The following is a 55793-nucleotide window of genomic DNA, read 5'->3' on the forward strand; positions in this document are numbered from 1 at the left end:
CCGGTCGAGGTGGACGTGCTCGGCATGCGGCGGCTGCTCGATAACCTGCTGGAAAACGCCGTGAAATACGGCACCCGCGCCCGCGTGCGGCTGCGCACCGAGGCCGAGGATGTGGTCGCCGAGATCATCGACGAGGGGCCGGGGCTTCCCGAGGAGGAGCTGGAGCGCGTGTTCGAGCCTTTCTATCGCAGCGACGAGGCGATCGCCTCCGACAAGAAGGGATCGGGCCTGGGGCTGGCCGTCTGCCGCTCGATCGCGCGCGCCCATGGTGGCGATGTGCGCCTGATACGCGGGCCGGACGGCTTCCGCGCCGAGGTGCGCCTGCCGCAGGCGTTCGGCGGAGCGGCGATCGCCTGATCGTGCCTGCGCGCCCTCAGCCGCGGTAGCGCAGCGCCTCCAGCAACAGGCGGAAGGCCGGGGTCGGCTGACGACGGCTGGGATAATAGAGATGATAGCCGGGGAAGGGATCGCACCAATCCTCCAGCACGCGGATCAGCTCGCCGCTCTCCACATGCGGCTTCACCTGCCCCTCGGTGAGATAGGCGAGACCCAGCCCCGCCACCGCCGCCCTCAGCATCAGCGCGCTGTTGTTGAACACCATCTGCCCGTCCACGCGCACGTTCAGCTCGCGCCCGTCCTGTTCGAATTCCCACACATAGATGCCGCCATGCGTGGGCAGGCGCAGATTGATGCAGTTGTGGTGCGTCAGATCGTGCGGGCTCAGTGGCGCGGCGCGGCCCGCGAAATAAGCGGGTGAGCCGACCACGGCCATGCGCAGATGCGGACCGATCGGCATCGCGATCATATCCCGGGCGATGATGTCCCCCGGCCGGACGCCGGCATCGAAGCGTTCGTTGACGATGTCGGTCAGGCCGATGTCGGTGCTGATCTCCACCTTGATGTCCGGATAATCGGGCAGCAGCCGCGCGATGGCGGGCAGCAATACCGATGTCGCGGCATGCTCGGTCGCGGTGATGCGGACGGTGCCCGCAGGCTTGTCGCGCAGCGCCGTCAGCGCATCCAGCTCGGCATCGATTTCGTCGAGGCGCGGTCCGATCCCGGCGAGCAGCCGGGCGCCCGCCTCGGTCAGCGCGACGCTGCGCGTGGTGCGGGTGAGCAGCCGTACGCCCAGCCTTTCCTCCAGCGCGCGCATCGAATGGCTGAGCGCCGAGGGCGAGACGCCGAGCTGGGCGGCCGCGCGCGTGAAGGTCCCCGTCCGCGCGATCGAGACGAACGCGGCCAGCTCATGGATGCTCGCGCGGCCCATTACTGAATTTTCCTCATAACCACATGCGCGTTTGCCGCTCTAACCGGATGATCCCGGCGGGCATAGATCGGGTGCTTCGCAGGAGACACGATCATGGAATTGAAGCGTGCGGGATCGCAGCCGTCGCAAAAGGGCCCGTCGGATTTCTTCACGGGCGTCGTGAGGATCGATCCGCTCAACGCGCCGCCGGCCCCGGCGCGCCATTCCTGCGCGGCGGTGACGTTCGAGCCCGGCGCGCGCAGCCACTGGCACACCCACCCGCTCGGCCAGACGCTGATCGTGACGGCCGGCTGCGGCTGGACGCAGTGCGAGGGCGAGCCGATCGTGGAGATCCGCGCCGGCGACGTGATCTGGTGCCCGCCCGGCCACAAGCATTGGCACGGCGCCAGCCCGACGACCGCGATGACGCACATCGCCGTGCAGGAGTCGCTCGACGGCAGGAATGTCGAATGGCTCGAACCCGTGACCGATGCCCAATATGCGGAAGGACCGACCCGGTGACCGACGAACCCACCAACGCGCGCAAGGCCTTCGGCGATCTCGCGCCGCAGCTGGCCGAGATCACGGACAAGATCCTGTTCGGCACGGTCTGGGCGGACGAGAGCCTGTCGCCACGCGATCGCAGCCTCGTGACGATCACCAATCTTGCCGCGCTTTACCGGGTCAACGAACTGCCTTTCCATCTCGGCAAGGGCATCGACAATGGGCTGACGAAGGAAGAGATCGTCGCCGCGATCACGCAGACCGCTTTCTACGCGGGGTGGCCTCCGGCGATGACGGCGCTGCAAATCGCCCGGAAGGTCTTCGACGAACGCGGCTTGTGATGCGCGGCGCGGCTTTGATCGGCGCGCTGGCGGCGCTGCAGGGAGGTGCGGCCATGGCGCAGACTGGAGCGCGGATTGCGATGCCGATCGTGCGACTGGCCGAGCTGCGGATCGATCCCACCCGGCTGGATGCCTATCGAGTGCTGCTGCGCGAGGAAATCGAGACGTCGATCCGAACCGAGCCGGGCGTACTGATGCTCTATGCGGTCGCCGTCAAAGGACAGCCCGACCGCATCCGGCTGACCGAGGTCTATGCCGACCAGGCCGCCTATGAGGCGCATCTCGCCTCGCCGCACTTCCAGACATACAAGGCGGGAACGGCGGCGATGGTGCGATCGCTGGACCTGCTGGAAACGGATCCGATCGCGCTGTGCGACAAGGCCGGGCTCGCAGCCTGCGTATCGACCCCGGCTCAGCCGAAATAATAGCTGAGCTTCACCGTGATCGCCTGATCCTCGCCGTCATGCGTGAAGGCATAATCGCTGAAACGGGGCGGCAGGCGGGGGACGTGCTCCATGCGCGAAAAGCCGAAATCCTCGCGTGGCAGCGCAAAACGCTTGTCGAGCACGCCATTGTCGTTGCGATCATGGAAGGCCATCGCGGCATAGGTGCCCGGTGGCACGTCGGCGAAGCGGACGACGACCTTGCCGATCCGTGCGGGCACTTTCTGGCCGATCGCGCAGGTGCCGAGAAACTGCTTCTGCGGGCAGATCTGGACAAAGATCATGCCCTCCGTCGACCGCACATTCTCGACGGTCACCTCGATCGCGCGTGCTGTCGCGGGGGATGCCATTGCGGGTGTCAGGACGGCGACGGACAAAAGAAAGAATCGGCGCAAGCTGGGTTCCGGTGGACAGAGGCGGCCGGGCCGTAGCCGAGGTATGCGGAGCGGACAAATCGGCGCTTCCCCGCTCGTCCCAAACTCCGCTACGCCCGTCGCGTGTCCGACACCGTCCACCCCCGCATCTATACGATCCCCCCGCATCGCGCCTTCGCCGATGCTCTGGCGGCCGGGCTGCTCGCGCGGTTCGGCAAGGAGCCGCTGGGGCTGGCCCGTGGCGTGGTGCTGCTGCCCAACAACCGCGCCCGCCGTGCGATCCGCGACGCGTTCGTGCGGGCGAGCGGTGGAGCGCTGCTGCTGCCCAGGCTGGTTTCGATCGGTGATCCGGCGCTGGATGAGGCGATCGGCGCGGCGCTGGAGACGGTGGAGGCGCCGTTCATCCCGCCCGCGATCGATCCAGTCGCGCGCCAGCTGATCCTCGCCCGCCTGATCGAGGCGGCGCGGGCGAGCGCCGGCGAAGAGGTGGATGCGGGCGAGGCGATGCGCTTCGCCGCCGATCTGGGGCGCACGCTGGATCAGCTGATCGTCGAGGGGATCGATCCGGGCGCGCTGCGCGAGGCGGTGCCCGACGAACTGGCCGCGCACTGGCAGGCGAGCCTGACCGCGCTCTCCGTGGTGCTGGATCGCTGGCCGGAGGAACTGAAGCGGCGCGGGCGGATCGATCTGGCGGACCGGCGCAACCGGCTGATCGCGGCGACGGCGGCGCGGTGGCGGGTGACGCCGCCCGAGGGCTTCGTGGTGGCGGCGGGCGTCAGCGCGGCGGGCCCGGCGGTGGGAGATCTGCTGCGGACCATTTCGCGGATGGAGAAGGGGCTGGTCGTGCTGGCTGGGCTCGATCGCGCGATGCCCGACGCGGAATGGGAGGCGCTGCGCGGCGCCGAGGGCGTCGACGGGATCGAGACGCATCCGCAATTCGGCCTGTCGCGCCTGCTCGACCGGATCGGCGTGGCGCGCGAGGAGGTGCGGCTGTGGCGCCCGGCCGGAGCGGAGGGCGCGCGCTCGGTGCGCACCGTCGCGATCGGCCATGCGATGACGCCCGCCGCCTTTACCGACAAATGGCAGATTCTGAAGCCGCACCAGCGTCGTCTCTCCAACGTGCGTTCGGTGGAGCTGGCTCATCCGGCGGCCGAGGCGCAGGCGATCGCGCTGGCGCTGCGCGAGGCGCTGGAGGTGCCGGGGCGGACGGCGGCGCTGGTGACGCCCGATCGCGCGCTGGCGGTCCGCGTTGTCCAGCATCTGAAGCGCTGGGGGATCGACGCGGACGACAGCGCCGGGCGGCCGCTCGCGCTGATGGCGCCGGGCACGTTGCTGCTGGCGATCGCCGAGGCGGTGGCGGCCGATTTCGCGCCGGTGCCGCTGCTGGCCCTGCTCAAGCATCCGCTGGTGATGGCGACGGATCGCGCGCCGTGGCTGGAGGGCGTGCGTGCGCTGGATCGGGCGCTGCGGGGGCCGAGGCCGGGGCCAGGGCTGGAGGGCATCACCCGATTTCTTTCGCCCACGGGCAACTCTCAAGAACCGTTCGGGCTGAGCCTGTCGAAGCCCCGTCCTTCTTCTGACGACGGGCAAGGGGAAGGACAGCCCTTCGACAAGCTCAGGGCAAACGGGAGTCGGGATTGGGCTGAGCGCGAGAAGGCTGAAGCATTCGAGGCCTGGAAGCGGATCGAGCCTCTGCTCGCGCCCTTCTCCCGGCCTGCGCGTCCCACGCTCGCGGGGCTGATGGCGTTGGTGCGCGAGGCCGCCACCGCGCTGGCGGAGGATGCCGCGTGGAGCCGCCCCGCCGGGCGCGCCGCCGCCGATCTGGTGGCGGGATTGGAAGAGGGCGCGCATGAGGGGCCGCAGAAGATCGAGGTGGCGACCTTCCCGGCGCTGCTCCGCGCCGCGCTGGAGCAGGTGGCGGTGCGGCCGCCGCAGGGCGGGCATCCGCGTCTGTTCATCTGGGGCCTGATCGACGCCCGCCTGCAGCGCGCCGACCTGATGGTGCTGGGCGGGCTCAACGAGGGCGTTTGGCCGTCACTTCCGTCGCCCGATCCGTGGCTGGCGCCCGCGATCCGCCGCGCGCTCGGCCTGCCGGGGCTGGAGCGGCGCATCGGCGCGGAGGCTGAGGAGTTCGCCGCCGCGCTCGGCGCGCCCGAAGTGCTGCTGACGCGATCCCGCCGCGATGCGCGCGCGCCCGCCATCGCCTCGCGCTTCTGGCTGCGGCTGGACGCGATGACCGGGCGCCTGCCGCGCGCCCATGCGCTGGCCCGCTGGGGCGACGCGCTCGACAAGCCTGCGCTCTATGCGCCCGCCGAGCAGCCCGCGCCCGTCCCGCCGGTCGCGGATCGGCCGCGCCGGATCGCCGTCACCAAGCTCGACCGGCTCAAGGCGGATCCCTTCGCTTTCTATGCCGATGCGATGCTGAAGCTGCGCGCGATGGACGCGGTGGATGCCGATCCGACACCGGCGTGGCGCGGCAATGCGGTCCACGCAATCCTGGAGGAATGGCTGAAGCAGGATCAATGCGATCCGGCTCTCCTCAGGGCGCGTGCGGAAAAACTGCTGGCGGAGGCCGCAGCGCATCCGGTGCTGCGCGCCTTGTGGAGCCCGCGCCTGATGGAGGCGATCGACTGGATCGCCGAGACGACGGGCGACGATCTCGTCGCGGGACGCGTGCCCGTCAGAGCCGAGATCAAGGGCCGCATCGACGTGCAGGGCATCACGCTGGAGGGCACGGCCGACCGGATCGATCGCGATCGGGAAGGGCATCTCGCCATCGTCGACTACAAGACGGGCAAGCCGCCCTCGAAGAAAGCTGTGATCGAGGGCTATTCGATGCAGCTCGGCCTGCTCGGGCTGATCGCGCAGAAGGGCGGCTTTCCGGATGTGACGGGCGTGCCGGGCATCTTCGAATATTGGTCGCTGGCGGCGAAGGGATCGACGCTCGGTTATCGCGACAGCCCGGTGGGGCTGAACAAGAAAGGCGAGGGGATCGCGCCCGAGGAGTTCGCGCACCGCGCCGAAGAGGTGCTGGGCGAGGCGGTGCGGCGCTGGCTGACGGGCGGGGAGCCGTTCGTGGCCAAGCTCCATCCCGAATATGCGCCGTACGGGGATTATGACCAGTTGATGCGGCTCGACGAATGGTATGGCCGCGTCGCGCGGAGGAGCGAGGCATGAGCGCGCGGATAGAGCCGCTCCGCCGCCTGGCCGGCGCGCAGGCCGATGCTTCCGATCCGAAGCGGCAGGTGTGGCTGTCCGCCTCGGCCGGCACGGGCAAGACGCATGTGCTGACGGCGCGGGTGCTGCGCCTGTTGCTCTCCGGCGCGCGGCCGTCCTCGATCCTGTGCCTCACCTTCACCAAGGCGGGCGCGGCCGAGATGGCGGAGCGCATCCAGTCCCGCTTGGCCAGCTGGGTGCGGCTGGACGAGAAGAAGCTGGAAAAGGAATTGTTCGCGCTGGGCGAGCCGAACGATGCCGAAGCGATCCGCAAGGCACGCCGCCTGTTCGCGCGCGTGCTGGATGCGCCGGGCGGCGGGCTCCGCATCCAGACGATCCACGCTTTCTCGCAGACCTTGCTCGCCTCCTTCCCGACCGAGGCGGGGCTGGCGCCGGGCTTCAAGCCGCTCGACGGGCGGGCCGAGGCGGCGTTGGCACGCGAGACTCTGGCGCGACTGCTGGCGGATGCCGAGAGCGGCGGCGATCTGGGGCTGGTGCGCGACGTGCAGGTGCTGAGCCGGCGCCTCGGCGAGCAGGCGGCCGAGCGCTATCTGCGCCTGTGTGCGCGATCGCCCCGCGCGATGGCGGAGCTGGGCAGCCGCGAAGGGCTGGAGCCGCGCATCCGCACCGGGCTCGGCATCTGGCTGGGCGATATCGAGGCGCGCATCGTCGGCTATCTGGACGATGATACGTTCGACAGCAGTCTCCTGCGCGCGATCGGCGATGCCTATGCCGCGTGGGGCACGAAGACGGGGCTGGAGCGCGCGGCCGTGGCCGGGGCGTTCCTCGAGGCCGATGCCGGGGCGCGGGCGGGAATGCTGGGCGATCTGCTCCGTATCGCCGTCACCGCTGCGGGCGCGCCTTATGCCCATTCGCAGAAATTGCTCGATTGCGATCCGGCGCATGGCGACAATTGCGAGTCCCTCGCCGAGGCGATCGGCATGCTGCTGGAGCAGAGGCGCGGTGCCGAGCTGGCCGCCTTGCTGGCGGCCGGGCTGCGCGCGGGGCAATCCTATGCCGCCGCCTATGAGCGGGCGAAGCGCGCGGCGGGGGCGGTGGATTTCGACGATCTGATCCGGCTGGTGCTGGATCTGCTGGAAGAGCCCGGCGTGGGCGACTGGATCCGCTTCAAGCTGGACCGCCGCGTCGATCATTTGCTGATCGACGAGGGGCAGGATACCAATGTCGCCCAGTGGCGCATCGTGCGCGCGCTGGCGGACGATTTCTTCACCGTCGATCCGGACGAGGCGGAGCGCGAGCGCCTCCACCGCACGATCTTCTCGGTCGGCGATTTCAAGCAGGCGATCTTCGGCTTTCAGGGCACCGATCCGCAGGCCTTCGCGGCCGCGCGCGCCTTTTTCGGACGGCGGATCGAGGAGGGGGACCGGCAGCTCGATCGCCTCTCGCTCGATCGCTCCTTCCGTTCGACGCCTCCCATTCTCGCTCTGGTCGATCGGCTGAATGCCGATCTCGGCAAGGATGCGCTGGGACTGGCCGACGAACTGGAGCCGCACCAGAGCGCCAAAGACGGCAAGCTCGGCACCGTCACCCTGCTCGCGCCGATGTCGGTGGCGGGCGGCGATGCGGGCGAGGATGAGGGCGACGAGAGCTGGCTGGACGATGCCACGCGCGGCTTCGCCCAGCGGCTGGCGCAGCAGGTGAGCGAATGGCTGGCGCAGCCGCTCTGGCTGCCCGGCAAGGGGCGGGCGCTGCGGCCGGAGGATATCTTGATCCTCGTCCGCCGTCGGGGCGAACTCGCCTCGCTGATCGTGGCGCGGCTGCATGCGGAAAGCGTGCCGGTGGCGGGTGTCGATCGGCTGCGGCTGGATGCGCCGCTGGCGGTGCGCGATCTGATGGCGGCGATCCGCTTCGTGCTGCAGCCGGGCGACGATCTCAGCCTCGCCAGCCTGCTCGTCTCGCCTTTGTTCGGCCTGTCGCAGGACGATCTCTACGCGGTCGGTTTCCGGCGCGAGGGGAGCCTGTGGGCCGCGCTCCAGCGCCACCCCGATCAAGCCGCCGCGACCGAACATCTGCGCGAGCTGCTGCGCCTGACCGATTTCACCACGCCTTATGCGTTTCTCGAAACGATCCTGACGGGCGCGCTCGACGGGCGGCGCAAGCTGCTGTCGCGGCTGGGCGACGAGGCGCGCGACCCGATCGAGGAATTGCTGAACGCGGCGATGCTGTTCGAGAGCGAGGCGACGCCGACGCTGCAGCGCTTCCTCGACTGGTTCGATCGGGGCGAGGTGGAGGTGACGCGCGATCCCTCCGCCCCGCTGGATGCGGTGCGCGTGATGACGGTGCATGGCGCCAAGGGGCTGCAGGCGCCGCTGGTGATCCTGGCGGACGCGACCGGCGACCCCGCGCGCCAGCCCGCGCGCGACGTGAACTGGGCGATCGAGGAGGAGAGCGCGCCCGTGCCGATCGTGCGCCCGCGCAAGGCCGAGCGGATCGGGCCGCTGGAGGATCGCATCGCCGAGATCGAGCGGCGCGAGCGCGAGGAGCATTGGCGCCTGCTGTATGTGGCCGTCACCCGTGCCGAGGAGCATCTGGTGATCGGCGGCGCGCTGGGGCCGGCGGCGCGCGGCGTGCCGCCCGCCGAAAGCTGGTATGCGGCGATCGAGCGCGCGATGGAGGGGCTGGGCGCCGAGCCGGTCGACGATCCGCTCTGGGCGCATGCGCGCCATTATCGCGGCGATCGGCCCGCCGTGGCGCCGGTTCGCGCCGAGCGGGTGGCGCGGCCCGAACGCGCGCCGTCGCCGCTCCCGCATTGGGCGAAGCGCCCCGCGCCGCTCGAGGCGCTGCCGCCGCGCCCGCTCGCGCCGTCGTCTCTGGGCGACGATCTCGCCGCCAGCCCGCCGCCGAGCCCGGCGATGCGCGCGGCCGCCGAACGTGGGCGCCTGCTTCATGCCCTGTTCGAGCGTCTGCCGGCGCTCGCGCCCGACCAGCGCCTCGCCGCCGCCGAACGCTGGCTGACGGGGGCGGGGGGCGTCACCGATGCGGAGGCCGCGCGCACGCTGGCGACCGATGCCTGCCGCATCCTCGCCGATCCGGCGCTGGCCGAGATCTTCTCGCCCGAGGCGCTGGCCGAGGCGCCGATCGCGGCGGTGCTGGAAAGTGGCCATGTGGTGGCGGGCACGGTCGATCGCCTGCTGGTGACCGACGATCGCGTGCTGCTGCTGGATTACAAGACCGGCCGCGCCATTCCCCCGAGCGCGGAGGAGGCGCCGGTGATGCATCTGCGCCAGATGTCCGCTTATGTGGACGCGCTCGCCCGCATCTTTCCGGGGCGCACGATCGAGGCGGCCTTGCTGTATACGGCGGGGCCGCGCCTGTTTCCGCTCGCGCCCGACCTGTTGGCGCGGCACAAGCCGGACTATGCAGGGGCGCAGCAAAAGCTTGGCGCAAAGAGTTGAGGGAGCGGCCCGCCCTGCCTACATCCGGTCCAACTCACAGGAGCATACAAGATGGCGACCAAGAAGATCACCGACACGTCCTTTGAAAGCGACGTGCTGAAGGCGGACGGCCCGGTGCTGGTCGATTTCTGGGCCGAGTGGTGCGGGCCGTGCCGGATGATCGGCCCGGCGCTGGAAGAGCTGTCCGACGAGCTGGGCGAAAAGGTGACCATCACCAAGATCAACATCGACGAGAATCCCGAAACGCCCGGCAAATATGGCGTGCGCGGCATTCCGACGATGATCCTGTTCAAGGACGGTGCCCCGGCCGCGACCAAGGTGGGCGCCGCCCCCAAGAGCGCGCTCAAGGGCTGGCTCGAACAGTCGATCTAATTCGTTACGGGCGCGGCGAAACGGCATTCACGCTGTTTCGCCGCTGTCGTGCCGCGCGGGCGCGGACCATTTCTCTATTCACCTCGTTCGGTAACACCCCGCGCTCTCGTCTGTGGCATGATCGCTGCGGGGAGCGATTCGGACGATGAACAACACGGCCTTCGGGGGCACCACACTCGCCGCGCGGCTGGTGGACGCGCTCTATACGGAAGCGATGCTTCTGGCCGACGAGACGCGCGGTTATTTCGACGATGCGGGGGCCGAGGAGCGCGAGGCGCTGCCCCCCAAGCTGCGCGTGGAATTTGCGTGCGAAGCGCTGAAGGGCACCACCCGCCTGATGCAGGTGATCGGCTGGCTGCTGATGCGAAAGGCCGTGCATGCAGGCGAGCTGCCCGTGGGCGCCGGCACCTCCGAAAATCGCCGGCTGGGCGAGGCTCCGCCGCTGGACCCGGCCGTGATCGCGCGCCTGCCGCAGACGGCGCGCCGCCTGCTGGCGAGCGGCGACGACCTCTACCAGCGCGTGCGCCGCATGGACGAGGGCATCGACATGCCGCCCCCGGCCGTAACGGCGAGCCCGGCGCTGTCGCTGCTCCACAGGCTGGAACAGTCGCTTTAGGCGGTGTCGGTGCCCGTCGGTGGCGACGGGAAGGGGCTGGCGCTCGCGGCTTGGGCGGATCGATATTCAGCGATGGGAAACGGCAGCTTTCGAGACATCGTCACCCTGAATGTGTTTGGCTGATGTCCCTTCGAACATAGAGACTTCGTCATGCCGGACTTGTTCCGGCATCCACCCGTCTGCTCATACCTCGGATCGCTGTTCTCGTCGCCCAGTGGACCCCGGAGCAAACCTGTCCTGAGCCTGTCGAAGGGGCCGGGGTGACGGGTACGTGTTCTGACGAGATACCCACCAGACAAGTTCAGGGTCCATGACCCGACCGTTGAGCCTGGCCTACCCGTCAGGGTCATGGATGCTGAAACGAGTTCAGCATGACAGGCTGGAATGATGCCAGCTCAGTCTTTCACATTATCGGAATGTCGATCTGGGCATCCAGCCTCAGTAAAACGCCCCGTAGATAACGTCGACGATCCGGCGCGTGCTGATCTGCACCAGCAGCAGATCCGGCCCGTAGCGCACCCAGCGATAGCCCGGCGGGGGCGCGCCGACGCCGAGCGGCGCATAATCGTCGAAATAATAAGCCGAGGAGAAGAACAGGCCGGGCAGGAGCAGCCCGATCGACCAGCGGCGATACCGATAGCCGGCGGGGTAGCGGAACGGACGGCCGTGTATCGGGCGGAAGCCGGGCGGGCGGCCAAGGCCGGGGCGATGGACCGGCGGGCGACCCGCGCCGGGGCGTCCGGGAACGGGATGGGGAAGAGGCGTCACGCCCGGACGGCCGGGGCGCGGCGGCTGGATTGCGGGACCGCCGGGGCGATCCGGGCGACCGACATGGCCGCCGGGCCTGCCGGGCTCGGGCCTTCCGGCGCCGGGTCCCGTCGGTGGGCGACCCGGTGACGGGCGCATGCCCTGACCGCTGCCGCCGGGCCTGCTGGAGCCTGCACCCTGCTGCGGCGGGCGTCCGCCACCGCCACCCGGCTGGGGCGGACGCGGCTGGCCGTTCTGGGCCATGGCGATATCGGGGAGGATGACGAGCATGGCCGCCATCCAAAGGAGCGACTTCTTCATCGGCGATCCCCTGTTCTGTCGTCACCGGGCTAGGCCGCCCGCAGCCGGATCGCAAGACGCGCGCAGGCGCCCAAACGAACAGCGCCCGCCTCTCGGGTGAGAGGCGGGCGCCAGTCTCGTGTCAGCCCTCGATCGGGCTGAGATCAGTTGGCGCGCTGGCCCAGACCCGCGATCGTGCGATCGACGAGACCCTTGTCGCTGCCCGCATCCAGCTTCTCGCCGATGATCTGCGCGGCGGCGGCGGCGGCGGCGTTGGCGGCCTTGGCGCGCAACTCGGCGATCGCGCCCCGCTCGGCGGCGGCGATCTTGTCCTCGGCCATCTTGCTGCGGCGTGCGATCAGCGTTTCCGCATCGCTCTTCGCCTTCTCGACGATCAGCGCCGCCTCGGCATGCGCGTGCTCGACGATCGAGGCGGCCTCGCCCGCGGCGGCGGCGGCCTTCTTCGCATATTCGGCCTTCAGCGCTTCCGCTTCGGCGCGCAGCTTGGAGGCCTCGTCCAACTGGGTGCGGATGCCCGCAATCTTCTTGTCCAGCGACGCGGCGATCGCGGTGGGGACCTTCTTCCACAGGATGATCGCGATCACGACGAGCATCGACAGCGCGACCCAGCCGCCCGGCGGCAGGCCCAGCGCGGTCATCTCGCCATGTTCGATCGTCTCGGGATTGGCGAGCGTGGTGGCGTTGAGTTCGGTGCCGGCGACTTCGGCCATTCTCTGATCCTTATGCCGCCAGCGCGGACTTGACCGCGCGAGCGGCCTCGGCGCGATCCACGTTCAGGCCGGACACGCGCGCCACGATCTCCTGCGCCGCCTCGGTGGCGACGGTTTCGATCCCGGCAGCGGCGTCGGCGAGCTGCGCGGCCAGAACCGCTTCGGCTTCGGCCGCCTTGGCCTGGACGGCCGCGTCGGCCGCCTTCACCTTGGCTTCGGCATCCAGCGTCGCCTTATGCTTGGCGGCGGCCGTTTCCGCCAAGGCGGCGGCACGGCTTTCGGCCAGCTTGGCGAGATAGGCTTCCTCGGCCGCATCGGCCTCGGCCCGCGCGGCTTCCGCCGCGGCGAGATCGCCCTGGATGCGCGCGTCGCGATCCTCGATCGTCTTCTCGATCTTCGGCAGCATCCCCTTGCCGATCCCGAAATAGAGGAGCGCGAAAACGATCACGAGCCAGAAGAGCTGGGACGCGTAGATTTCGGCGATCTGATCTATCTGAGGCATCGGCTGGAAACGGCCTTACGAAAGGTGGACGACAGGAGTTTCGCCGGGGGTGCCCCCGGCGAAGACCTTACTTGACGACGAACAGGATCAGGATCGCGATGACGAACGCGATCAGGCCCAGAAGCTCGGCGGCGGCGAAGCCGATGAACAGGCGGCCCTGCTGGCCGTCAGCGGCGCCCGGATTGCGGAGCGCGCCCTCGAGGAACGAACCGAACACGTTGCCCACGCCCAGCGCGGCCATGCCGACGCCGATGGCTGCGAGACCGGCACCGATGACCTTGGCAGATGCGAGATCCATTTGATATTCCCTTCTGTGAACTATGGTTCGTTAAATAACTGAAATCAGTGAAGATTGATCGCGTCGTTGAGGTACAGCGACGTGAGCAGGGCAAAGACGTAGGCCTGGATCGCCGAAACCAGCAGCTCCAGCGCGGACACGCCGATGATCATGATGAAGGAGAGGATGCTGACGCCGTAGCCGATGCCGCCGGCATTCAGGCCCTGCACCACGAAGCTCGCGAACACGTCTAGCAGGATGTGGCCCGCCGTCATCGCCACGAACAGTCGCAGGCCCAGGCTGAACGGACGCACCAGGAAGCTCGCCAGCTCGATCACGAAGATCAAGGGGATCATCACCTTGGGCGTGCCGTGCGGCACGAACAGCGAGAAGAAGTGGAAGCCGTGCTTGGCGAAGCCCACGACCAGCACGATCGCGAAGCTGAAGAAAGCGAGGATCGCGGTGAGCGTGATGTGGCTCGTCACCGTGAACGGATGCACGCCCGGCACCACGCCCAGCGGGATCAGCCCGATCAGGTTGGCGAACAGGATGAACATGAAGAGCGAGAAGACGTAGGGCGTGAATGCCCTACCCTTCGGCCCGATATTGGCGTCCATCATGTTCGTGACGAAGCTCGTCATGCCCTCGACGGCGGCCTGCCAGCGGCCGGGGACGAGCTGACGCTTCATCCCGCCCAGCATGAACAGCCACAGGCCGGCGAGCGTGATCACCATGAACAGGGCGCTGTTCGTGAACGCGATATTGTGGCCCGCAACGGACCAGTCGGCGCCGAACAGCGGCTCGACCTTGAACTGATGCATCGGATCGATGCCGGAGCCCTCAGCGGCCACTCTCTTCAACCCCTGTTATGGGCAACAGCGCCCGGATCACTCCGCGCGCTGGCCCGAAATTCGCATGATATTCCGGAAGGCGACCGCGATCCCAAGGACCATCAGCACCAACAGGAGCCAGGGCGACGTGCCCAGCCAGCGATCGAACAGCCAGCCAATGAGCGCACCGCCTGCCGGACCCGCGATCAATTCCGTCAACACACGGCTGCCCTGGCTGTAGCCCTTGCCCGGCTTGCGATGTGCTGTGTCGGTCCTGATCTTCTCGGCATGAGCGGCCGCTTTGAGCCGCTGATCCAGCGACGAAAGCCGGATATCTCCTCCGATCGGATCCTGCCCGGTCCCGTCCTCCGCCACGGCCATCCTCCTCCATATCGTCCTGATCGGAAAAGCATGCCGCACCGGCGGGCGTTCCCGTCAGGCGCGCACCCTCTAGGAAAGGGGTTCTCCTGAGTCAACCAAGCGCTGACCTTGGGGGGACAATGTCCGCTTCGGCCTCTCCCAAATTCCCGGTTCACACCCAACTTCAGCCCAACGGGAGAAGGGGCCGTACAGAAGGTCGATTGAGAGAGTCAGGTTGTAACCGGCCAAAGGCCCGCTAGCCTCCCGTCCATGAGCGACATCGATCCCGCGCATGATACGAGCGGCCACCGCGCCCGCCTCCGCAGCCGCCTGATCGAAGGCGGGCCGGACGCGCTGCTGGATCACGAGCTGGTCGAATATCTGCTCACGTTCACCATTCGCCGCATCGACACCAAGCCGATCGCGCGGCGCCTGATCGACGAATTCGGCGGCGTCGGCCCGTTGCTGAGCGCGGATCCGGAATCGCTGGCGCACGCGAACGTCAGCGAAGCCGCGAGGGGCGCGATCCTGATCGCGCGGGCGGCGGCGCTCCGCTTGCTGAAGAGCGAGGTGAAGGACCGCCCGATCCTGGGCAGCTGGCAGGCGCTCACCGATTATCTCCACGCCGCCATGGCGCACCGCGCGACCGAATCCGCGCGCGTGCTGCATCTGGACGTGAAGAACGTGCTGATCCGCGACGAGCTGGTTTCGGAAGGCTCGGTGGACCAGGCGGCCATCTATGTGCGCGAGGTGGTGCGCCGGGCGATCGAGCTGCACGCTTCGGCGCTGATCCTCGTCCACAATCATCCGAGCGGCGATCCGTCACCCTCGAAACAGGATATCGCGCTGACCCGCGAAATCATCGCCGCCTGCCGCCCGCTGGGGATCGCCGTCCACGATCATGTGATCGTGGGCAGCAAGGGCCACGCCAGCCTGCGTTCGATGGGGCTGATGTAGACAGTCCCCAAAAGCAGGGCGGGACGGTCAGGCAGACACAATTCAGTTCGTCCTGAGCGAAGTCGAAGGACGGGCTTCAAACGTTCCCGCTTGGGGCACGTGCTTCGACTTCGCTCAGCACGAACGGGATCGGGGAGGAAGCGCGTTTCCTCCCCTCCAACCCTTACTTTTTCACGGCGCCCGGTGCCGGCTTGGCTGCGGCGGCCGTCATTTCCTTGCCGATCTGCTGCATCATGGCGCGGCGCTGCTGCACGCGCTGCACGCAGGCGTTCATCGCCGGCGCCATCATCGGCGGGGTCAGCGTCTTGGCGATCGTCATCACCTGCGCCTTGAGCTGCGCGGGCGTAAGCCGGGCGTCGACGCGCCCGAAATAATATTGTGCGGATTCGATCGCGAAGCGCTTCTTGGGCTCATCCTTTTCGGTCGTCGCGAAGGCGTTGGCCACCATCATGCAGCGCACGTCGGAGGCGGCATCCTGCGCGAAAGCGGGCGCGGCGAGCGTCGCGGCGAAGGAAAGAGCCACCGGGAACAGGAAAAGAGAGCGCATGAAAGACAGGAAAAGAGAGCGCATGAAAGAAGGCCTCATGATCGAAGGACGCCGCCAACTGCCACAAAGGCGGCCTGAACGCGACCGCCATGACGGATTCGCGCTTTTTCAACGCACCGCCGCCTTCGCCGTTGCAGCGCGAAGGCCCCCGATTACACTCCGATAGGCAAGACAGGCTGACCCACCGCCTTATTCCCGCCCATCGCGAGGCGCCGACCGGCCCTCGCGCATCCTTTCAGGAGTCCGTGACGTGAAGCGCATGACGATGTCGACCGGCCTCGCCCTGATTTCCGCCATCTTCGCCAGTGCACTCGCGGCCCCGGCCCTGGCCGCGCCCGCCCGATCGAGCGGCGATTTCGAGGAGGTCCACGCTTACTGGAGCAACGGCCAGCTCCCCGCGACCTTCCATCTCGCGATCACGATGACGGTCGATGGCGACACGGTCAGCTATCGCGGCGTCAACTCCACCGACAAGGATCACCCCCATCTCGCCACCTGGTCCGGCGTGACAGACGGCAAGCGCACTGCCTTCGACGGCGGCTATTTCGATCATATGGCGCTGATGAAGACCGGCCCCGACGAATTCATGATCGAGAAGTATCGCAACGGCGATCTCGTGGTCGGCGAATTCTGGCGCTACGACGCGGCCGGTGATGAATGGGTCCGCCACGGCGTCGTCGCGCGCGCGGCCGCCGATGGCACGTCGAAATCATATATCGAGGTCTTCAAGCGCAAGAAGTGAGGCGCGACGCAGCCCCGCCGACGGCGATCGGCATGACCCGGGCGCCCTGAACGCCTGCCCGGCTCCGCGGGCGACCACGACGGCGCGGAGGTGCCGCCGCCGCGCCACGTGTCCGGCATGCGTCTGGCGAGGCTTTTCCATTTCACCTTTGCAATCTTGTGGAAGAGCCGGCGGCTAGTAAGCGTGGCATCCATGATTTTCGCCCGCCGCATCCTCCTCCTGCTCGCGCTTTCGGCGGCCCCCGCCTGGGCGGCGAAGGGGCCGAAGATTCCCGACGACGCGCCCTATTGCGCGCCGCCGGGGACGAAGCCCGTCTTCCTCTCTCCGATGGGGGAGCCGTTCCGGGGTGTCGCGGGGCAGGCCTATCCGGCGGTGATCTGGTTCGCGGGCGCGGACGGCGATCATGACGGGAGCGTCTCGCGCGGCGAGTTCGTCCGGGATGCCGAGCGCTTCTTCAAGACGATCGATCTGGATCGTGACGGCAGGATCACGCCCGAGGAGGTGATCGCCTACGAGCGCGATGTCGCCCCCGAAATCGCGCTCTACAGCCGCTCGCGCGATTATGTGGAGGTGCCGTCGCGCGGGCGCGCGCAGCGCGGCTATGGCGGCGCGATCGGGGCGGGGCGCTATGCCTGGCTCAACGTGCCGGAGCCGGTCGTCTCGGCCGATAGCGATTTCAATCGCGTGATCGATGCGGACGAATTCCGGCAGGCGGCCTCGCGCCGCTTCGACGCGCTGGCCAAGGGGCAGGACAGGCTGACTCTTGCCGCGATGCCGCGCACGCCGATCCAGATCGCGATCGAGGGGCTCTGCCGGCCTCGCCCGACGCCCAAGAAACCCAAGAACGGGGACCATCGCGACGCCCCCGACGACCAGGATGACCATGCCCGCGGGGAGGGGCAGCCCAAATGAACGATCCGACCGCACGCCTTCTCGTCGTGGATGACGATGCCGAGCTTCGCACCCTGATCGCCGATTTCCTCGCGGCGAGTGGCTATGAGGTGACCGCCGCGGCCAACGCCGTCGAGATGGACGAGGCGCTGGCCAAGGAAACCTATGACCTGATCGTGCTGGATCTGATGATGCCCGGCGAGGATGGCCTGTCGGTGCTGCGGCGGATGCGGGGCGGCGGCGGCCCCGGCATCATCATGCTTTCCGCGATGGGCGAGGATACGGACCGGATCGTCGGGCTCGAGGTGGGCGCGGACGATTATCTGGCCAAGCCTTGCAATCCGCGCGAGCTGCTGGCGCGGGTGCGGGCGCTGCTGCGCAGGCGGGCCGAGCTGCCGGCCTCGGGCAGCGGCGCCAAGGTGCGGCGCTTCGGCGTATGGGCGCTGGATATCGTCCAGCGGCGCATCTCGCGCACCGGCATCGCGCCCGTGCAGTTGACCGACGCCGAATTCCGTACGCTCACCGCCTTTCTCGATCGGCCGCAGCGCGTGCTGACGCGCGATCAGCTGATCGAACATGCCAAGGGCCTGTCCAGCGACGTGTTCGATCGCGCGATCGACGTGACGATCAGCCGGCTGCGCAAGAAATTGGCGCCGGAGGATCCGATCCGCACCGTGCGGAACGAAGGCTATATGTTCATGCAGAAGGTCGAGGGATGATCCGTCGCCTGCGGGGGCTGCCGCTCTTCTGGCAGACCCTGATCCTGTTGTTCATGTCGGTCGCCGTCGCGCAGGCGGCGGGGGTGCTGGTGCTGATCATCTCGCCGCCGCCGCGCCCCGATTTCAACCGGATGGGCGATATCGTCGCGGCGCTGACAGGCAATGCCCCGGCGCGCGAGCGGCGCGACCATGACGATCGCGGCGATCGCGAGCGCGAATTGCATGTCCACCGCGAGGCGGCGGCGCCGAGCCCGCGCCCCGACATGGTGTCCGATCCCGCGCTCGTCCGCGCGCTGGCGGAGCGGCTGCATGTCAGCGATGCGAGCGTGCGGCTGTGGTATGAGCCGGATCGGCCGGCACGCGCGGCGCTGGGCGAGCGACGCGGTCGCCGGTCCGTCTTCATCAAGGATGGCGAGCCCTTGTTCTTCGCGCCGATCGTGGTCGGCGTGAAATCGGGCGACGGCTGGACGGTGGCCGAAACCAAGCTGCCGCCGCTGATCGCGCCGTGGCAGCGGCGGATGGCGTTGTGGTTCGCGTTGAGCTCGATCCTGCTGCTTCCGCTCGCCTGGGTGTTCGCGCGGGCCCTGACCCGGCCGATCTCCAGTCTGGCCGATGCCGCCAATCGGCTCGGCACCGATCCCACCGCGCCGCCCGTGGCGGAGGAGGAAGGGCCGGCCGAGCTGCGCGTGACGGCGCATGCGCTCAACCGGATGCAGAGCCGTATGGCGGATTATGTGGGCGAGCGGACCGCGATGATCGGCGCGATCGCGCACGATCTCCGCACGCCGCTCGCGCGCATCGCCTTCCGCATCGAGGGCGCGCCGGAGCCGACGCGTGAGAAGGTGCTGGCCGATGTCGAGCAGATGCGCGCGATGCTGGCCGCCACGATCGGGTTCGTCCGCAATCTGGATACGAGCGGTGCGCGCGTGCCGGTGGATCTTGCGGCGCTGGCGAGCGCGCTGACCGACCAGGAGGCCGATCTCGGCCGTCCGGTGAAGGCCGGTGAGACGGTGCGGGCCACCGTGCTGGGCGATCCGATCGCGCTGGAGCGGCTGTTCCAGAATCTGATCGACAACGGCATCGCCTATGGCGAGCGTGTCACCGTGTCGGTGCGGCCCGATCAGGGCATGGCGCTCGTCTCGGTCGCGGACGAGGGACCGGGCATGGAGGAGGGGCTGCTGCAGCGCGCCTTCCAGCCGTTCGTGCGCGGCGATCCCTCGCGCAATCGCGATACGGGCGGGATCGGCCTGGGCCTCACGATCGCGCGCACGATCGCGGAAAATCATGGCGGCACGCTGGCGCTGGCCAATCGCAAAGGCGGCGGGCTGGAGGCGCTGCTGCGGCTGCCCCTGGTGGCTTGAGGCCGGGAACCTGTTCCGTTCGCATTGAGCGTGTCGAAGTGCCGTTCTTTCTTGATGCTGTCGATAACCAAGAAGGACGGTGCTTCGACAGGCTCGGCACAACCGGGCTTCAGGAGTGGTTATTTCTCTGATGCCCTGCCCAGTCGCCGGTCGAGCAGCACCATCAGGTGGCCGAAGAGGAGGAATACCGCCGAGATCGTGACGACATAGGCGGACACGCCCGCCCAGCCGATCCGGCCCGGATCGATGAAGGGATAGGGATAGAAGCCGCCCGTCGCCCCCCGGATCAATGCATAGCCCAGATAGACGATCGGGAAGATCGCGATCAGCCAGGGATCGCGCGCCCGCAGCTTGCCCTTTTCGGCGAGGAACAGCCACGCCGCCACCGTCAGCAGCGGCACCGCATCGTGCAGCAGCGCATTGGTGACGAGCCGCCAGCCCGTCGGGTGGACGATCCGGCGCAGCATCAGTTCGAACACCGCGCCGACCAGCGCCATCGTCATGGCCAGCCCGGCGAGGACGAGGGGATGGCGCAGCTTCACCGATCCCAGCGCGATGCCGGTGAAGACGATCGCCGTCGTCAGGTTCGACAGGATCGTGAAGAAGATGGAGAGGCGCCAGAGCGCGGGGGCGAGGCCGTGGACGCGAAGCGCCGCCAGCACCACCTGCAGGATCAGCCCGCTCCACCCGCAGGTCGCGATGGCCGCAGCCCAGAGACGCCAGCGCCGTTCACTCATCCGCTTGGGTCCTCCCAGAAGCTTGTGGATCTGCTATTCTTTTGTTACGTCAGCGTGAAACATAATAACCCAGGCAACGGGCGATAGCCCGGATGCGTTGGGGAGAGGATGAATGAGATGGCCGAGCCGCGTCCACCGCGCAATCTGCCGCCGCTGTCGCTGCACGTGCCGGAGCCTCGCTTCCGGCCGGGTGACGCTGTGGATTTCGCCCAGTTCGATCGCGGGGCGGCGGGCGCCGTCGCCCGGCCGGATACCGCCGTCGCCGCCGCCGACATACGCGACCTGCCATATGCACTGATCCGCGTGCTGGACGATGAGGGGCGGGCCAAAGGGCCTTGGGATCCGCGTCTCGATCCCGATCGGCTGCGCGCGATGCTGCGCCATATGGCGCTCACCCGCGCGTTCGACGATCGCATGTATCGCGCCCAGCGGCAGGGCAAGACCAGCTTCTACATGAAATGCACCGGCGAGGAGGCGACCTCGGTGGGCGCGGCGCACGCGCTGGACCAGGAGGATATGTGCTTCCCCTCCTATCGCCAGCAGGGGCTGCTGATCGCGCGGGGCTGGCCGATCGGCGACATGATGTGCCAGATCTATTCGAACAGCGGCGATCGGCTGAAGGGCCGGCAGATGCCGATCATGTATTCGGCGCGCGAGGCCGGCTTCTTCTCGATCAGCGGCAATCTGGCGACGCAATATCCGCAGGCGGTGGGCTTCGCGATGGCGAGTGCGGCCAAGGGCGACAGCCGGATCGCGGCGAGCTGGGTGGGCGAGGGATCGACCGCCGAGGGCGACTTCCATTCGGCCTGCACCTTCGCCAGCGTCTATCGCGCGCCCGTCATCCTCAACATCATCAACAATCAGTGGGCGATCTCGTCCTTTTCCGGCTTCGCGGGGGCGGAGGCGACGACCTTCGCGGCGCGCGCGATCGGGTACGGCATCGCCGGGCTCCGGGTGGACGGGAACGACATCCTCGCCGTTTACGCCGCGACCTTGTGGGCGGCCGAGCGGGCACGGGGCAATTTCGGGCCGACGATCATCGAGCATTTCACCTATCGTGCCGAGGGCCATTCCACCTCGGACGATCCCAGCAAATATCGCTCCGCCGACGAGCGCGCGGCCTGGCCATTGGGCGATCCGGTCGCGCGGCTGAAGCAGCATCTGATCGGCTTGAGCGAATGGGACGAGGAACGCCACGCGGCGATGGATCGCGAGGTGGCCGAACATGTGCGCGACGAGGGGCGCAAGGCCGAGGCGCTGGGCACGCTCCACGACGGATTGAGCCAGCCTTTCACGACGATGTTCGAGGATGTGTTCGAAGAGCAGCCCTGGCACCTGAAGGAGCAATCCGAGCAGATGCAGGCCGAGCGCAAGGCGGCGGGGATATGAAGGCGAGCCCTCTGATGTCCCCGTGCGTCCTGAGCCTGTCGAAGGACGGGCTTCGGGCGGTGCCTTTTGCCTCCCGTGCTTCGACTTCGCTCAGCACGAACGGAGTGGGGGGCGACGGAGATGAGTGAGGCCATATCTCAAACCCGCACCATGAACATGATCCAGGCGATCAATTCCGCTCTGGATATCGTGATGGGTCGCGATCCCGATATCGTCGTGCTGGGCGAGGATGTCGGCTATTTCGGCGGCGTCTTCAAGGCGACCGAGGGCCTGCAGGCGCGTCACGGCAAGGCGCGCGTGTTCGATACGCCGATCAGCGAATGCGGGATCATCGGCGTGGCGGTGGGGATGGCCACCTATGGCCTGCGGCCCGTGCCCGAGATCCAGTTCGCCGATTATATCTATCCGGCGCTGGACCAGCTCGTCTCCGAGGCGGCGCGGCTGCGCTATCGATCGGCGGGGGAATATACCGCGCCGATCACGGTGCGGACGCCGTTCGGCGGCGGCATCTTCGGCGGGCAGACCCACAGCCAGAGCCCCGAGGGGATCTTCACGCATGTGGCGGGGCTGAAGACGGTGATCCCGTCCAATCCCTATGACGCCAAGGGGCTACTGATCGCGGCGATCGAGGACAATGATCCCGTGATCTTCTTCGAGCCCAAGCGCATCTACAATGGCCCGTTCGACGGCCATTATGATCGGCCCGTCACGCCCTGGTCCAAGCATCCGCAGAGCGCGGTGCCGGAGGATTATTATCGCATCCCGCTGGGGCAGGCGAAGGTGGTGCGCGAGGGTGAGGCCGTCACTCTGCTCTGCTACGGCACGATGGTGCACGTCGCGCTCGGCGTGGCCGAGGAGACGGGCGCCGACGTAGAGATCATCGATCTTCGCACGCTGGTGCCGCTGGATATCGCGACGATCGAGGAGTCGGTCCGCAAGACCGGGCGCTGTATCGTGCTGCACGAGGCGACGCGCACCGGCGGCTTCGGAGCCGAGCTGGCCGCCCTCGTGCAGGAGCGCTGTTTCTATGCGCTGGAGGCGCCTGTCGAGCGCGTGACGGGTTGGGATACGCCGTATCCCCACAGCCTGGAATGGGCCTATTTCCCCGGCCCGGTGCGGCTGACGCAGGCGCTGAAGCGCGTGATGGAGAGCTGAAAAATGGCGCGCACGACATTCCGGTTGCCGGATATCGGCGAGGGTATCGCCGAGGCGGAGATCGTCGCCTGGCATGTGAAGGTGGGCGACCGGATCGAGGAGGATGATCCGCTCTGCGACATGATGACCGACAAGGCGACGGTGGAGATGACCGCGCCGGTTTCGGGCGTCGTGGTGGAGGTGGCCGGCGCGGTCGGCGACCAGATCGCGATCGGGGCGATGCTGGCGGTGTTCGAGGGGGAGGAGATTGCGGGCGAGGCGACGGTGGTGGAGGCGCCAGCGGAGGCGAGCGCCGTGGCCTTGAGCGAACCGATCGAGCAGGATGCGATCCGTTCGGTTCGAGCAGCGTCGAGTGAAGTCGAGACGCGCCCGTCGAGAACTCCTGACCAAGACGGTGTTCTCGACAAGCTCGAACCAGACGGGCGTGGAGATCAGGCGGAGCGCCGCGTCCTGGCGTCTCCCGCTGTCCGAGCGCGGGCCAAGGATCTGGGTATCGATCTTTCACAGATCCAGGCGCAGGGCGGCCGCGTCCGTCATTCCGATCTGGATGCCTATCTTGGCTATCACGGCGCCTATCGCCCGGCGGGGGGCGCGGCCCGGCCGGATGAGGCGATCAAGGTGGTCGGGCTGCGCCGCCGGATCGCGGAGAATATGGCGGCCGCCAAGCGCGCCATCCCGCATTTCTCCTATGTCGAGGAACTGGACGTCACGAAGCTGGAGGCGCTCCGGGCGGACCTGAACGAAACGCGTGGGGACAAGCCCCGGCTGACCCTGCTGCCGCTGCTGATCGTGGCGATCTGCAAGGCGCTGCCCGATTTCCCGATGATCAACGCTCGCTATGACGATGCGGCGGGGATCGTGACGCGGCACGGCGCGGTCCATCTCGGTATCGCGACGCAGACCGATGCGGGGCTGATGGTGCCCGTGCTCCGCGACGCGCACAGCCTCAACATCTGGCAGCTGGCGGGCGAGATCGTGCGGCTGGCGGAGGCGGCGCGCAGCGGGAAGGCGAAGAGCGAGGAGCTTTCGGGATCGACGCTCACGATCACCTCGCTGGGGCCGCTCGGCGGGATCGCCACCACGCCGGTCATCAACCGGCCGGAGGTTGCGATCATCGGGCCGAACCGGATCGTGGAGCGGCCGGTGTTCCGTGATGGTCAGGTGGTGGCGGCGAAGCTGATGAATCTGTCCCTGTCGTGCGACCATCGCGTGGTCGACGGATGGGATGCGGCCAGCTTCGTGCAGGCCGTCCGGCGGCTGATCGAGACCCCGGCTCTGCTGTTCGTCGACTGAGTCAGATCAGGACGAGCAGCAGCAGCGTCAGTCCGAGAAATCCGCAGGTGCCTGTGCACCAGGAAACTAGGCAGGCGGAATCGAAATTCACGAACGTTTCCGGTGGGATAATATGCATGGCATCCTCTCCCGACTTCGTGCGAATCGGCACAGAGAGAATGACTCAAATCCCCAATATTGGAAAGAGCCCGAGACGGTCCTTTTTTTGTGTGATCCGCTAACGCGGAGTGCCGCACCAGCCCGCTCCCCCACCCGGCCTCCCAACGGCAGTATCATATGGGAGGCCGGGTGGGGGAGCGGGCTGGTGCGGCCTCTGGCTCAGCAACGCTGAACCAGTATCAAAGCCGCCGCAGCCACAATTCCTTCACCGCGTGCCGTGCGCCCTTGCGGATCACGACGTCGGCGCGGCTGCGCGAGGGTAGGATATTCTCGCACAGGTTGATCGCGTTCACGCTCGCCCAGATATCCCGTGCCGCGACCAAGGCCTGCTCGCGCGTGAGATGCGCGAAGTGATGGAAATAGGATTTGGGATCCTGGAAGGCCGTGCGCTGGAGCAGCAGGAAGCGCTCCTCATACCAGCGCTCGATATCGTCCGGATCGGCATCAATATAGATCGAAAGATCGAAGAAATCGCTGGCCGTATAGGGATAATAAGCGTCGTGGCCGGTGCCGATCTGGAGGACGTTGAGCCCCTCGAAGATCAGGATATCCGGCTGATCGACCGTCTGCACCTGTCCCGGCACGATATCATAGGCATGGTGCGAATAGACCGGAGTCTCGCCGCGTCCGGTGGAGCGCACGTCGGCGAGGAAATCGATCATCCGGCGCACGTCATAGCTTTCGGGAAAGCCCTTCCGCGACATAAGCCCACGCTCTTCCAACGTCCGCGTGGGATAGAGGAAGCCGTCCGTCGTCACGAGATCGACGGAGGGATGATCCGGCCAGCGCGAGAGCAGAGCGCGCAACACGCGCGCCATCGTGCTCTTGCCGACCGCGACGGAGCCCGCGATCGCGACGATATAGGGCCGGCGGCTGGCGGGGCGGCCGAGAAAATCGTCGGTGACGCGGGAAAGGCCGCGCGAGGCGCCGACGTGCAGATTGATCAGGCGCGTGAGCGGCAGATAGACCTGCTCCACCTCGGCCAGCGAGATGGGCTCGTTCGCGCCGCGCAGACGCGCCAGATCGCCTTCGTCCAGCGTGAGCGGCACGGCCGAGCGCAGCCGCGCCCAGGCGGCCCGATCGAAGCGCGTATGGCTGGACGTGCCGATCGGGGCGTCGGGCGCGAACGACGACCAACTCGGCCGCCGGGCGGTTCCTTCTACAGGAATGACGCCACTTCCCGCTTGGGATGCTCCACCAGATGGCGAATCAGGCGATTGGCCTTGTCGACGAGGATCACATGCGGCGTGATCGGCTCGGCCGTCAGCTCGAAGCCCATGATGATGACCTCCTCGCCCTCGCCGATCAGATGCGCGGCGGCGCCATTCATGCAGATCTCGCCCGAACCGCGTTCGCCCGCGATCACATAGGTTTCGAGGCGCGAGCCGCTGGTGTTCGAGACGACCAGCACCTTCTCGCCCGCCCACAGGCCGACCGCGTCCAGCAGATCGCTGTCGATCGTGATCGATCCGACATAGGCCAGATTCGCCTCCGTAACGGTGGCATTGTGGATCTTGGAGCGCATCACCCAACGCACGATAGACATCCTCCCGCCGCTCAACCGGCTCAGGCCGCATATAGTGCGTGAATCCGCGTTCGCGAAGATGTCGCATTTGCGAGGGGGCACCTCGCGGGCTAGAGCCGCCGCCCGAACCATGAACTTGAAGTCCCCCTCTCATCGTGAGGACAGGCTCAGCCTCTCTTCAGGGCGAGCGGACGGCTGGAGCAGGAGCCAGTTAAGATGCGGCTGACCGTCGCCGGGATCGCCCGGATGAAGGCCAAGGGCGAGCGGATCGCGATGCTCACCTGTTACGATCACGCCTCCGCGCTGATCGCGGAGCGGGCGGGGCTGCGCTTCCTGCTGGTGGGCGATTCGCTCGGGCAGGTGATGCTGGGCCACGGATCGACCATCCCGGTGACGCTGGACGACATGATCCACCACAGCGCCGCCGTGGCGCGCGGCGCGCCGGAGTCGCTGATCGTCGCGGACCTGCCGTTCCTCACCTATGCGAGCGCAGATCAGGCCGTGCTGTCCGCGCGGCGGCTGATGCAGGAAGGGCGCTGCCACGCGGTCAAGCTGGAGGGCGGGGCGCCCGTGCTGGGCGTCGTGGAGCATCTGGTGTCGCTGGGCGTGCCGGTGATGGGCCATCTGGGTTTCACCCCGCAGGCGGCCAACCAGATCGGCGTGCGGGTGCAGGCCAAGACGGCGGCACCGGCGGCGGAACTGATCCGCGACGCGCTGGCGCTGGAGCGCGCGGGCGCGTTCGCGATCGTGCTGGAACTGGTGCCGATCGAACTCGCGGCCGAAGTCTCGAAGCGGCTGACCATCCCCACGATCGGCATCGGCGCGGGGCCGGGCTGCGATGGGCAGGTGCAGGTGTGGCATGACGTGCTGGGCCTCCACGATCATCCGCCGTTCCGCCATGCGGGCCGCTATGGCGAGATCGGCAAGGCGATCGAGACGGCGCTGGCCGGATATGCGGGCGACGTGGTGAGCGGCGCCTTCCCGACCGAGGCCAATGGCGCCTCGATCGACGCGAGCGTGATCGCGGAAGCGGCGGCGCTGGTGGACGGGCAGGCGAGCGCGAGCGCGCTCGTGGACGACCGCGCATGAAGATCGCCCGCACCGTGGCGGAGGTGCGCGCGGCGCGCGCGACGCTCGGCCGGCTCGGCTTCGTGCCGACGATGGGGGCGCTGCACGACGGGCATATGAGCCTGATGGCGGCGGCGCGCGACGGCTGCGACGCGGTGGCGGCGAGCATCTTCGTGAATCCCACCCAGTTCGGCCCGAACGAGGATCTGTCTCGCTATCCGCGCCCGATCGAGGCGGACATCGCCCGGCTGGAGGCGGCGGGAGTGGAGATGTTGTTCCTGCCCACGGTGGACATCGTCTATCCCCATGGTTTCGACACGCGGATCGAGGTGGGTGCGATCGCCAACCGGCTGGAAGGCGCGGTGCGGCCCGGCCATTTTTCCGGCGTGGCAACGGTGGTGAACAAGCTTTTCAATATCGTGGCGCCCGATGTGGCGTGGTTCGGCCAGAAGGACGTGCAGCAGACGCGCGTGATCCTGCAGATGGTGCGCGATCTGGACCTGCCGGTGGAGATCAGGATCGGCGCGACCTTGCGCGAGGCGGACGGGCTCGCTCTGTCCAGCCGCAACGTCTATCTTTCGGCCGGGGACCGTGCGGAGGCGGTGGCGCTGTATCGCGGGCTTGCGGCGGCCGAGGCGGCATGGGCCGGGGGCGAGGCGCGCACGGCGACGCTCCGTAGCCTGATCGCCACCGAGATCGCGACGACCGGCGGCGTGGTCGATTATATCAGCATCGCGGATGGCGACACGCTGGAGGAACTGGACGCGGTGCCCGATGCGGGCGCGGTGATGTCGCTGGCGGTGCGCTACGGCACGACACGATTGATCGACAATCTGGTGCTGGCGCCGCGCGCCGCGCGCTAAATGCGCATTGTGAACGCGCCGATTGGCGCGCTGCGATTTCGGCGAAGCTGAAACCGGGCACGCGGCGCGGCTTCGGGCGAAAGGCGCCGGGACAGGCTGGCCGTTGTCGAAAGCAGCGGGATTGATGACTTGGTCATGACGTCAGCTCCGCGCGCCAAGTAAGGCATGTCGGGAGCTGTAGGACAGAGGGATTTTTGACATCCCCTGCGAGCAATTAGTTAATCCAAGAATCAATTACACCTTGGATATCGGTGGGCTGAAGTGCCCATCGATAGGCAGGATGGACCTCCATGTCGAAGCCAAAATCGATTGTAGGGTTTATCAAAAATCGACTTTGATCGAAATTCCTTCGAACGATAGACCCATCTTCTTCTTCAGCCCTAGCTTGCAAAAAATCAATCTTGTACAAAAAAGTAAGAAGCTCAATATCGGACGATGGTTTTCCGCTAGTGAAGCTGGCTGAGACGTGTTGTTTGATATTTTTTATTTTTACAATAATCTGATCTCTTGAGAAAAGGAAGCTATCAGAGGTCCGTCGTTGGCGTTTTGCTGGTCTGAATTGCAATAGGACATTTTGAATTTGTGGTAATTCGGATTTAAACTCGTTCACTAAGTCTTGGAGTCGTTCCTCGGAATATCGAGGGAAAGATGACTCGAGGTCGTGAGTGGTTATGATTTTGTGTCCCCGAAGGTAGGCAGCTTTCGCTGCGCCGTGAAACATTTTAATTAAATCTCGCGGCCTTGCTCTGCAAAGTGACAGCAATACCCGGTGTATAGGGGCCTTTGACCAGTGACCTTCTCCAGTGAATTTTTCTTCAATAACAAGAGACAATATATCTCGTGATATGGAGGACTGCGACATCGATTTTATTTGCTGATATGTGTCCAGTTTTCCAAATGATCGAGAAATTCTATAGGCGGCGAGGCAGAGGATTTCGTGATTGGTCCAAGTAAGTTGGATTATATTTCGTTCTATTTTGTCAGTCGATTCGTCGGATGTTCTTACGAGGTAATAAACATCTGTGCGCAATGCGATTCTGCAGCGCATATTCTCATCTGCGTTTCCAAGGTCCCGAATTGCATTAAGAAGTGCTGAAATGCTGTTAATGTCAGAATTTGACGCTTTCCACCCTCGGTCAATATCGTCTATATATACAAAAATATTCATTGTCTTTGAGAAGCGATCGAAAAGTGACTTCTCTACTTGACCGGCTATTTCTGGTTTTATAAGCGATAAAAAATCAAAGATCGTAGCTGAAAGGCCTTTTGTAAGGTTGGCTGCCCAGCCAGACATAGTCTTCTCTATAGAAGACGCTCCAAGTCGTTCTGCTGCTTTTTTTGCGATGACTCGAACAATGCCCCTTTTCCAGCCTTCAATCAATCTATTGAAGTCTTGACTCTTTATTTCATGCGCGATTTCTTCGATATCTCCCGGTTGGATGAATACAGCAAGTCGTCCGCTCTCTTCATCGTCGAGATATGCTCGTCGCAGCAGTGCGCTCTTTCCAACCCCTTTATGTCCAACAAGTATTCTTATTGGTAAATCTTCGGTGAGTTTTTCGTAAGATTTGTTTGCGACGAAGTACTCTTTAAAACGCTCCTTGCGTTCCCCTTCGGCATCTTCTGCGCCGAAGAGGTTCTCAATTTCGCGGTCTGTAAAGCCGTTCTTCGATAAAGACATCTCTTACTCCGCCGCCACGCCCGGGCCGAACAGGCCGCCGTCACCCGCATCCTCGTTCGCCACGGGCGCATCGACCTTTGCGGCCTTGCGACGGTCGAACGCGTCCCACACGTCGTTCCACTGGCCCTTGGTGGCGCCCTTCGAATATTCGGTCGCGCGCGTTTCGAAGAAGTTCGCATGCTCCACGCCGTTCAGCAGCGGGGCGAGCCAGGGGAGGGGATGCTCCTCGATCATGTAGATCGGCTTCAGGCCCAGCTGGCCCAGGCGCCAGTCGGCGATGAAGCGGACATATTTCTTGATGTCCTTGGGCGTCATGCCGTTGACCGGGCCCATCTCGAACACGAGATCGATGAACGCATCCTCGATGCGGACCGTCTTCTGGCACATGTCCAGAATGTCGTCGCGCACGGACGGCGTCATGCAGTTCCGCTCCTTGCAGAAGGCGTGGAACAGGCGGACGATGCCCTCGCAATGGAGTGTCTCGTCCCGCACGGACCAGGTGACGATCTGGCCCATGCCCTTCATCTTGTTGAAGCGCGGGAAGTTCATCAGCATCGCGAAGCTGGCGAAGAGCTGCAGCCCCTCGGTGAAGCCACCGAACATGGCGAGCGTCTTGGCGATGTCTTCGTCCGTATCGACGCCGAACGTGCTCAGATAGTCATGCTTGTCCTTCATCTCCTTATACTGGAGGAAGGCGCTATACTCGGTCTCGGGCATGCCGATCGTATCGAGCAGGTGGCTGTAGGCCGCGATATGGACCGTCTCCATGTTGGAGAAGGCGGTCAGCATCATCTTCACCTCGGTGGGCTTGAAGACGCGGCCATATTTCTCGTGGTAGCAATCCTGCACCTCGACGTCCGCCTGCGTGAAGAAGCGGAAGATCTGCGTCAGCAGGTTGCGCTCATGATCGGTGAGCTTCTGTGCCCAGTCGCGGCAATCCTCGCCCAGCGGCACCTCTTCGGGCAGCCAGTGCAGCTGCTGCTGGCGCTTCCAGAACTCATAGGCCCACGGATATTCGAAGGGCTTGTAAACGCGGCTGGCCTGAAGAAGCGGCATGACAGAAACCCTTGCGACTCGTGAGGTGAATGGTCGCCGGAACGAAACGGGAACCGGTCGATATATGGGTGAGGCTACGCCGATCCGCCACAATGTCTAGACTTGACGGGGCGCTTTTCCACAGGGGATTTTCGGGTGAATCGGGCTTGGGAGGGATGGCCGTTCCGTCATCCCGGCGCAGGCCGGGATCTCGATCGGAGGAGCGCCGCGCCCGCCTCGGGCAATCCCGGCCTGCACCGGGATGACGCTTGGGTGGGGCGCGTGGTGCGACGCTCTTCCGTTGGGTTCGAGCCTGTCGAGAACCGCGGTCAGAGAAGGGGTTCTCGACAAGCTCGAACCAAACGGGAGGAGAGGCGGAGAGGATAGGCGCGACAAAGCGAGCCTTTCGCGGGGCTTGTGGGGCAACGGCTTCGCAGGTGCAGCGTTGGCCGGATATGGCGACGTTTGCTGGAAATCCGGGGCGCGGAGGGCGCTCCTCAGGCGAAGACGCGCGGGCCGGCGGCGTGGGTGCGAAGACACGTGAGAAGGCGCCGGCCATGCACTTCCCGCTGCTGGACGCCGGGCGTGGGCTCGCGGCATTGGTGGTGGTGGCGCATCATGTCGGCAACACGTCCGGCATGGTGATCGCCAAGCACGGCCATCTGGCGGTCGACTATTTCCTGATGCTGTCGGGCTTCGTCGTGGCGATGAGCTATGAGGGGCGGCTGCGCGGCGAGGGGGGGCGTGACGCGATGGCGTTTCGCGATTTCCTGGGGATGCGCGCCAAGCGGCTCTATCCGATGATCTTCCTCGGCGCCGCGCTGGCGACGATTGCCTTCGCGCTGGCACCCAATCCGGATGTGCGCCCCGCGTGGATCGCGCTGCAATTCCTGCTGATCCCGGCCATGGCCTGCTGGGTGATCTTCCCGCTCAACGCGCCGCTCTGGTCGCTCTTCTACGAGGGGATCGCCAACGTGGCGCATGGCGGCGTGATCGCCTTCGCGCGCGATCGGACGATCGCGATCGCAGTGGGCGTGCTGGGGCTGGCCGCGATGGGGATCGCGCTGACGCATGCCGATTACAATATGGGTTTCCGGCCCGGCGAGGAATGGATCGCGCTGGTGCGGATCTTCGGCGCCTATCTGGCGGGCGTGCTGCTGTGGCGGCTGCACGCGGCCGGGCGGCTGCCGCGGATCGAGCTGCCCGCGTTCGTCGCGCCCCATGTTCCGATGGGGCTGGTGCTGGCGCCTCTGCTCGCGCCGGCGTTCGTGCCCGACAAGGCGGTGACGCTGGCGGCCCTGTTCCTGTGCTTTCCGGCGAGCCTCGTCTGCTCGCTGGTGGGGCGCGAGCGGCCGGGGAGCGTGGCGGCGTGGCTGGGTGGCATCTCCTATCCGCTCTACGCGATCCACATGCCGATCCTGCTCGGCGCGCAGGCGCTGGGGCTGGTGGAGACGCCGTTTGCGTGGCTGGTGGCAGGGCTGTTCGCCGTGGCGGCGGCGTGGGGCGTGGAGCGCTTCGTGGATGCGCCGATCCGGGGCTGGCTCAAGCAGAAAAAGCGGGGCCGTTCCGCCCGTCCGCGCGTTGTGGCCCTGCAGAGCTAGAGGAGATGCAGGCGATGTTCGAGAAGAGCCAGATCAAGGAGCATATGGAGGTCATCGGTGCCGATGGCGTGCATGTCGGCACGGTCGACCATCTCGACGGCGAGCGAATCAAGCTGACCAAGAAGGACAGCGGCGCCGGCTTCGAGGGCGGTACGCATGAGGGCCATCACCATTTTATCTCGCTGGGCCTCGTGGCCGAGGTGGAGGGCGACACGGTGCGCCTGTCCGCCAACGGCGACGTGGCCGTGACGTTCGAGGAAGAGGCGTAAACGGATCGGGTGCGGCGCCTGGTGCGTCGATGCCCGGCGTGTTGGAGGGGGCGGAGCCGGGTGGCTCCGCCCCCTTTCTCATTTCGCGGCGACGGTGGCCGCAGTGGCGGGGGTGACGCCGTAGCTGGCGAACTCTTCACGCACTTTCGGGCTGGATTTCAGGGCGGCGGCGATGTCCGCATCCGACTTCGCCTTGTCGCCCTTCCGTGCCCAGGCGACGCCACGTCCATATAACGAAGCGGCGCGTCCGGGCGTCTGGGCGATCGCCTTGTCATAGTCCGCAATGGCCTCGTCGATCCGGCCGAGACGGAGCAGAACGAAGGCGCGGCTGTCGAGGATCTGGCCAGACGTCGGCAGTTTGGCGAGCGCCGCATCGCAATCGGCGAGGGCGGAGTCCAGCGCCACACCGGCGGTCGCTTTTTCCCAGCACATATTGTTCAACGCCATCGGATGGGTGGCGAGCGTACGAGCGGCCGCGAACTCCTTCTCGGCGCGGACGGCGTCCCCCATCGCCGCATAGGTTATTCCGCGCCGGGTGAGCGGCGAAAAATCCTTGGGCGCGAGCGCGGCCGCCTGGCCATAAAGCGCAATGGCCTCCGCATAATGCTTCTCGTCCGTTTCGAGATTGCCCTTCGCGATGATGGTGTTGACCAGTTTCGGATTGAGCTTGAGCGATGCATCCAGATCGGCGCGGCGCCCGGTAAAGTCGGTCCTGTCGCGAATGTCTGAGCGATTGAGGTAGGTGTAGGCCTCCGGCTTGATCGCGAGCGCCTGATCCAGCGCGCGCATCGCATCCGTCCTGCGGCCGATATTGTCGTAGATTCTCGCCGCGGCAACGAGGGGATAGGCATCGTCGCGCGGGAGCTTCTCGAGTGTGGCGGCTTCGGCCGCGACCAGATCCGTCTTGCCCTGCGACGCATAGATGTTGGCGCGCAGAAGGCGCAGATCGACGGGCTGAAAGCCTGCGGCGAGCGCGGTTGTGGCATCAGCCAGCGCGCCCTCCTGATCGCCTGCCGCCGCCTTTGCGCGGGCCATGACGCCGCGTGCGACGAGATTGCCGGGGTTCTTCGCGAGAACGGTCGTCAGAGAGGTGATCGCCTCCTGCGTTCTACCTGCCTGAAGCGCTATTTCGGCCAGCGCGGCGGTGGGACGATCATCGTCCGGCGCGGCCGCCTGTGCGGCCTTGAGATCCTGCTCGGCACCGGCCTTGTCGCCTCGCTGCTCCCGGATCCCCGCGCGCGCCATCAGCGCGTTGGCGCTTCTGGGATCGAGGGCGACGGCGCGTTCGAACGAGGCCACCGCACCATCCTTGTCACCGCGACTGGCGAGGATCGCGCCGCGCTGGAGGAAGCCGTTCACATCGGTGGGCGTGGTGGCGAGGATCGCGTCGCGCTCCGCCTCGGTCGGGAGGTAGCCCTGAGGCTTGTAGATATAGATGGCCTGATCCGCGAGATCGCGCAGCGCCTGCTGCGCGGCGGGCGCGTCCTTGGCCGGAAATTCGGGGGTGAGGCTGCGTTCGGACTTTTCGACCGTCACCACATCGTCCGCCATCCGCGTGGTGCGGACATAGGCGACGCCCGCGACGGTCTGGTTCACGTCGTCCTTGGTCTGCGTCTTTCCTCCGGTGAAACCTTTGGGAAGCAGCACCCGCTCGGTGAGCTTCGAGTAATAGGGATAAGCGACCTGGAATGGCGCGTCCGTGTTCGGGCCGGGCTGGCGCGTGAAATCGGCGCGCCAGCCGAGCGAGGTGCCGTCGGTCTCATACCGGCCCTTGCTCCAGTCCATCTTCGCGGTGCCCTCCAGCACCAGCGTCTCCTCGCCCGTCTTGGGATCGTAGGTGGCGGTGACGTTGGTGGGATCGAGGACGTCGAAACGACCGCGCCAATATTCACGTAAAGCCCGATCGCGCGCGTCGGGGGCAAGATTGGCGAGGCCGAGACTGACGCCGAGCGCGCCATCGCCGCGTAGAATGATGCTGGCCTTGGCAGAGGCCGGTAGCGAGACGCCCTTGTGCGCGTCCAGCTCGATCGAGACGACCTCATTGGGAATGGCGAGCGGCTCCGGCATGATGCGGACGAGCGTGGCGCCGGTGGGCAGGAGCGGGAGGCCCCAGCCGAAGGACGGCGTTTCGATCCGGTCGAGGCTCGCATCCCCCGTCCGCGTGCCATCCAGCCAATAGGTCTTGCCCGCCACCTTCGCGCGGACGAGGACGTGGTTGAACAGGGCGACCATCGGCAGGCGTTGGTCCATGCCGTCGCCATAGACGGTGCTGACGGCAACCGGATCGGCCTCCACGCCCAGCTCGTGCAGGAAGCCCAGCAGCATCGCCGTCTTGGCCTTGCAGTCGCCATAGCGGCGCGACCAGGTCGTCTCGGCATCGGCGGGGGTGAGGCCGCCCACGCCCATCAGCAAGGCGACATAGCGCACGCGCTGCTGGACGAGCGCCAGCGCGGCCTCGGCGCGCGCCTTGGGATCGGCGGAAGCGGCCTTGATCTTCTCCAGTTCGTCGCGAAGCGGACCCTTGGCCGGAATGGCCGAGGCCTTCCCGTAGAGCGGAGCTTCCAGCGCGGCGGCATCGGCCCAGCCGGCGAAATCGCTGATCTCGACAAGGCGGCCGACGCGGTAGCGCAAGGGCGCGCCGGCGGGGACGGGCAACGGCTCGATATTCGACAGCGCCAGATCGACGGTGGTGAACGCGCCCTGCTTCACCGGCTTCAACGCGGGCAGGGCCGAGGTGGCGCGCACCGCCACCTTCATCGTCGAGGGCCAGCGCACGCCGATATGCGCCTGCTGGACGGGCAGCATGTTCCACGAGGCGCCGGCCTGCTCGACATGGCCGCGCAGCACGGGATCGCTCGTCTCGACCGAGAATTCGGTTTCGAGGATATCGCCCACCTCCAGCCCTTCCGGCTGGATATTGGCGGTGAGCACGCCATCAAGCGTGGCGATCTCCATATTCTGTTCGCGCCGGGCGACCGTGAAGGTCTGGCCCGAGGCGAGGACGTCGATCGCCTTGTCACCGCGGCGGATGACGAGCTTGTGGACGGTGAGGATGTCCGTCTCGGGATTCCAGGGCAGCGAGATGTTGCCCACGCCGAGGCCCTGCGGTGTCTGCACCTTCACCGCCGAATGCGAATAGGTGACGCGCTTGCCGGGCTCGAGCGAGATCTGCTGATCGGAGAGCAAGATGCGGACGGCGGCTTCGTCCGGCTTGGCGGGAGCGGGCGGGACGGCGAGCGGCTTCACCCAGGATGGCGCGGGCGCGATGACGGGCTTGTCGGCGGCATGAGCGGCCTGCGCGCCGAACGAGGCGGCGAGCAGCCAGAAGGCTTTGTGCATGTGTGTGATTTCCCCCTGGCGACGATCCTATCGCGGCCCGGGCCGCGAGCGCCAGCCCGATTGGCGGGATTTCGCCTTGGTTCGGCAACAAATTCATGGTTAAAATCGAGGGGATTTTCGGGATCCGCCGCCTGCCAGCGCCGGCCCGACACGATGCTTCGTTTGGCCATTGAGCGTCCGCCAAAATGGCGCCGGCAGCGACGGGAATGATCCGGGGTGAGCCGATGCGGCTTGCCGGCACGATCAGGATTGCAGAGCTTCGGCGCGATGGGCGTCGTTGTGCGGCTGCGGGGCTCCACTGCCCGGAACGTGGGTGTTGGGTAGCGTCGTCGCCCTTTGATGGGGTGTGTTGGCATGGCATACGGATGGGGACGACATCTTCGGGCGGTCGGTGCGTTGCTGGGCATGATCGGTGTGGCGGGCGCGGCCCAGGCCGTGCAGTACAGCGTCACCGATCTGGGGGCGCTGGGTGCTTTCGGTCTCGCGAGGGTACTGAACGACAAGGGGCAGGTGGCCGGTACCATAACCACCGCCGGCGACGGGTCGCAGGCTTTCCTCTGGTCCAATGGCGTGATGACCATATTGCCGCTGCCCGGCGATCCGGGGCCGGGACGCGTCGCCCATACGGACGTATCGGGGATCAACGCGTCCGGGGCGGTGGTCGGCACCACGGTCGGCATCGGCTCCATGGGCTATCAGGGCACGTTATGGTCGGGAGGCAGTGTGACCGGCCTCGGCACACTGCCCAACGACAATGAAAGCTATGCGGACGGGATCAACGATGCGGGCGTGATCGTGGGCGCCGTCGGCTATTTTGGCGGCCTGGAGGTCGCCACCTACGACGGGGCCTGGGCCAAATCACCGGTCCTGCCAGGAACCAGTTACACCGGCTATAATGGCCGCGGTGCGATCAACAATCGCGGCTGGTACGTCGTGAATGTCGAGCACGTCCCTCGGCCACCGGAATGCGGGTGCACCGCCGCCAGCGGAGCTTATCTTTTCAAGGATGGCGAAGTCATCAACCTCGGGCTGTTTCCCGGCCATAATTTTCTGGCGGTATCGGCGATCAACGACGATGGCATGATCACGGGCGCCGCCGACGTCGGCAACCTCGAGACGCATGCCTTTTATTACGATGACGGCGCTCTGGTGGACATGGGCGGCTTTCTGGGAGGGTATAGCAGCGCGGCGGGGATCAACAATCTCGGCCAGATCGTGGGCGCTGGCGGCAACAGCGCGTCTCACCCGTCGGCAGTCGCATTTCTCTGGGAACAGGGCGTCTATACGAATCTCAACGATCTGATCGCGCCGGACAGCGGATGGACGCTGACCGGCGCCTACGACATCAACAATGTCGGCCAGATCGTGGGGGCAGGGATGATCGACGGGGAGCGGCGCGCTTTCCTGCTGACGCCGCTTTCGGACGTGCCGGAGCCGGCCAGTTGGGCGCTGATGCTGCTGGGATTCGGCGCGGTGGGGATGGCGATGCGGCGACAGGGAGCAGTACGCGTCGCGTTCGGCTGACGCGCGAGGAAAGGGCACGCTCCCCAAATACAGACGAGCCCGAATTGACGCTGGGGAGCGTGCCACCTATCTGCCCTGCGGTTCGGATGGCCGCCGTTTCGGTGCGTGGTCGTCACTCGTGTTTCAGGGAATTCGCATGTTCGCCGGCATCGCCAAGGCCATCTTCGGGTCGTCCAACGACCGTTACGTGAAGTCGCTCCAGCCCACGCTGGCGAAGATCGCCTCCTATGAGCCCACGCTGCAGGCTCTGTCCGACGACGAGCTGGCGGGCCAGACGGTGACGTTCCGGGCGCGGCTGGCGGCGGGCGAGACGCTCGACGCGCTGCTGCCGGAAGCGTTCGCTACGGTGCGCGAGGCCTCGCGCCGCGTGATGGGCATGCGCCATTTCGACGTGCAGATGATCGGCGGCATCGTGCTCCATCGCGGCGAGATCGCCGAGATGCGGACGGGCGAGGGCAAGACGCTGGTGGCGACGCTCGCCACCTACCTCAACGCGCTGACCGGCGACGGCGTGCATGTGGTGACGGTGAACGACTATCTCGCCAGCCGCGACGCGGGCTGGATGGGGCAGGTCTATCGCTTTCTGGGCCTGACGGTGGGCGTGATCGTGCCCAACCTTTCGGACGAGCAGCGCCGCGCGGCCTATGCGGCCGACATCACCTACGGCACGAACAACGAGTTCGGCTTCGATTATCTGCGCGACAACATGAAGTATGACCGCGGCCAGATGGTGCAGCGGCCCTTCGCGTTCGCGGTGGTGGACGAAGTGGATTCGGTGCTGATCGACGAGGCGCGCACGCCTTTGATCATCTCGGGTCCGACCGAGGACAAGTCCGAGCTGTACAAGCTGATGGACGCGGTCGTGAAGCAGATCGTGCCGGGCGATTACGAGTTCGACGAGAAGGCCCGTTCGGTGATCCTGACCGAGGACGGCACCGAGCGCGTGGAGCGCGCGCTGGAAGCCGCCGGCATGCTGCAGGGCGACAATCTGTATGATTTCGAGAATACGCAGGTGGTGCACCACCTGAACCAGGCGCTGCGCGCCAATGTCGCCTTCAAGCGCGACATCGATTACATCGTGAAGGACGGGAAGGTCATCATCATCGATGAATTCACCGGCCGCATGATGGACGGCCGGCGCTGGTCCGACGGGCTCCACCAGGCGGTGGAGGCCAAGGAGGGCGCGAATATCGAGCCCGAGAACCAGACGCTCGCCTCGATCACCTTCCAGAATTATTTCCGCATGTACCCGAAGATCGGCGGCATGACGGGCACCGCCGCCACCGAGGCGCACGAATTCTACCAGATCTACAAGATCAACGTCGTCACCATCCCGACCAACCTGCCGATCCGCCGGAAGGACGACGAGGACGAATTCTACAAGAATATCGGTGACAAGTTCGCCGCGATCACACAGGCGATCCGCGACAAGCAGGCGAATGGCGGCCAGCCCGTGCTGGTCGGCACCGTGTCGATCGAGAAGTCCGAACTGCTGAGCGAATTCCTGACCAAGGAAGGCGTGAAGCACAATGTGCTGAACGCGCGCTATCACGAGCAGGAAGCGCATATCGTGGCGCAGGCGGGCCGTCTGGGTGCCGTCACGATCGCGACCAACATGGCCGGGCGCGGCACCGACATCCAGCTGGGCGGCAACCTGGAATTCCGGATGGCGGACGAGCATTCGCAGCTGGAAGCGGGCACGCCCGAATATGAGGCCGCCGCCGAGCGCATCCGGGGCGAGATCGTGCTGGAGAAGGAAGCCGTGCTGAACGCCGGCGGCCTCTTCGTGCTGGGCACCGAGCGCCACGAGAGCCGCCGCATCGACAATCAGCTGCGCGGCCGTTCGGGCCGTCAGGGCGATCCGGGCCTGAGCCGTTTCTATCTGTCGCTGGACGACGATCTGCTCCGCATCTTCGGGCCGCAGACGATGTTCGCCAAGATGATGAACAAGAATCTGGAGGATGGCGAGGCGATCGTCAGCCCCTGGATCTCGAAGGCGATCCAGAATGCGCAGGGCAAGGTGGAGGCCCGCAACTACGACATCCGCAAGCAGGTCGTCGAATATGATGACGTGATGAACGATCAGCGCAAGGTGATCTACGAGCAGCGCTCGGACATCATGGATGCGGGCGCGGTGGACGACGTGGTCGCCGACATGCGCGCCGAGACGATCACCACGATCGTCGGCTCCGCCTGCCCGCCGGGCTCCTATCCCGAGCAGTGGGACGTGCCCGCGCTGAAGGAGACGGTGAAGGACGTGCTGGGCCTCGATCTGCCGATCGAGGACTGGATGCAGGAAGAGCGCGTCGAGCCCGAACTGCTGGTGGAGCGGATCCAGTCCGCCTCCGACGTGCAGATGGAGGCCAAGGCGGGCGATATCGGCCAGGACAGCTGGCGCGATCTGGAGAAGAGCGTGCTGCTCCAGACCCTGGACCAGCATTGGAAGGACCATCTCGCGACGCTCGACGCGCTGCGCCAGGTGATCCACCTGCGCAGCTACGCGCAGAAGACGCCGATCAACGAATATAAGTCCGAGGCGTTCGCTTTGTTCGAGCGGATGCTGGAGGCGATCCGCGAGGACGTGACGCGCACGCTTTCGAACCTGACGTTCCAGATGGCGCCGTCTCCGTTCGAGAACCTACCGCCGATGCCGGACTTCATCACCACGCATATCGATCCGCTGACCGGGCTGGACGACAGCGCGGACGTGGATGCGGGAACGGCGGGTCTGATCTCCACGCGCCTGCCTCCGTTCCAGATCGCACCGCCGACGATGCCGGCGGAACTGAACAGCGATCCCAATTCGCTGGACGGCAAGATCAGCCGCAACGCTCCGTGCCCGTGTGGATCGGGGCAGAAGTACAAGCACTGCCACGGGCAGCTGTAAGGCTGGGGGACAGCATTTTCTAACCCGTTTGCACTGAGCTTGTCGAAGGCCCGTCCTTCCCCCTTAGCTTCGGCCCATGCGCTTCTGGGTCTATATGCTGCATTGTCGGGGCGGGGCGTTTTACATCGGACATACCGACGATCTGGATCGGCGCATCGCCGAGCATCAGGCGGGTGCGATTGCGGGGTTCACCGCCGAGCGTTTGCCGGTCGAACTGGTCCGGTCCGAAAATTTGGACATACGGATCGAGGCGCTTCAGGCCGAGCGCAGGCTCAAAGGGTGGAGCCGCGCCAAGAAAATGGCTCTGATCCGGGGCGATTGGGATGCTGTCGCGCGGCTCGCGCGCAGCAAGAAGGACGGGCCTTCGACAAGCTCAGGCCAAACGGAGGAGGTTTAGCTCCTCCTTTCGACGTAGCTTAGCGGAAGCCCTTGAGGGGCTTCAGCGCGTACCAGACATAGGCCACGGTCGCGACAAGAACGACGATCGCCGCCACGTCGTGATAGGGAATATCCTCGTGATTGCCGAGATAGTTGGCGACCGCGCAGCCGACGGAGGCGGCCAGATACTGCCAGATGCTGTCTTCCGGTTCGCCCTCGGTGGAGGAACGCTGGAGGAACAGGACGATGAGGCCGGCGAAGATCGCCACCGTCACCCAATCGTAAATCGTTTCCAAGGTCGCTTCCTCCCTGCTGCTGCGCGCGATGCCACGCGGCAGCGGGCCCTGACAATCCTTAGTCCGATAATTGTTGCGTACAGGCTAAGCCGGTCGCGTTAATTTACCAGCTGCGGACGCGCCCCGTGTCGACATGGACGAAGCCGTCCTTTGGATAATAGCCGACGCCGCCCGCCTGCATCGCCATCGCGGCCATCTTCAGCCGCTCCAGCGGAACGCCGGGGACGTGCAGGTCGGTTGCCTTGCCGAGCATGTGCTGGCTCTTGGTGGCCACGCCGGTATGCGCGCCGCCGCGGGCGCGCAACGCCGCGTTCGTGACGGGCGAGCGATAGCCGGAGATCAGATCGATCTTCGTGCGCGGATCGACGCCGAGCGTATCGCGGATGCGCGAGATCAGCAGCATCAGCTGCGGATCCATCTGCGTCTCCTCGTTGTTCCGCCAGTCGCGCAGGCCGAAGTTCAGCTCGGCCAGACCCTGCTTGTCCCAGCCATCCGCGCCGAAGAAACGGGCATCGACCGTATCGTTGGTGTGAATGTTGCGGAACGCGATGCGCCGCTCCGGCAAGGCCGCGAAGGCGCCCTTGGTGGCGATGGTCGAAGCTGCACCCAGTGCAAGCGCTCCGCCGAGAAGCCGGCGGCGGCCGATATTCATATCCAGCATTCAGATCCCGCTCTGGAAATTACGCCCCAGCGGCGCGTTGAACTTTTGCCCGAAAGCAAAATAGGGGATGCCACGCGTGCGTAAAACTTTGGTTTCCGTCATTTACCTTACGATTCTAACGTCTTGTCCTCTTTCCCTCGCGGGGGCCGCCCCACCGGCCGCCGCGCCCTCCCCGGAAACGTTGCGGATTCAGGTGCTTCTCGATCGGCTGGGCTTCTCGCCGGGCGTGCTGGACGGGCAGGCGGGGCTCTCGCTGGAGCGCGCGCTGAAGGGCTATCAGGCGGCGAACGACCTGCCCGAAAGCGGCAAGCCGGACGAAAAGACGCTGGCCGCGCTCGACGTGCACAAGGATGTCGCCGCGACCGTGGACGTCACGCTGGGCGACGGCGATTTCCGGGGGCCGTTCGTGGGGCCGATTCCCCGGAGCGAGGCGAAGCAGGCGGCATTACCCGCCATGGGCTATGCCGATCCGACCGAGGCGCTGGCCGAGCGCTTTCACACCACGCCGGCGCTGCTGCGCTCGCTCAACGGGGCGGACATGAAGGTGGTGCAGGGCGTGACGCTGAAGGTGCCCAACGTGCTGCCCGCCAGCACGGCCTATCCCGCCAGCTTCAAGCCCGAATGGAGCGCGACGTTGGCTTCGCTCAGCGTCTCTGCGGATCAGCCCAGGGCGGCGAAGCTGGTGGTCGACAAATCGGACGGCGTGCTGCGCGCCTATGACGAGGCGGGCAAGCTGATCGCGCAATTCCCGGTGACGACGGGCAGCCAGCATGATCCGCTGCCGATCGGCAATTGGAAGATCCAGGGGACGAGCTTCCTGCCGCCCTTCCACTTCAATCCGAAGCTGTTCTGGGACGCCAAGGCGGGCGAGCAGAAGCAGGTGCTGAAGCCGGGCCCGAACGGGCCGGTGGGCGTCGTCTGGATGGATCTGGACAAACCGCATTACGGCATCCACGGAACCCCGATGCCTGAAAATATCGGCCGCACCGAAAGCCATGGCTGCATCCGCTTGACCAACTGGGATGCGGCGCGCCTTTCGATGATGGTGAAGCCGGGCACGCCCGCTATCTTCCAGCCATGACGCGCACCGGCGCCTGGATCCTGCTGTTCATCCTCGCGGTGGTCGGCGGGGTGTGGTGGCTGGCGAGCCGGAGCGGGCCGGTGACGGAGGTGACGGCGGAACCGGCATCCGCGAAAAGCGCGTCCGCCGCCCCGGCGCGCCTGCCGCCGTCGCCTTATGCGCCGTCGCGGGCGAGCGGGCTGATCATCCCGGTTAACGGCGTCTGGCAGGCGGGGCTGACCGACACGTGGGGTGATGCGCGCGGCGACGGCACGCGCGAACATCATGCGATCGACATCATGGCGCCGAAGGGCACGGCCGTCGTCGCGGCGGCGGCGGGGACGGTGGAGAAGATCTTCGAGAGCCAGAATGGCGGCCACACCGTCTATGTGCGGAGGACCGATCCTGCGTGGGTGGATTATTACGCCCATCTCGATGCTTATGCGCCGAATTTGAAAGAAGGTCAGAAGCTGGGGCAGGGAGATCTGATCGGCGCGGTGGGATCGACCGGCGATGCGAGCGAGGAGGCTCCGCACCTCCATTACGAGATCAAGAGGATGGGGCCGGGGGACAAGTGGTGGCAGGGGACGGAGGTGAATCCCTATCCGCTGCTGGCCCGATAAAGGGCGTGGTATCGCGCGCGGTGGACCACCAGATTCGATCGATGCTTGCGCCCCGGTTGGCCGCCGCCAGCGGCGTGAGTGTCGCCCGTTCCTTCGTGTCGTGAACCGGGCTGCGCGCGGTGTCGATCGCGCCTAGCGTCGCGCTTTATCCCCGAAGCATTCGGGCGGAAATGATGACACGGGATCGCTAGACGGATCCTGCGGATTGACGATGGGGATGATGCTGCGGATCTCGTCGGGATGGAGGAAGGCGATCGAAGAGGGCGTGGCGAGCGCGATACCCTTCTCGCCTTCCATCACGATGTTTCCGCAAAAGATGCCCTGCGGTGTGACATATTCGAAATTGGCAGGGAGCCGCGGAAACAAGAGGCTGAATATCGTTCGCTCACTGAAAAAAGATGCATAGCCGCTGGATGACGCAACCAGAAGGCTGATGGGAATGAAGAGCAGCACGAAAAACAGCGATACGGACGATATGCAGGCATAACTGACCTGCCGCACGATCTGCTCGGGTGCGGGGAGGCGTCCCGTCCGGGCAAGGTCCAGAAGCTGCCGCCGCCGCCGCTGCTCTTTCGCGGAGCCGGCATGGATCAGATCGGGGTTCGCCATCAGTTCTGCTGCCAGACGGGACCGGCCGTTTAAGACGCGAAGGCCAGCCACTCCGACCAGAAAACAAACCCCGATGCTGCCGGCTAGGAAGATCGCCGCCAATACGAAGAAGCCAAGAGCGCCGGATTGGGTGCCCCGCAGCAAGATCAGGTAAAGGTTTGGCTGGATCGCGCTCAGGGGTATGCCAAAACTATCCTGAAAATATTTGTAGGAATATATTCCGGAGACATAAGCGAAGGCCGACATGGCGGCGATCAGCATGCTGGCGAGCGGCAGGACGCCGGTAATGCCTGATCGGGCAAGGCGTATTGTTTCGGCGCGGACCATCAATCCGGTGGCTGGGCCAGAAACATGACTCTCGGGATTGTCCGGCTGCTCCATTGGCAAACAATAGCAGGGCCTGGAAGCGATAGAAATGATGGTGCGTTTCTACGCCGTAACGTAGGATCACAGATCGACGGAGCGGGAGATCTGAATGCTGAGAGCGATATTGCTGGGGCTGATCCTTGCCGCCCCTGCCTCCGCGCAGGTGGAGCCTTATCCACTCGCCTTCCGCATTCAGCCCGTCGCCACGAGCGGCACGACCTTGCACGTCCGCATCGGCGGCACGGGGCCGGCGGTGGTGCTGCTCCACGGCTATGGCGAGACGGGCGACATGTGGGCGCCGCTGGCGGCCGATCTGATGCGCGATCACACCGTGATCGTGCCCGATCTGCGCGGCATGGGCCTCTCCGGCCAGCCGGCGGGCGGCTATGACAAGAAGACCGAGGGCCAGGATATCGCCGGCGTGCTGGACGCGCTGAAGATCGGCAAGGTCGATGTCGTCGCGCACGATATCGGCAACATGGTGGCCTTCGCGTTCGTGTTCGAGCATCCGGAGCGGGCGACGCGGCTGGTGCTGATGGATGCGCCGATCCCCGGCATCGGGCCGTGGGAGGAGATCCTCAAGAGCCCGCTGCTCTGGCATTTCCGCTTCGGGGGACCGGACATGGAGCGGCTGGTGGCGGGGCGCGAGCGCATCTACCTCGACCGCTTCTGGAACGAATTTTCGGCGACGCCCGCCAAGTTCAGCGAGGCATCCCGCCGGCATTATGCCGAGCTGTATGCGCGGCCGGGCGCGATGCATGCGGGCTTCGCGCAGTTCGCGGCGTTCGATCAGGACGTGATCGACGACCGCGCTTTTCTGGCGGCGAAGGGCAAATTGCCGCTGCCGGTGCTGGCGATCGGGGGCGACAAGAGCTTCGGCCCGATGATGGCGATCGTGGCGGGCGCGGCCTTCACCAACGTGACCGGGCTGGTGGTGCCGGAGTCGGGCCACTGGCTGATGGAGGAGCAGCCCGCGGCGACGGTGAAGGCGATCCGCGCGTTTCTGGACAAGCCGCTTTAGGCAATTCGATATCGGGATTTCTCGTGCGGTGATCCCGATCCCGCTCATTCTGGGAAACCGGCCGAAAAGTCGGCACCCACCCCGACCCGTTCGTGCTGAGCGCAGTCGAAGCACGGGCTGCTGGTGGCGCATTCGGAGCACGTTCTTCGACTGCGCTCAGAACGAACGGAAAATGTGAGGCGTTCGAGGGCCCCTTCGATCGGCGCTCAGGATGAGCGAAGATGGCGGATGTCGCTCCGCCTTGGGGTAAGCAGACCGGCAAAAAAAGCGGGCCGGCGAGAGGGGCGCGGCACTGGCAGGCGGGCCTTGGGGTGGCGCCCATCTTGCCCGAAACGCGCTCGGCGGCTAAGGGCGCGCGCCTGCCCCTCGTGGGCCAGCTCTTTCCAAATGCGAGACGCACATGAAGATCAGCGGCGTGGACATCCGTCCCGGCAACATCATCGAATATGAGGGCGGCATCTGGAAGGCCGTCAAGATTCAGCACACCCAGCCGGGCAAGGGTGGCGCCTACATGCAGGTCGAGATGAAGAACCTCATCGACGGCCGCAAGAACAATGTCCGCTTCCGCTCGGCCGAGACGGTGGAGCGCGTGCGCCTCGACACGAAGGACTTCCAGTTCCTGTTCGCCGACGGCGACCTGCTGACCTTCATGGACAAGGAAAGCTATGAGCAGATCACGCTTTCGCGCGACCTGCTCGGCGACTCCGCCGCCTTCCTGCAGGAGAGCGCGGACGTGGTGATGGAGCTTTACGACGAGCGCCCGATCTCGGTGCAGCTGCCCGACACGATCGAAGCGATGATCGTGGAGGCCGATGCCGTGGTGAAGGGGCAGACCGCCTCGTCCAGCTACAAGCCGGCGATCCTTGACAATGGCGTGCGCGTGATGGTGCCGCCGCATATCGCCAGCGGCACCCGCATCGTGGTGGATACCGCGACCGGAGAATATGTCCGCCGCGCGGATTGATGCCTGAACTCCCCTCCCGCTTGCGGGAGGGGCCGGGGGTGGGCATTCCACCCCTGACGCGATCGCGCACGCCGATGGCGCGCTGCCCACCCCCAGCCCCTCCCGCACGCGGGAGGGGGGAGTTTTGTCTATGGTTGCCCATTCTGGCCTCATCACTGTCATGGAGCGCGCGGCGCGCAAGGCCGCGCCGAAGCTGCGGCGTGACTTCAACGAGGTCCAGCAGCTGCAGGTCAGCCGCAAGGGGCCGGCCGACTTCGTCAGCCAGGCGGATCGCCAGTCCGAGCAGACGCTCTATGAGGAACTGAAGAAGGCCCGGCCCGACTGGGGCTTCCTGGGCGAGGAAGGCGGCACGCGCGAGGGCGATCCGACCAAGCCGCGCTGGATCGTCGATCCGCTCGACGGGACGACCAACTTCCTCCACGGCATCCCGCACTTCGCGATCTCGATCGCGGTGGAAGAGCCGCGTCCGGACGGGCGGGGCGAGATCACGCAGGGCCTCGTCTATCAGCCGCTGACCGACGAGAGCTTCTGGGCCGAGAAGGGCCGGGGCGCGTGGCTGCAGGACAAGCGCCTGCGGGTTTCGGCGCGGCGCGAGCTGCCGGATTCGCTGATCGCGACGGGCATTCCCTTCATGGGGCACGGCGATTTCGAGCAGTGGACCAAGATCTTCGCGATGGTCGGCCCGCAGGTTTCGGGCATCCGCCGGTATGGCGCGGCCGCGCTGGACCTCGCCTGGGTGGCGGCGGGCCGGGTCGATGCCTTCTGGGAGAGCGATCTCGCCCCGTGGGATGTCGCGGCGGGCGTGCTGCTGGTGAAGGAAGCGGGCGGCTTCGTCACCGATTTCCGGGGCGCCGATCAGGCGATGGAGCGCAACCAGTTCCTCGCCGCCAGCGACGGCATCCATTCCAAGCTGCTGAAGCTGGTCGCGACCGCGCTGCGGAAGAACTGACGCCCGAGTCTTTTTGCGCTGTGGGGCGGGGGGACTCGGGCCTTCCGCCCCACATCCGCATGCGGGCCGGCTGCTTCGGCGGGATGGAAATCCGTCCCGTCACGCGAGTGTGACGCCCGAACTCTTTCACATTCATGTCTGACAGACACGATCCGGCAGCGATGCGGCGGGGCGTGCCTGTTATCGCCCGGAAGTGGGCTTTTTGCGAATGATTCTCACATCCTCGGCGGCTTGCTTCGCAGATGCGGCAAGCTTAGGGGGTTCGTGTGAACGGACAGCTAGCCTGTCCCGTACGGAGTAGGGAATCGATGGCTGCAGTCGCTGCCGGATATCTGCCGATCCTGATGTTTCTCGGCATTGCCGTGCTTCTTTCGACGGCCTTCGTCGTGCTGCCGATCCTCGCTTCGAAGCTGACCGGATCGTCCAAGCCGACGCCGGAGAAGCTGGCGGAATATGAATGCGGTTTCCCCGCATTCGAAGACAGCCGCGCGCAATTCGACGTGCGATTCTATCTCGTGGCGATTCTGTTCATCGTGTTCGATCTGGAAGCGGCGTTCCTGTATCCGTGGGCGGTCGCGCTGGGCGGGATCGGCTTCGTCGGCTGGGGCGCCATGATGGTGTTCCTGATCGAACTCGCGGTGGGCTTCGCATACGCGTGGAAAAAGGGAGCTTTGGAATGGGAGTGACGCTGCCAGCGGCGCTCGACCCGCACTTTCCCGAAGGCAAGGCGCCGGATCAGGCCTTCTTCACCGACCTCAGCGCCGAGGTGATGGACAAGGGCTTCCTCGTCACTTCGACCGAGGAGTTGTTCCAGTGGGCGCGCACCGGCTCGCTGTGGTGGATGACCTTCGGCCTCGCCTGCTGCGCGGTGGAGATGATCCACGTCAACATGCCGCGTTATGACATGGAGCGCTTCGGCGCCGCGCCGCGCGCGTCGCCGCGCCAGTCGGACGTGATGATCGTGGCCGGCACGCTCTGCAACAAGATGGCTCCGGCGCTGCGCCGCGTCTATGATCAGATGTCGAACCCGAAGTATGTGATCTCGATGGGATCCTGCGCCAACGGCGGCGGCTATTATCACTATAGCTATTCCGTGGTGCGCGGCTGCGACCGGATCGTGCCGATCGACATCTATGTGCCGGGTTGCCCGCCGACCGCCGAGGCTCTGCTCTACGGCCTGATGCAGCTGCAGCGGAAGATCCGCCGCGTGGGGACGATCGAACGGTGAGCTTTCCGCGCTACGCATCCAACGAAGGCGTGATCGAGGCGGCGCAGGCCGCTCTCGGCGACATGCTGCTTTCCGCATCCGAGCATGTGGGCGAGATCCGGCTGGACATCGCGCGCGACAAGGTGGCCGAGGCGCTGCGCGTGCTGCGCGACGATCTGGCCTATCAGCAGCTGATGGAGATTGCCGGCGTCGACTATCCGGAGCGCGCCGAGCGCTTCGAGGTGGTCTACATGCTGCTCTCGGTGACGAAGAACCACCGGCTGCGCGTGCATGTCTCCACCGACGAGATGATGCCGGTGCCGTCCGTGACGGGCGTGTACCGTGTCGCGGGCTGGCTGGAGCGCGAAGTGTACGACATGTACGGCGTGCTGTTCGACGGCAATCCGGACCTGCGCCGCATCCTGACCGACTATGGCTTTCGCGGCCATCCGCAGCGCAAGGACTTCCCGCTCTCCGGCTTCGTCGAGCTGCGTTACTCCGAGGAAGAGAAGCGCGTCGTCTACCAGCCGGTGAAGCTGGCGCAGGATTTCCGCACCTTCGATTTCACGAGCCCGTGGGAAGGCGCCGATTATGTGCTGCCCGGCGACGAGAAGGCCCACGCGCCGCAGGCGCCCGGCGCCCCGACGCCGCTGAAGGCCGATGAGGTGAAGAAATGAGCGATCCCGCAACGATCGTGGCCGATCCGCACGCCGGCGAGATCCTCGCGGCCGAAGGATTCGCCGTGCCGGCGCATGCCGATACGGGTGAGGTTTCGATCGCCAATTACACGATCAATTTCGGCCCGCAGCATCCGGCCGCGCACGGCGTGCTCCGCCTCGTGATGGAGCTGGACGGCGAGATCGTCGAGCGCTGCGATCCGCATATCGGCCTGCTGCACCGCGGCACCGAGAAGCTGATCGAGTACAAGACCTATCTGCAGGCGCTGCCGTATTTCGACCGGCTGGATTACTGCTCGCCGCTGAACATGGAGCACAGCTATGTGCTCGCGGTGGAGAAGCTGCTGGGCATCGAGGTGCCGCTGCGCGCGCAATATCTGCGCGTGCTGTTCGCCGAGGTCAGCCGCATCTGCAATCACATGCTGAACCTCGGCAGCCACATCATGGACGTCGGCGCGATGACGCCGAACCTGTGGCTGTTCGAAATCCGCGAGGATTGCCTCAATTTCTTCGAGCGGGCCTCCGGCGCGCGCATGCACTCGGCCTATTTCCGGCCGGGCGGCGTGCATCAGGACGTGCCGCTGAAGCTGCTGACCGACATCGGCGACTGGGTGGATAACCGCTTCGGCATCTTCGAGGATGCGATCAGCCTGGTGGCGGACAACCGCATCTGGAAGCAGCGCAACGTCGACATCGGCATCGTCTCCAAGGAAGACGCGCTGGCATGGGGCTTCTCCGGCCCGATGATCCGGGGCGCGGGCATTCCGTGGGACATCCGCAAGAGCCAGCCCTACGACGTCTATGATCGCATGGACTTCGAGGTGCCGGTCGGCACCAACGGCGACTGCTATGATCGCTTCATGGTGCGCGTGGAGGAGGTCCGCCAGTCGATGCGGATCATCAAGCAGTGCCTGAACGAGATGCCGGAAGGCCCGATCGCCAGTCTCGACCGCAAGGTCGTGCCGCCCAAGCGCGGCGAGATGAAGCAGTCGATGGAAGCGCTGATCCATCACTTCAAGCTCTACACGGAAGGTTTCCACGTTCCGGCGGGCGACGTGTATGTCGCGACCGAGAGCCCGAAGGGCGAGTTCGGCGTCTATCTGGTGAGCGACGGGACCAACAAGCCCTATCGCTGCAAGATCCGCCCGACCGCGTTCAGCCATCTGCAGGCGATGGACTTCATGATGAAGGGCCACATGCTGGCGGACACGACCGCGATCCTCTCCGCGATCGACATCGTGTTCGGCGAGTGCGACCGGTGAGCAAGACCCGCTTCGACCTGCTCGACCAGATGATCGAGCGCTACAATGCGGGCGACGCCGAGGGCTATTCGGCCTTCTTCGCCAAGGACGGCGTGGAGGCGATGTATCGCGGCGCGGACCTGCGCGTGGGCCGGGACGGCGTGCGCGACGGCAACGCCAAGACCTTCGCCGATTTCCCGCAGAACCGGGCGATCGTGCTGGAGCGGCAGGCGTTCGGCGAGTTCGTGACGCTGCACGAGCGCGTGTGGCGGACGCCCGAGGGCGATCCGTTCGAGGTGATGTCCATCTATTCCTTCGATGGCGACGACAAGATTTCGCGCGTGGAGTTCGTGCGCTGATGGCTGACGCAGTTCAAATCCCCGACGAGGCAGAAACCCGCGCGCGCTGGGGCAATTTCGCGTGGACCGAGGCCAATGCGGCCAAGGCCAAGGAAGTGTTCGGCCGCTACCCCAAGGGTCGCGAGCATTCGGCGATCATGCCGCTGCTCGATCTGGCGCAGCGCCAGGTGGGCGCCGAGACGCAGACGCAGGGCTGGCTGCCCGTGCCGGTGATCGAATATGTCGCGGCCCAGTGCGGCATGCCGTATATTCGCGCCCTGGAAGTCGTCAGCTTCTACACGATGTACAATATGGCGCCGGTCGGTCGCTATCATGTGCAGGTGTGCGGGACGACGCCGTGCATGCTGCGCGGCTCGGACGACGTGCTGGACGCCTGCTACAAGAAGGGCCTGAAGAAGGGCGCGACGACGCCCGACGGCCTGTTCACGCTGACCGAGGTGGAATGCCTGGGCGCGTGCGTGAATGCGCCGATGGTGCAGATCAACGACGACAATTACGAAGACCTGACCTTCGAGAGCACGACCGCGATCCTCGAGGCGCTGGCGCGCGGCGAGACGCCGAAGCCCGGCCCGCAGGTTTCGGACCGGTTCCTGTCCTCGCCGAAGGGCGGGCCGACCGTGCTGAAGGAGTTCACCTCCTGATGCCTTTGATCCTTTCGATCATTCTGGCCGTCGTGGTGCTCGTGCTGGTCATCAAGCTGGCGCTGAGCGTGATCTTCGCCGCTGTGGGCATCGCGCTGGCGGTGGCCGTCTATTTTATCGCTGAGAAGCTTGTGGGGCAGGGCCGATGATCGCCTCGATCGACGACAAGGACCGGATCTTCACCAACATCTACGGCTTCCAGGATTGGGGCGTAGAGGGTGCGATCAAGCGGGGTGACTGGGACAATACCAAGGACCTGATGGTTCGCGGGCAGGACCAGATCATCGAGGACATCAAGGCGAGCGGCCTGCGCGGCCGTGGTGGCGCGGGCTTCCCGACCGGCATGAAGTGGAGCTTCATGCCCAAGGAACACAAGCCCGGTAAGCCGAGCTTCCTGCTGATCAACGCCGACGAATCCGAGCCGGGCTCGTGCAAGGATCGCGAGATCCTGCGCCACGATCCGCACAAGCTGCTGGAAGGCGCGCTGATCGCGGGCTTCGCGATGCGCGCGCGCGCCGCCTACATCTACATTCGCGGCGAGTTCATCCGCGAGGCGGAGAATCTCTTCGCCGCCGTGGAGCAGGCCTATGCCAAGGGCTTCCTGGGCAAGAACGCGGCCGGCTCCGGCTACGATTTCGACGTGTTCGTCCACCGCGGCGCCGGCGCCTACATCTGCGGCGAGGAAACCGCGCAGATCGAGAGCATCGAGGGCAAGAAGGGCCAGCCGCGCCTGAAGCCGCCCTTCCCGGCGGGCGTGGGCCTGTTCGGCTGCCCGACGACCGTGAACAACGTGGAATCGATCGCGGTGGTCCCCACGATCCTGCGGCGCGGGCCGAGCTGGTTCGCCGGCATCGGCCGCGAGAAGAACCAGGGCACCAAGCTCTTCCAGATCAGCGGCCACGTGAACAATCCGTGCGTCGTGGAAGAGGCGATGGGCATCAGCTTCCGCGAACTGATCGAGAAGCATTGCGGCGGCATTCGCGGCGGCTGGGACAATCTCCTCGCCGTGATCCCCGGTGGCTCTTCGGTGCCGCTCGTCCCGGCGGCGCAGATCATGGACGCGCCGATGGATTTCGACGGCCTGCGCGAACTGGGCTCGGGCCTCGGCACGGCGGCGGTGATCGTGATGGACAAGTCCACCGACATCGTCCGCGCGATCAGCCGGATCAGCTATTTCTACAAGCATGAGAGCTGCGGCCAGTGCACGCCGTGCCGCGAGGGCACCGGCTGGATGTGGCGCGTGATGGAGCGTCTGCGCACCGGCGAGGCCGATCTGCGCGAGATCGACATGCTGCAGGAAGTGACCAAGCAGGTGGAAGGCCACACGATCTGCGCGCTGGGCGATGCCGCCGCGTGGCCGATCCAGGGCCTGATCCGCCATTTCCGCCCCGAGATCGAAAAGCGGATCGCCGACTATCGCGCGACCGACACGCTCGCCGTGGCGGCGGAGTAAGAGATATGCCGAAGCTCACAGTCGACGGAATCGAAGTGGAGGTGCCCGCCGGCGCCACCGTGCTGCAGGCCTGCGAGGCCGCGGGCAAGGAAGTGCCGCGCTTCTGCTATCATGAGCGCCTGAGCATCGCCGGCAATTGCCGGATGTGCCTGGTGGAAGTGAAGCCGGGACCGCCCAAGCCGCAGGCTTCGTGCGCGCTGCCCGCCGCCGACAATCAGGAAATCCGCACCGACACCGCGATGGTGAAGAAGGCGCGCGAAGGCGTGATGGAGTTCCTGCTCATCAATCACCCGCTCGACTGCCCGATCTGCGATCAGGGCGGCGAATGCGACCTGCAGGATCAGTCGATCGCGTATGGGCGTGGCCACAGCCGCTACCATGAGAACAAGCGCGCGGTGACCGAGAAGTATATGGGTCCGATCGTGAAGACGGTCATGACCCGCTGCATCCAGTGCACGCGCTGCGTGCGCTTCGCAGAAGAGGTTGCGGGCGTCGAGGAAGTCGGCGCGCTGTATCGCGGCGAGAATATGCAGATCACCTCCTATCTGGAGAAGGCGTTCACGTCCGAGCTTTCGGGCAATATCGTCGATCTCTGCCCGGTGGGTGCGCTGACCTCCAAGCCTTACGCGTTCGAGGCGCGGCCGTGGGAGCTGAAGAAGAGCTTCGCGATCGACGTGATGGACGGCGTGGGCACGAACATCCGCCTCGACAGCCGCGGCCGTCAGGTGCTGCGCGCCCTGCCGCGCGTGAACGAGGACGTGAACGAGGAGTGGGCGTCGGACAAGACGCGCCATGCCGTGGACGGCCTCGTGCGCAAGCGCCTCGACAAGCCCTTCGTGAAGAAGGACGGCAAGCTCGTCCCCGCGACCTGGGGCGAGGCATTCGCGTCGATCAAGGCCGTGGGTGCAGGCTCTTCGGTGGCGGCGATCGCGGGCGACATCGTCGACTGCGAGACGATGTATGCCGCCAAGACGCTGCTCGGCGCGATGGGCTCCACGCTGCTGGAAGGCCGTCAGACCGGCCTCGCCTATGACGTTTCCAGCCTGGCGGCGGTGAACTTCAACACCACGATCGCCGGCATCGAGACGGCGGATGCGATCCTGCTGGTCGGCTCGAACGTCCGCTGGGAAGCGCCGCTGGTCAACACGCGCATCCGCAAGGCGATCAAGCGCGGCGCCAAGGTGTTCGCGATCGGCGAAGAGATCGACCTGACCTATCCGGTGACGTGGCTCGGCAACGACCTGAACCTCGTCGGCAATCTGCCGGCCGAAGTGACGGATCTGTTCGCCAAGGCGGCGCGCCCGGCGGTGATCGTCGGCGGCGGCGCGCTCAACAAGGGGCAGGGCGCGAGCCTGGGCCTGATCGAGACGCTCGGCCTCGTGAAGGACGGCTGGAACGGTTATAACGTGCTGCACATGGCGGCGTCGCGCATGGGCGGGCTGATGCTCGGCTATGCGCAGGACGGCGGCATCGCGGCAGTGGCGGCGAAGAGCCCCAAGCTCGTCTTCCTGCTCGGCGCGGACGAAGTGGCGGACGATCGCTTCGCGGGCGCGTTCAAGGTCTATGTCGGCCATCATGGCGACAAGGGCGCGGCGCAGGCGGACGTGATCCTGCCGGCTGCGGCCTATACCGAGAAGAGCGGCACCTATGTGAACATCGAGGGCCGGGTGCAGCGCGGCGACCGCGCCGTCTTCCCGCCGGGCGATGCGCGCGAGGATTGGGCGATCTTCCGGGCGCTGTCCGACGTACTGGGCACGACCCTGCCGTTCGACACGCTGGAGGCCCTGCGCGCCAAGATGATCGCGGACGTGCCGGCGCTCGGCAATGTCGGTGAACTGGCACCCTATGCCTGGACCGTGCCGAGCCTGGATGCGTCCACCGCGACCGGCCCGATCGGCTATCCGATCAAGGATTTCTACCTGACCAACGCCATCGCGCGCGCCAGCGACACGATGCTGCGCTGCTCGGCCGAACTGATCCACGGCGTTTCCTATGCGGAGGCCGCGGAATGATCTCCTGGTTCACCGGTATCCTGCCCTATGAGGGCGCGTACGCCGTCGCGACGATCATCGACATCCTCGTGATCGCACTGCCGCTGATGCTGGCGGTGGCGATGATCATCTATGCCGATCGCAAGATCTGGGCGGCGATGGCGCTGCGTCGCGGCCCGAACGTGGTCGGCCCGTTCGGTCTGCTCCAGTCCTTCGCGGACGGCCTCAAGGTCTTCCTGCAGGAGACGATCATCCCGGCGGCCGCCAATCGCGGCCTCTTCCTGATCGCCCCGGTCATCACCTTCACGGTGGCGCTGGCGGCGTGGGCGGTGATCCCGTTCGGTCCGAAGGCGGTGGTGGCCAACATCAATGTCGGCCTGCTCTACCTGCTCGCGATCAGCTCGATGGGCGTGTACGGCATCATCCTCTCCGGCTGGGCGTCCAACTCCAAATATCCGTTCTACTCCGCGATCCGCGCCGCCGCGCAGATGGTGAGTTACGAAGTGTCGATCGGCTTCGTGCTGATCTCTGTCGTGCTGTGGACCGGCAGCTTCCGCATGAACGATATCGTCATGGCGCAGCGCGGCCACATCTTCGGCTTCATCAACTTCTACGGGCTGAACCCGCTGCTGTTCCCGATGGCGGTGGTGTTCTTCATCTCGTCGCTGGCGGAGACGCAGCGCGCGCCGTTCGACCTGACCGAGGCGGAGAGCGAGATCGTCGCCGGTTACCAGACCGAATATTCGTCGATGGCGTTCGCGCTGTTCTGGCTGGGCGAATATGGCAACGTGCTGCTGATGAGCGCGCTGAACGCCACGCTCTTCTGGGGTGGCTGGCTGCCGCCGTTCGACATTCCGTTCCTCTACTGGATCCCGGGCGTCGTCTGGCTGCTCGCCAAGATCCTGTTCGGCTTCTTCGTCTTCTCTTGGGTGAAGGCGACGGTGCCCCGTTATCGCTACGACCAGCTGATGCGGCTGGGCTGGAAGATCTTCCTGCCCATGTCCCTGATCTGGGTGTTCCTCGTCTCGGGGTGGCTGATGCTCACCCGCTACGGAGTTTGAGCCTGTGAGCCTCGGCTATTACGTCAAGTCGTTCACGCTCTGGGAGTTCGTGAAGGCGCACTGGAAGACATTGCGCTATTTCTTCAAGCCCAAGGCGACGATCAACTATCCGTTCGAGAAGAACCCGCTGAGCCCGCGCTTCCGCGGCGAGCATGCCCTGCGCCGCTACCCCAACGGGGAAGAGCGCTGCATCGCGTGCAAGCTGTGCGAGGCGGTGTG

57 protein-coding genes (2 of these 57 cut by a window edge) are annotated in these 55793 nt (G+C 65.9%); 39 read left to right on the forward strand and 18 right to left on the reverse strand.

What is annotated here, in order from left to right; genetic code table 11:
* Nucleotides 1-357 carry the 3' end of an ATP-binding protein gene (locus HL653_RS24010; RefSeq protein ID WP_253716854.1) on the forward strand. It extends 1992 nt beyond the left edge of the window, so the window shows 357 of its 2349 coding nt (coding positions 1993-2349); its start codon lies beyond the left edge, outside the window; it ends in the stop codon at nucleotides 355-357.
* Nucleotides 358-373: 16 nt separating this feature from the next.
* Here HL653_RS24010 and HL653_RS13725 read toward each other — a convergent pair whose 3' ends face one another.
* The gene (locus tag HL653_RS13725) at nucleotides 374-1267 is read right to left on the reverse strand and encodes a LysR family transcriptional regulator (RefSeq protein WP_171745011.1); all 894 of its coding nucleotides are present in this window, start codon (nucleotides 1265-1267) and stop codon (nucleotides 374-376) included.
* A gap of 93 nt (nucleotides 1268-1360) precedes the next feature.
* Here HL653_RS13725 and HL653_RS13730 point away from each other — a divergent pair, with 93 nt between their 5' ends.
* Genes HL653_RS13730 through HL653_RS13740 form a run of 3 tightly spaced genes read left to right on the forward strand, consistent with a single transcriptional unit; the run spans nucleotide 1361 to nucleotide 2516 of the window.
* Nucleotides 1361-1768 carry a cupin domain-containing protein gene (locus HL653_RS13730; protein ID WP_171745012.1) on the forward strand — a complete coding sequence of 136 codons (408 nt, stop codon included), beginning with the start codon at nucleotides 1361-1363 and terminating at the stop codon, nucleotides 1766-1768.
* Nucleotides 1765-2091, forward strand: a complete 327-nt coding sequence (locus tag HL653_RS13735) for a carboxymuconolactone decarboxylase family protein (RefSeq protein ID WP_253716856.1) — start codon at nucleotides 1765-1767, stop codon at nucleotides 2089-2091. The genes HL653_RS13730 and HL653_RS13735 overlap by 4 nt, the downstream gene beginning before the upstream one ends.
* A complete protein-coding gene (locus HL653_RS13740; protein WP_253716858.1) occupies nucleotides 2091-2516 on the forward strand; it encodes a putative quinol monooxygenase in 426 nt (141 codons plus the stop codon). The genes HL653_RS13735 and HL653_RS13740 overlap by 1 nt, the downstream gene beginning before the upstream one ends.
* On the opposite strand, the gene HL653_RS13745 is transcribed toward HL653_RS13740, so the two are convergent.
* Nucleotides 2504-2884, reverse strand: a complete 381-nt coding sequence (locus HL653_RS13745) for a DUF2141 domain-containing protein (protein WP_171745014.1) — start codon at nucleotides 2882-2884, stop codon at nucleotides 2504-2506. The two genes, HL653_RS13740 and HL653_RS13745, sit on opposite strands and share 13 nt — an antisense overlap.
* 147 nt (nucleotides 2885-3031) lie before the next feature.
* Here HL653_RS13745 and addB point away from each other — a divergent pair, with 147 nt between their 5' ends.
* The 4 genes from addB to HL653_RS13765 all read left to right on the forward strand — a co-directional run bounded on the left by addB (nucleotide 3032) and on the right by HL653_RS13765 (nucleotide 10528).
* Nucleotides 3032-6085, forward strand: coding sequence for a double-strand break repair protein AddB (gene addB / locus HL653_RS13750; protein WP_171745015.1), 3054 nt, complete (start codon nucleotides 3032-3034; stop codon nucleotides 6083-6085).
* Nucleotides 6082-9540 carry a double-strand break repair helicase AddA gene (addA, locus tag HL653_RS13755; RefSeq protein ID WP_171745016.1) on the forward strand — a complete coding sequence of 1153 codons (3459 nt, stop codon included), beginning with the start codon at nucleotides 6082-6084 and terminating at the stop codon, nucleotides 9538-9540. The genes addB and addA overlap by 4 nt, the downstream gene beginning before the upstream one ends.
* A 51-nt stretch (nucleotides 9541-9591) precedes the next feature.
* Complete coding sequence (gene trxA / locus HL653_RS13760) at nucleotides 9592-9912, forward strand: thioredoxin TrxA (RefSeq protein WP_171745017.1); 321 nt, start codon at nucleotides 9592-9594, stop codon at nucleotides 9910-9912.
* A 145-nt stretch (nucleotides 9913-10057) separates the two neighbouring features.
* Entirely contained in the window at nucleotides 10058-10528 is a 471-nt protein-coding gene (locus HL653_RS13765) for a DUF1465 family protein (RefSeq protein WP_171745018.1), read from the forward strand.
* A gap of 438 nt (nucleotides 10529-10966) precedes the next feature.
* On the opposite strand, the gene HL653_RS13770 is transcribed toward HL653_RS13765, so the two are convergent.
* The 6 genes from HL653_RS13770 to HL653_RS13795 form a co-directional block, all read right to left on the reverse strand.
* Entirely contained in the window at nucleotides 10967-11596 is a 630-nt protein-coding gene (locus HL653_RS13770; RefSeq protein ID WP_171745019.1) for an RcnB family protein, read from the reverse strand.
* A 143-nt stretch (nucleotides 11597-11739) separates the two neighbouring features.
* Complete coding sequence (locus HL653_RS13775) at nucleotides 11740-12234, reverse strand: hypothetical protein (protein ID WP_253718104.1); 495 nt, start codon at nucleotides 12232-12234, stop codon at nucleotides 11740-11742.
* A gap of 82 nt (nucleotides 12235-12316) precedes the next feature.
* Entirely contained in the window at nucleotides 12317-12808 is a 492-nt protein-coding gene (locus HL653_RS13780) for an ATPase (RefSeq protein WP_171745021.1), read from the reverse strand.
* Between the two features lie 67 nt (nucleotides 12809-12875).
* A complete protein-coding gene (locus tag HL653_RS13785; protein ID WP_171745022.1) occupies nucleotides 12876-13106 on the reverse strand; it encodes a F0F1 ATP synthase subunit C in 231 nt (76 codons plus the stop codon).
* 44 nt (nucleotides 13107-13150) lie between these two features.
* Nucleotides 13151-13936 carry a F0F1 ATP synthase subunit A gene (locus HL653_RS13790; RefSeq protein ID WP_171745023.1) on the reverse strand — a complete coding sequence of 262 codons (786 nt, stop codon included), beginning with the start codon at nucleotides 13934-13936 and terminating at the stop codon, nucleotides 13151-13153.
* Nucleotides 13937-13972: 36 nt separating this feature from the next.
* Entirely contained in the window at nucleotides 13973-14290 is a 318-nt protein-coding gene (locus tag HL653_RS13795) for an AtpZ/AtpI family protein (protein WP_171745024.1), read from the reverse strand.
* A 255-nt stretch (nucleotides 14291-14545) separates the two neighbouring features.
* Here HL653_RS13795 and radC point away from each other — a divergent pair, with 255 nt between their 5' ends.
* Entirely contained in the window at nucleotides 14546-15232 is a 687-nt protein-coding gene (gene radC, locus HL653_RS13800; protein ID WP_171745025.1) for a DNA repair protein RadC, read from the forward strand.
* A gap of 163 nt (nucleotides 15233-15395) precedes the next feature.
* Here radC and HL653_RS13805 read toward each other — a convergent pair whose 3' ends face one another.
* Complete coding sequence (locus HL653_RS13805; RefSeq protein WP_171745026.1) at nucleotides 15396-15803, reverse strand: hypothetical protein; 408 nt, start codon at nucleotides 15801-15803, stop codon at nucleotides 15396-15398.
* A 226-nt stretch (nucleotides 15804-16029) separates the two neighbouring features.
* Here HL653_RS13805 and HL653_RS13810 point away from each other — a divergent pair, with 226 nt between their 5' ends.
* From HL653_RS13810 to HL653_RS13825, 4 genes are all read left to right on the forward strand, one after another.
* On the forward strand, nucleotides 16030-16521 hold the full coding sequence (locus tag HL653_RS13810; protein ID WP_171745027.1) for a hypothetical protein: 492 nt from the start codon (nucleotides 16030-16032) through the stop codon (nucleotides 16519-16521).
* 192 nt (nucleotides 16522-16713) lie between these two features.
* Nucleotides 16714-17433 carry a hypothetical protein gene (locus HL653_RS13815; RefSeq protein ID WP_171746978.1) on the forward strand — a complete coding sequence of 240 codons (720 nt, stop codon included), beginning with the start codon at nucleotides 16714-16716 and terminating at the stop codon, nucleotides 17431-17433.
* Nucleotides 17430-18131, forward strand: a complete 702-nt coding sequence (locus HL653_RS13820; protein ID WP_171745028.1) for a response regulator — start codon at nucleotides 17430-17432, stop codon at nucleotides 18129-18131. Before HL653_RS13815 ends, HL653_RS13820 begins: the two co-directional genes overlap by 4 nt.
* Entirely contained in the window at nucleotides 18128-19492 is a 1365-nt protein-coding gene (locus HL653_RS13825; protein WP_171745029.1) for an ATP-binding protein, read from the forward strand. Before HL653_RS13820 ends, HL653_RS13825 begins: the two co-directional genes overlap by 4 nt.
* Before the next feature lie 119 nt (nucleotides 19493-19611).
* On the opposite strand, the gene HL653_RS13830 is transcribed toward HL653_RS13825, so the two are convergent.
* Nucleotides 19612-20229 carry a Pr6Pr family membrane protein gene (locus HL653_RS13830; RefSeq protein ID WP_171745030.1) on the reverse strand — a complete coding sequence of 206 codons (618 nt, stop codon included), beginning with the start codon at nucleotides 20227-20229 and terminating at the stop codon, nucleotides 19612-19614.
* A 117-nt stretch (nucleotides 20230-20346) separates the two neighbouring features.
* On the opposite strand from HL653_RS13830, the gene HL653_RS13835 reads away from it, so the two are divergent.
* The 3 genes from HL653_RS13835 (at nucleotide 20347) to HL653_RS13845 (ending at nucleotide 24066) form a co-directional block, all read left to right on the forward strand.
* On the forward strand, nucleotides 20347-21618 hold the full coding sequence (locus tag HL653_RS13835; RefSeq protein WP_171745031.1) for a thiamine pyrophosphate-dependent enzyme: 1272 nt from the start codon (nucleotides 20347-20349) through the stop codon (nucleotides 21616-21618).
* A gap of 150 nt (nucleotides 21619-21768) precedes the next feature.
* Nucleotides 21769-22773 carry an alpha-ketoacid dehydrogenase subunit beta gene (locus HL653_RS13840; RefSeq protein WP_171745032.1) on the forward strand — a complete coding sequence of 335 codons (1005 nt, stop codon included), beginning with the start codon at nucleotides 21769-21771 and terminating at the stop codon, nucleotides 22771-22773.
* A 3-nt stretch (nucleotides 22774-22776) separates the two neighbouring features.
* On the forward strand, nucleotides 22777-24066 hold the full coding sequence (locus tag HL653_RS13845; protein ID WP_171745033.1) for a dihydrolipoamide acetyltransferase family protein: 1290 nt from the start codon (nucleotides 22777-22779) through the stop codon (nucleotides 24064-24066).
* A 338-nt stretch (nucleotides 24067-24404) separates the two neighbouring features.
* Here the strand turns inward: HL653_RS13845 and coaA are convergent, their stop codons facing one another.
* A complete protein-coding gene (coaA, locus tag HL653_RS13850; protein ID WP_253716860.1) occupies nucleotides 24405-25274 on the reverse strand; it encodes a type I pantothenate kinase in 870 nt (289 codons plus the stop codon).
* A 110-nt stretch (nucleotides 25275-25384) separates the two neighbouring features.
* Nucleotides 25385-25771: an aspartate 1-decarboxylase gene (panD, locus tag HL653_RS13855; protein WP_367613561.1), complete on the reverse strand. Its 387-nt coding sequence runs from the start codon at nucleotides 25769-25771 to the stop codon at nucleotides 25385-25387.
* Nucleotides 25772-25966: 195 nt separating this feature from the next.
* Here panD and panB point away from each other — a divergent pair, with 195 nt between their 5' ends.
* Both panB and panC read left to right on the forward strand, forming a co-directional pair.
* Nucleotides 25967-26839, forward strand: a complete 873-nt coding sequence (gene panB, locus HL653_RS13860) for a 3-methyl-2-oxobutanoate hydroxymethyltransferase (protein WP_171745034.1) — start codon at nucleotides 25967-25969, stop codon at nucleotides 26837-26839.
* The gene (gene panC / locus HL653_RS13865; protein WP_171745035.1) at nucleotides 26836-27681 is read left to right on the forward strand and encodes a pantoate--beta-alanine ligase; all 846 of its coding nucleotides are present in this window, start codon (nucleotides 26836-26838) and stop codon (nucleotides 27679-27681) included. The genes panB and panC overlap by 4 nt, the downstream gene beginning before the upstream one ends.
* A 214-nt stretch (nucleotides 27682-27895) precedes the next feature.
* Here the strand turns inward: panC and HL653_RS13870 are convergent, their stop codons facing one another.
* Nucleotides 27896-29362, reverse strand: coding sequence for a hypothetical protein (locus HL653_RS13870; protein ID WP_171745036.1), 1467 nt, complete (start codon nucleotides 29360-29362; stop codon nucleotides 27896-27898).
* A 3-nt stretch (nucleotides 29363-29365) separates the two neighbouring features.
* Nucleotides 29366-30418 carry a ribonucleotide-diphosphate reductase subunit beta gene (locus HL653_RS13875; RefSeq protein ID WP_171745037.1) on the reverse strand — a complete coding sequence of 351 codons (1053 nt, stop codon included), beginning with the start codon at nucleotides 30416-30418 and terminating at the stop codon, nucleotides 29366-29368.
* 536 nt (nucleotides 30419-30954) lie between these two features.
* On the opposite strand from HL653_RS13875, the gene HL653_RS13880 reads away from it, so the two are divergent.
* Both HL653_RS13880 and HL653_RS13885 read left to right on the forward strand, forming a co-directional pair.
* Entirely contained in the window at nucleotides 30955-31998 is a 1044-nt protein-coding gene (locus HL653_RS13880) for an acyltransferase (RefSeq protein WP_171745038.1), read from the forward strand.
* Between the two features lie 14 nt (nucleotides 31999-32012).
* Nucleotides 32013-32267 (forward strand): DUF2171 domain-containing protein, encoded by a 255-nt coding sequence (locus tag HL653_RS13885; RefSeq protein WP_171745039.1) that lies wholly within the window; start codon nucleotides 32013-32015, stop codon nucleotides 32265-32267.
* Nucleotides 32268-32345: 78 nt separating this feature from the next.
* On the opposite strand, the gene HL653_RS13890 is transcribed toward HL653_RS13885, so the two are convergent.
* Nucleotides 32346-35606, reverse strand: coding sequence for a DUF3857 domain-containing protein (locus HL653_RS13890; RefSeq protein WP_171745040.1), 3261 nt, complete (start codon nucleotides 35604-35606; stop codon nucleotides 32346-32348).
* 354 nt (nucleotides 35607-35960) lie between these two features.
* Here HL653_RS13890 and HL653_RS13895 point away from each other — a divergent pair, with 354 nt between their 5' ends.
* The 3 genes from HL653_RS13895 (at nucleotide 35961) to HL653_RS13905 (ending at nucleotide 40414) form a co-directional block, all read left to right on the forward strand.
* Complete coding sequence (locus HL653_RS13895) at nucleotides 35961-37130, forward strand: PEPxxWA-CTERM sorting domain-containing protein (RefSeq protein ID WP_171745041.1); 1170 nt, start codon at nucleotides 35961-35963, stop codon at nucleotides 37128-37130.
* A 136-nt stretch (nucleotides 37131-37266) separates the two neighbouring features.
* Nucleotides 37267-40017 carry a preprotein translocase subunit SecA gene (gene secA / locus HL653_RS13900; RefSeq protein ID WP_171745042.1) on the forward strand — a complete coding sequence of 917 codons (2751 nt, stop codon included), beginning with the start codon at nucleotides 37267-37269 and terminating at the stop codon, nucleotides 40015-40017.
* Between the two features lie 76 nt (nucleotides 40018-40093).
* The gene (locus HL653_RS13905) at nucleotides 40094-40414 is read left to right on the forward strand and encodes a GIY-YIG nuclease family protein (RefSeq protein WP_171745043.1); all 321 of its coding nucleotides are present in this window, start codon (nucleotides 40094-40096) and stop codon (nucleotides 40412-40414) included.
* 19 nt (nucleotides 40415-40433) lie between these two features.
* On the opposite strand, the gene HL653_RS13910 is transcribed toward HL653_RS13905, so the two are convergent.
* Together HL653_RS13910 and HL653_RS13915 are read right to left on the reverse strand one after the other, a co-directional pair.
* Nucleotides 40434-40691 carry an XrtV sorting system accessory protein gene (locus HL653_RS13910; RefSeq protein WP_171745044.1) on the reverse strand — a complete coding sequence of 86 codons (258 nt, stop codon included), beginning with the start codon at nucleotides 40689-40691 and terminating at the stop codon, nucleotides 40434-40436.
* A gap of 103 nt (nucleotides 40692-40794) precedes the next feature.
* Nucleotides 40795-41352 (reverse strand): DUF882 domain-containing protein, encoded by a 558-nt coding sequence (locus HL653_RS13915; RefSeq protein ID WP_253716862.1) that lies wholly within the window; start codon nucleotides 41350-41352, stop codon nucleotides 40795-40797.
* 181 nt (nucleotides 41353-41533) lie between these two features.
* Here HL653_RS13915 and HL653_RS13920 point away from each other — a divergent pair, with 181 nt between their 5' ends.
* Nucleotides 41534-42433, forward strand: coding sequence for a L,D-transpeptidase (locus HL653_RS13920; RefSeq protein ID WP_253716864.1), 900 nt, complete (start codon nucleotides 41534-41536; stop codon nucleotides 42431-42433).
* Nucleotides 42430-43035, forward strand: a complete 606-nt coding sequence (locus HL653_RS13925; protein ID WP_171745046.1) for a M23 family metallopeptidase — start codon at nucleotides 42430-42432, stop codon at nucleotides 43033-43035. Before HL653_RS13920 ends, HL653_RS13925 begins: the two co-directional genes overlap by 4 nt.
* Nucleotides 43036-43167: 132 nt before the next feature.
* Here HL653_RS13925 and HL653_RS13930 read toward each other — a convergent pair whose 3' ends face one another.
* Nucleotides 43168-44025: a hypothetical protein gene (locus tag HL653_RS13930; protein ID WP_171745047.1), complete on the reverse strand. Its 858-nt coding sequence runs from the start codon at nucleotides 44023-44025 to the stop codon at nucleotides 43168-43170.
* Nucleotides 44026-44119: 94 nt separating this feature from the next.
* Between HL653_RS13930 and HL653_RS13935 the strand changes: the two genes are divergently transcribed.
* The 14 genes from HL653_RS13935 to nuoI form a co-directional block, all read left to right on the forward strand.
* Complete coding sequence (locus tag HL653_RS13935) at nucleotides 44120-45031, forward strand: alpha/beta fold hydrolase (RefSeq protein WP_171745048.1); 912 nt, start codon at nucleotides 44120-44122, stop codon at nucleotides 45029-45031.
* A 400-nt stretch (nucleotides 45032-45431) separates the two neighbouring features.
* A complete protein-coding gene (efp, locus tag HL653_RS13940; RefSeq protein ID WP_171745049.1) occupies nucleotides 45432-45995 on the forward strand; it encodes an elongation factor P in 564 nt (187 codons plus the stop codon).
* Nucleotides 45996-46125: 130 nt separating this feature from the next.
* Nucleotides 46126-46944, forward strand: coding sequence for an inositol monophosphatase family protein (locus HL653_RS13945; RefSeq protein WP_171745050.1), 819 nt, complete (start codon nucleotides 46126-46128; stop codon nucleotides 46942-46944).
* Nucleotides 46945-47252: 308 nt separating this feature from the next.
* The gene (gene ndhC, locus HL653_RS13950) at nucleotides 47253-47630 is read left to right on the forward strand and encodes an NADH-quinone oxidoreductase subunit A (protein ID WP_171745051.1); all 378 of its coding nucleotides are present in this window, start codon (nucleotides 47253-47255) and stop codon (nucleotides 47628-47630) included.
* On the forward strand, nucleotides 47621-48172 hold the full coding sequence (locus tag HL653_RS13955; RefSeq protein ID WP_171745052.1) for an NADH-quinone oxidoreductase subunit B family protein: 552 nt from the start codon (nucleotides 47621-47623) through the stop codon (nucleotides 48170-48172). Before ndhC ends, HL653_RS13955 begins: the two co-directional genes overlap by 10 nt.
* Nucleotides 48169-48828, forward strand: coding sequence for an NADH-quinone oxidoreductase subunit C (locus HL653_RS13960; protein WP_253716866.1), 660 nt, complete (start codon nucleotides 48169-48171; stop codon nucleotides 48826-48828). Before HL653_RS13955 ends, HL653_RS13960 begins: the two co-directional genes overlap by 4 nt.
* Entirely contained in the window at nucleotides 48825-50090 is a 1266-nt protein-coding gene (locus tag HL653_RS13965) for an NADH-quinone oxidoreductase subunit D (protein WP_253716868.1), read from the forward strand. The genes HL653_RS13960 and HL653_RS13965 overlap by 4 nt, the downstream gene beginning before the upstream one ends.
* Nucleotides 50087-50428, forward strand: coding sequence for a nuclear transport factor 2 family protein (locus HL653_RS13970; RefSeq protein WP_367613562.1), 342 nt, complete (start codon nucleotides 50087-50089; stop codon nucleotides 50426-50428). Before HL653_RS13965 ends, HL653_RS13970 begins: the two co-directional genes overlap by 4 nt.
* The gene (locus HL653_RS13975) at nucleotides 50428-51069 is read left to right on the forward strand and encodes an NAD(P)H-dependent oxidoreductase subunit E (protein WP_171745053.1); all 642 of its coding nucleotides are present in this window, start codon (nucleotides 50428-50430) and stop codon (nucleotides 51067-51069) included. The genes HL653_RS13970 and HL653_RS13975 overlap by 1 nt, the downstream gene beginning before the upstream one ends.
* Entirely contained in the window at nucleotides 51069-51218 is a 150-nt protein-coding gene (locus HL653_RS13980) for a hypothetical protein (RefSeq protein WP_171745054.1), read from the forward strand. Before HL653_RS13975 ends, HL653_RS13980 begins: the two co-directional genes overlap by 1 nt.
* The gene (gene nuoF, locus HL653_RS13985; protein ID WP_171745055.1) at nucleotides 51215-52522 is read left to right on the forward strand and encodes an NADH-quinone oxidoreductase subunit NuoF; all 1308 of its coding nucleotides are present in this window, start codon (nucleotides 51215-51217) and stop codon (nucleotides 52520-52522) included. Before HL653_RS13980 ends, nuoF begins: the two co-directional genes overlap by 4 nt.
* 5 nt (nucleotides 52523-52527) lie before the next feature.
* Entirely contained in the window at nucleotides 52528-54534 is a 2007-nt protein-coding gene (gene nuoG, locus HL653_RS13990; RefSeq protein ID WP_171745056.1) for an NADH-quinone oxidoreductase subunit NuoG, read from the forward strand.
* Nucleotides 54531-55574 carry an NADH-quinone oxidoreductase subunit NuoH gene (gene nuoH / locus HL653_RS13995; protein WP_171745057.1) on the forward strand — a complete coding sequence of 348 codons (1044 nt, stop codon included), beginning with the start codon at nucleotides 54531-54533 and terminating at the stop codon, nucleotides 55572-55574. Before nuoG ends, nuoH begins: the two co-directional genes overlap by 4 nt.
* A 4-nt stretch (nucleotides 55575-55578) precedes the next feature.
* Nucleotides 55579-55793: the 5' end (the start) of an NADH-quinone oxidoreductase subunit NuoI gene (nuoI, locus tag HL653_RS14000; protein WP_171745058.1), read on the forward strand. 271 nt of this gene lie beyond the right edge of the window; the window shows 215 of its 486 coding nt (coding positions 1-215); its start codon is at nucleotides 55579-55581; its stop codon lies off the right edge, out of view.

The organism is Sphingomonas sp. AP4-R1 (genome assembly GCF_013113735.1).
Classification (GTDB): domain Bacteria; phylum Pseudomonadota; class Alphaproteobacteria; order Sphingomonadales; family Sphingomonadaceae; genus Sphingomonas_I.

Bases quoted from the DNA above. Each gene is read 5' to 3' on its own strand.
- radC (WP_171745025.1), top strand. From the start codon at position 14,546: ATGAGCGACATCGATCCCGCGCATGATACGAGCGGCCACCGCGCCCGC.
- panB (WP_171745034.1), top strand. From the start codon at position 25,967: ATGCGGCTGACCGTCGCCGGGATCGCCCGGATGAAGGCCAAGGGCGAG.
- HL653_RS13890 (WP_171745040.1), bottom strand. From the start codon at position 35,606: ATGCACAAAGCCTTCTGGCTGCTCGCCGCCTCGTTCGGCGCGCAGGCC.
- HL653_RS13780 (WP_171745021.1), bottom strand. From the start codon at position 12,808: ATGCCTCAGATAGATCAGATCGCCGAAATCTACGCGTCCCAGCTCTTC.
- HL653_RS13730 (WP_171745012.1), top strand. From the start codon at position 1,361: ATGGAATTGAAGCGTGCGGGATCGCAGCCGTCGCAAAAGGGCCCGTCG.
- HL653_RS13770 (WP_171745019.1), bottom strand. From the start codon at position 11,596: ATGAAGAAGTCGCTCCTTTGGATGGCGGCCATGCTCGTCATCCTCCCC.
- HL653_RS13880 (WP_171745038.1), top strand. From the start codon at position 30,955: ATGCACTTCCCGCTGCTGGACGCCGGGCGTGGGCTCGCGGCATTGGTG.
- HL653_RS13740 (WP_253716858.1), top strand. From the start codon at position 2,091: ATGCGCGGCGCGGCTTTGATCGGCGCGCTGGCGGCGCTGCAGGGAGGT.
- HL653_RS13815 (WP_171746978.1), top strand. From the start codon at position 16,714: ATGATTTTCGCCCGCCGCATCCTCCTCCTGCTCGCGCTTTCGGCGGCC.
- HL653_RS13905 (WP_171745043.1), top strand. From the start codon at position 40,094: ATGCGCTTCTGGGTCTATATGCTGCATTGTCGGGGCGGGGCGTTTTAC.
- trxA (WP_171745017.1), top strand. From the start codon at position 9,592: ATGGCGACCAAGAAGATCACCGACACGTCCTTTGAAAGCGACGTGCTG.
- addA (WP_171745016.1), top strand. From the start codon at position 6,082: ATGAGCGCGCGGATAGAGCCGCTCCGCCGCCTGGCCGGCGCGCAGGCC.
- nuoH (WP_171745057.1), top strand. From the start codon at position 54,531: ATGATCTCCTGGTTCACCGGTATCCTGCCCTATGAGGGCGCGTACGCC.
- HL653_RS13980 (WP_171745054.1), top strand. From the start codon at position 51,069: ATGCCTTTGATCCTTTCGATCATTCTGGCCGTCGTGGTGCTCGTGCTG.
- HL653_RS13845 (WP_171745033.1), top strand. From the start codon at position 22,777: ATGGCGCGCACGACATTCCGGTTGCCGGATATCGGCGAGGGTATCGCC.
- HL653_RS13805 (WP_171745026.1), bottom strand. From the start codon at position 15,803: ATGCGCTCTCTTTTCCTGTCTTTCATGCGCTCTCTTTTCCTGTTCCCG.
- panC (WP_171745035.1), top strand. From the start codon at position 26,836: ATGAAGATCGCCCGCACCGTGGCGGAGGTGCGCGCGGCGCGCGCGACG.
- HL653_RS13725 (WP_171745011.1), bottom strand. From the start codon at position 1,267: ATGGGCCGCGCGAGCATCCATGAGCTGGCCGCGTTCGTCTCGATCGCG.
- HL653_RS13835 (WP_171745031.1), top strand. From the start codon at position 20,347: ATGGCCGAGCCGCGTCCACCGCGCAATCTGCCGCCGCTGTCGCTGCAC.
- HL653_RS13840 (WP_171745032.1), top strand. From the start codon at position 21,769: ATGAACATGATCCAGGCGATCAATTCCGCTCTGGATATCGTGATGGGT.
- HL653_RS13745 (WP_171745014.1), bottom strand. From the start codon at position 2,884: ATGGCATCCCCCGCGACAGCACGCGCGATCGAGGTGACCGTCGAGAAT.
- HL653_RS13915 (WP_253716862.1), bottom strand. From the start codon at position 41,352: ATGCTGGATATGAATATCGGCCGCCGCCGGCTTCTCGGCGGAGCGCTT.
- HL653_RS13945 (WP_171745050.1), top strand. From the start codon at position 46,126: ATGGTTGCCCATTCTGGCCTCATCACTGTCATGGAGCGCGCGGCGCGC.
- HL653_RS13775 (WP_253718104.1), bottom strand. From the start codon at position 12,234: ATGACCGCGCTGGGCCTGCCGCCGGGCGGCTGGGTCGCGCTGTCGATG.
- HL653_RS13895 (WP_171745041.1), top strand. From the start codon at position 35,961: ATGGCATACGGATGGGGACGACATCTTCGGGCGGTCGGTGCGTTGCTG.
- ndhC (WP_171745051.1), top strand. From the start codon at position 47,253: ATGGCTGCAGTCGCTGCCGGATATCTGCCGATCCTGATGTTTCTCGGC.
- HL653_RS13955 (WP_171745052.1), top strand. From the start codon at position 47,621: ATGGGAGTGACGCTGCCAGCGGCGCTCGACCCGCACTTTCCCGAAGGC.
- HL653_RS13765 (WP_171745018.1), top strand. From the start codon at position 10,058: ATGAACAACACGGCCTTCGGGGGCACCACACTCGCCGCGCGGCTGGTG.
- nuoG (WP_171745056.1), top strand. From the start codon at position 52,528: ATGCCGAAGCTCACAGTCGACGGAATCGAAGTGGAGGTGCCCGCCGGC.
- secA (WP_171745042.1), top strand. From the start codon at position 37,267: ATGTTCGCCGGCATCGCCAAGGCCATCTTCGGGTCGTCCAACGACCGT.
- efp (WP_171745049.1), top strand. From the start codon at position 45,432: ATGAAGATCAGCGGCGTGGACATCCGTCCCGGCAACATCATCGAATAT.
- HL653_RS13820 (WP_171745028.1), top strand. From the start codon at position 17,430: ATGAACGATCCGACCGCACGCCTTCTCGTCGTGGATGACGATGCCGAG.
- HL653_RS13870 (WP_171745036.1), bottom strand. From the start codon at position 29,362: ATGTCTTTATCGAAGAACGGCTTTACAGACCGCGAAATTGAGAACCTC.
- panD (WP_367613561.1), bottom strand. From the start codon at position 25,771: ATGTCTATCGTGCGTTGGGTGATGCGCTCCAAGATCCACAATGCCACC.
- HL653_RS13975 (WP_171745053.1), top strand. From the start codon at position 50,428: ATGGCTGACGCAGTTCAAATCCCCGACGAGGCAGAAACCCGCGCGCGC.
- HL653_RS13930 (WP_171745047.1), bottom strand. From the start codon at position 44,025: ATGGAGCAGCCGGACAATCCCGAGAGTCATGTTTCTGGCCCAGCCACC.
- HL653_RS13965 (WP_253716868.1), top strand. From the start codon at position 48,825: ATGAGCGATCCCGCAACGATCGTGGCCGATCCGCACGCCGGCGAGATC.
- nuoF (WP_171745055.1), top strand. From the start codon at position 51,215: ATGATCGCCTCGATCGACGACAAGGACCGGATCTTCACCAACATCTAC.
- HL653_RS13825 (WP_171745029.1), top strand. From the start codon at position 18,128: ATGATCCGTCGCCTGCGGGGGCTGCCGCTCTTCTGGCAGACCCTGATC.
- HL653_RS13935 (WP_171745048.1), top strand. From the start codon at position 44,120: ATGCTGAGAGCGATATTGCTGGGGCTGATCCTTGCCGCCCCTGCCTCC.
- HL653_RS13875 (WP_171745037.1), bottom strand. From the start codon at position 30,418: ATGCCGCTTCTTCAGGCCAGCCGCGTTTACAAGCCCTTCGAATATCCG.
- HL653_RS13785 (WP_171745022.1), bottom strand. From the start codon at position 13,106: ATGGATCTCGCATCTGCCAAGGTCATCGGTGCCGGTCTCGCAGCCATC.
- HL653_RS13925 (WP_171745046.1), top strand. From the start codon at position 42,430: ATGACGCGCACCGGCGCCTGGATCCTGCTGTTCATCCTCGCGGTGGTC.
- HL653_RS13885 (WP_171745039.1), top strand. From the start codon at position 32,013: ATGTTCGAGAAGAGCCAGATCAAGGAGCATATGGAGGTCATCGGTGCC.
- HL653_RS13830 (WP_171745030.1), bottom strand. From the start codon at position 20,229: ATGAGTGAACGGCGCTGGCGTCTCTGGGCTGCGGCCATCGCGACCTGC.